General features: G+C 54.5%; 58 protein-coding genes and 1 riboswitch (2 of these 59 cut by a window edge). Of the genes, 37 read left to right on the top strand and 21 right to left on the bottom strand.

From position 1 onward, the window contains the following. On the bottom strand, positions 1-317 hold the 5' portion of the coding sequence (locus ACTID9_RS20420) for a rhodanese-like domain-containing protein (protein ID WP_441066717.1). 133 nt of this gene lie to the left of the window's left edge; 317 of the gene's 450 nt are visible here — the first part of the coding sequence; the start codon lies at positions 315-317; its stop codon lies off the left edge, out of view. Between the two features lie 134 nt (positions 318-451). On the opposite strand from ACTID9_RS20420, the gene ACTID9_RS20415 reads away from it, so the two are divergent. After that, positions 452-1,339 carry a LysR family transcriptional regulator gene (locus tag ACTID9_RS20415; protein WP_441066716.1) on the top strand — a complete coding sequence of 296 codons (888 nt, stop codon included), beginning with the start codon at positions 452-454 and terminating at the stop codon, positions 1,337-1,339. Between the two features lie 25 nt (positions 1,340-1,364). Here the strand turns inward: ACTID9_RS20415 and ACTID9_RS20410 are convergent, their stop codons facing one another. Then, positions 1,365-1,589 carry a hypothetical protein gene (locus ACTID9_RS20410; protein ID WP_441066715.1) on the bottom strand — a complete coding sequence of 75 codons (225 nt, stop codon included), beginning with the start codon at positions 1,587-1,589 and terminating at the stop codon, positions 1,365-1,367. 99 nt (positions 1,590-1,688) lie between these two features. Between ACTID9_RS20410 and ACTID9_RS20405 the strand changes: the two genes are divergently transcribed. The 15 genes from ACTID9_RS20405 to ACTID9_RS20335 all read left to right on the top strand — a co-directional run bounded on the left by ACTID9_RS20405 (position 1,689) and on the right by ACTID9_RS20335 (position 16,702). Continuing rightward, the gene (locus ACTID9_RS20405) at positions 1,689-3,041 is read left to right on the top strand and encodes an MFS transporter (protein WP_441066714.1); all 1,353 of its coding nucleotides are present in this window, start codon (positions 1,689-1,691) and stop codon (positions 3,039-3,041) included. Positions 3,042-3,443: 402 nt separating this feature from the next. Next, a complete protein-coding gene (locus ACTID9_RS20400; RefSeq protein ID WP_441066713.1) occupies positions 3,444-4,655 on the top strand; it encodes an ROK family transcriptional regulator in 1,212 nt (403 codons plus the stop codon). A 170-nt stretch (positions 4,656-4,825) separates the two neighbouring features. Beyond that, positions 4,826-6,127, top strand: a complete 1,302-nt coding sequence (locus ACTID9_RS20395) for an ABC transporter substrate-binding protein (protein WP_441066712.1) — start codon at positions 4,826-4,828, stop codon at positions 6,125-6,127. Positions 6,128-6,248: 121 nt separating this feature from the next. Beyond that, complete coding sequence (locus ACTID9_RS20390; protein WP_441072670.1) at positions 6,249-7,118, top strand: carbohydrate ABC transporter permease; 870 nt, start codon at positions 6,249-6,251, stop codon at positions 7,116-7,118. An 84-nt stretch (positions 7,119-7,202) separates the two neighbouring features. Further along, positions 7,203-7,961 (top strand): carbohydrate ABC transporter permease, encoded by a 759-nt coding sequence (locus ACTID9_RS20385; RefSeq protein WP_441072668.1) that lies wholly within the window; start codon positions 7,203-7,205, stop codon positions 7,959-7,961. A 29-nt stretch (positions 7,962-7,990) separates the two neighbouring features. Further along, on the top strand, positions 7,991-8,974 hold the full coding sequence (locus tag ACTID9_RS20380) for a Gfo/Idh/MocA family protein (protein ID WP_441066711.1): 984 nt from the start codon (positions 7,991-7,993) through the stop codon (positions 8,972-8,974). A gap of 15 nt (positions 8,975-8,989) precedes the next feature. Continuing rightward, a complete protein-coding gene (locus tag ACTID9_RS20375) occupies positions 8,990-9,964 on the top strand; it encodes a Gfo/Idh/MocA family protein (RefSeq protein ID WP_441066710.1) in 975 nt (324 codons plus the stop codon). 5 nt (positions 9,965-9,969) lie between these two features. Then, on the top strand, positions 9,970-10,938 hold the full coding sequence (locus tag ACTID9_RS20370; protein ID WP_441066709.1) for a Gfo/Idh/MocA family protein: 969 nt from the start codon (positions 9,970-9,972) through the stop codon (positions 10,936-10,938). A gap of 18 nt (positions 10,939-10,956) precedes the next feature. After that, the gene (locus tag ACTID9_RS20365) at positions 10,957-11,787 is read left to right on the top strand and encodes a sugar phosphate isomerase/epimerase family protein (protein WP_441066708.1); all 831 of its coding nucleotides are present in this window, start codon (positions 10,957-10,959) and stop codon (positions 11,785-11,787) included. Positions 11,788-11,820: 33 nt separating this feature from the next. Beyond that, complete coding sequence (locus ACTID9_RS20360; RefSeq protein WP_441066707.1) at positions 11,821-12,813, top strand: ROK family protein; 993 nt, start codon at positions 11,821-11,823, stop codon at positions 12,811-12,813. A 167-nt stretch (positions 12,814-12,980) separates the two neighbouring features. Beyond that, entirely contained in the window at positions 12,981-13,583 is a 603-nt protein-coding gene (locus ACTID9_RS20355; RefSeq protein WP_441066706.1) for a QueT transporter family protein, read from the top strand. Continuing rightward, a complete protein-coding gene (locus ACTID9_RS20350) occupies positions 13,580-14,425 on the top strand; it encodes an energy-coupling factor ABC transporter ATP-binding protein (RefSeq protein WP_441066705.1) in 846 nt (281 codons plus the stop codon). The genes ACTID9_RS20355 and ACTID9_RS20350 overlap by 4 nt, the downstream gene beginning before the upstream one ends. Beyond that, positions 14,422-15,267 (top strand): energy-coupling factor ABC transporter ATP-binding protein, encoded by an 846-nt coding sequence (locus tag ACTID9_RS20345; protein ID WP_441066704.1) that lies wholly within the window; start codon positions 14,422-14,424, stop codon positions 15,265-15,267. The genes ACTID9_RS20350 and ACTID9_RS20345 overlap by 4 nt, the downstream gene beginning before the upstream one ends. Before the next feature lie 3 nt (positions 15,268-15,270). After that, on the top strand, positions 15,271-16,095 hold the full coding sequence (locus ACTID9_RS20340) for an energy-coupling factor transporter transmembrane component T (RefSeq protein WP_441066703.1): 825 nt from the start codon (positions 15,271-15,273) through the stop codon (positions 16,093-16,095). Between the two features lie 94 nt (positions 16,096-16,189). Next, positions 16,190-16,702: a DinB family protein gene (locus ACTID9_RS20335; RefSeq protein ID WP_441066702.1), complete on the top strand. Its 513-nt coding sequence runs from the start codon at positions 16,190-16,192 to the stop codon at positions 16,700-16,702. 130 nt (positions 16,703-16,832) lie between these two features. Here ACTID9_RS20335 and acnA read toward each other — a convergent pair whose 3' ends face one another. After that, positions 16,833-19,547 carry an aconitate hydratase AcnA gene (gene acnA, locus ACTID9_RS20330; protein ID WP_441066701.1) on the bottom strand — a complete coding sequence of 905 codons (2,715 nt, stop codon included), beginning with the start codon at positions 19,545-19,547 and terminating at the stop codon, positions 16,833-16,835. 209 nt (positions 19,548-19,756) lie between these two features. Between acnA and ACTID9_RS20325 the strand changes: the two genes are divergently transcribed. Beyond that, positions 19,757-20,536, top strand: coding sequence for a carbon-nitrogen family hydrolase (locus ACTID9_RS20325; RefSeq protein ID WP_441066700.1), 780 nt, complete (start codon positions 19,757-19,759; stop codon positions 20,534-20,536). A gap of 122 nt (positions 20,537-20,658) precedes the next feature. Here the strand turns inward: ACTID9_RS20325 and ACTID9_RS20320 are convergent, their stop codons facing one another. Further along, positions 20,659-22,143: an IS1182 family transposase gene (locus ACTID9_RS20320; RefSeq protein WP_441066634.1), complete on the bottom strand. Its 1,485-nt coding sequence runs from the start codon at positions 22,141-22,143 to the stop codon at positions 20,659-20,661. A 524-nt stretch (positions 22,144-22,667) separates the two neighbouring features. Between ACTID9_RS20320 and ACTID9_RS20315 the strand changes: the two genes are divergently transcribed. The 4 genes from ACTID9_RS20315 to ACTID9_RS20300 all read left to right on the top strand — a co-directional run bounded on the left by ACTID9_RS20315 (position 22,668) and on the right by ACTID9_RS20300 (position 28,827). Beyond that, the gene (locus tag ACTID9_RS20315; protein ID WP_441066699.1) at positions 22,668-23,129 is read left to right on the top strand and encodes a MarR family winged helix-turn-helix transcriptional regulator; all 462 of its coding nucleotides are present in this window, start codon (positions 22,668-22,670) and stop codon (positions 23,127-23,129) included. Then, positions 23,126-26,272: an efflux RND transporter permease subunit gene (locus ACTID9_RS20310; protein ID WP_441066698.1), complete on the top strand. Its 3,147-nt coding sequence runs from the start codon at positions 23,126-23,128 to the stop codon at positions 26,270-26,272. The genes ACTID9_RS20315 and ACTID9_RS20310 overlap by 4 nt, the downstream gene beginning before the upstream one ends. Before the next feature lie 16 nt (positions 26,273-26,288). Next, on the top strand, positions 26,289-27,530 hold the full coding sequence (locus ACTID9_RS20305) for an efflux RND transporter periplasmic adaptor subunit (RefSeq protein WP_441066697.1): 1,242 nt from the start codon (positions 26,289-26,291) through the stop codon (positions 27,528-27,530). A 124-nt stretch (positions 27,531-27,654) separates the two neighbouring features. Continuing rightward, entirely contained in the window at positions 27,655-28,827 is a 1,173-nt protein-coding gene (locus ACTID9_RS20300; RefSeq protein ID WP_441066696.1) for a pyridoxal phosphate-dependent aminotransferase, read from the top strand. 63 nt (positions 28,828-28,890) lie between these two features. Here ACTID9_RS20300 and ACTID9_RS20295 read toward each other — a convergent pair whose 3' ends face one another. Next, on the bottom strand, positions 28,891-29,316 hold the full coding sequence (locus tag ACTID9_RS20295) for a helix-turn-helix domain-containing protein (protein ID WP_441066695.1): 426 nt from the start codon (positions 29,314-29,316) through the stop codon (positions 28,891-28,893). A 201-nt stretch (positions 29,317-29,517) separates the two neighbouring features. Between ACTID9_RS20295 and ACTID9_RS20290 the strand changes: the two genes are divergently transcribed. Continuing rightward, positions 29,518-29,988, top strand: coding sequence for a hypothetical protein (locus ACTID9_RS20290; protein ID WP_441066694.1), 471 nt, complete (start codon positions 29,518-29,520; stop codon positions 29,986-29,988). Positions 29,989-30,051: 63 nt separating this feature from the next. Here the strand turns inward: ACTID9_RS20290 and ACTID9_RS20285 are convergent, their stop codons facing one another. The 3 genes from ACTID9_RS20285 to ACTID9_RS20275 form a co-directional block, all read right to left on the bottom strand. Then, entirely contained in the window at positions 30,052-31,305 is a 1,254-nt protein-coding gene (locus ACTID9_RS20285) for a M20 family metallo-hydrolase (RefSeq protein WP_441066693.1), read from the bottom strand. Between the two features lie 148 nt (positions 31,306-31,453). Continuing rightward, positions 31,454-32,299 (bottom strand): family 1 encapsulin nanocompartment shell protein, encoded by an 846-nt coding sequence (locus tag ACTID9_RS20280; RefSeq protein ID WP_441066692.1) that lies wholly within the window; start codon positions 32,297-32,299, stop codon positions 31,454-31,456. Between the two features lie 26 nt (positions 32,300-32,325). Beyond that, positions 32,326-32,913 (bottom strand): IMEF encapsulin system ferritin-like cargo protein, encoded by a 588-nt coding sequence (locus tag ACTID9_RS20275; protein WP_441066691.1) that lies wholly within the window; start codon positions 32,911-32,913, stop codon positions 32,326-32,328. Between the two features lie 246 nt (positions 32,914-33,159). Between ACTID9_RS20275 and ACTID9_RS20270 the strand changes: the two genes are divergently transcribed. Together ACTID9_RS20270 and ACTID9_RS20265 are read left to right on the top strand one after the other, a co-directional pair. Next, entirely contained in the window at positions 33,160-33,441 is a 282-nt protein-coding gene (locus ACTID9_RS20270) for a DUF2325 domain-containing protein (RefSeq protein ID WP_441066690.1), read from the top strand. Positions 33,442-33,501: 60 nt separating this feature from the next. After that, on the top strand, positions 33,502-33,642 hold the full coding sequence (locus tag ACTID9_RS20265; RefSeq protein ID WP_441066689.1) for a hypothetical protein: 141 nt from the start codon (positions 33,502-33,504) through the stop codon (positions 33,640-33,642). 157 nt (positions 33,643-33,799) lie between these two features. Here ACTID9_RS20265 and ACTID9_RS20260 read toward each other — a convergent pair whose 3' ends face one another. From ACTID9_RS20260 to ACTID9_RS20250, 3 genes are all read right to left on the bottom strand, one after another. After that, a complete protein-coding gene (locus tag ACTID9_RS20260; protein WP_354090920.1) occupies positions 33,800-34,048 on the bottom strand; it encodes a trypsin-like serine protease in 249 nt (82 codons plus the stop codon). 9 nt (positions 34,049-34,057) lie between these two features. Next, positions 34,058-35,704, bottom strand: a complete 1,647-nt coding sequence (locus ACTID9_RS20255) for a recombinase family protein (RefSeq protein ID WP_441066688.1) — start codon at positions 35,702-35,704, stop codon at positions 34,058-34,060. A gap of 120 nt (positions 35,705-35,824) precedes the next feature. Next, entirely contained in the window at positions 35,825-36,205 is a 381-nt protein-coding gene (locus ACTID9_RS20250) for a DUF2294 domain-containing protein (RefSeq protein WP_441066687.1), read from the bottom strand. Between the two features lie 228 nt (positions 36,206-36,433). Beyond that, a riboswitch (cyclic di-AMP (ydaO/yuaA leader) is annotated at positions 36,434-36,577 on the top strand. A gap of 588 nt (positions 36,578-37,165) precedes the next feature. Between ACTID9_RS20250 and ACTID9_RS20245 the strand changes: the two genes are divergently transcribed. Genes ACTID9_RS20245 through ACTID9_RS20220 form a run of 6 tightly spaced genes read left to right on the top strand, consistent with a single transcriptional unit; the run spans position 37,166 to position 44,193 of the window. Beyond that, positions 37,166-37,243, top strand: coding sequence for a potassium-transporting ATPase subunit F (locus ACTID9_RS20245; RefSeq protein ID WP_122919229.1), 78 nt, complete (start codon positions 37,166-37,168; stop codon positions 37,241-37,243). Positions 37,244-37,289: 46 nt separating this feature from the next. Continuing rightward, entirely contained in the window at positions 37,290-38,963 is a 1,674-nt protein-coding gene (gene kdpA / locus ACTID9_RS20240) for a potassium-transporting ATPase subunit KdpA (RefSeq protein WP_441072666.1), read from the top strand. Between the two features lie 20 nt (positions 38,964-38,983). Beyond that, complete coding sequence (gene kdpB / locus ACTID9_RS20235) at positions 38,984-41,023, top strand: potassium-transporting ATPase subunit KdpB (protein ID WP_441066686.1); 2,040 nt, start codon at positions 38,984-38,986, stop codon at positions 41,021-41,023. Between the two features lie 45 nt (positions 41,024-41,068). Continuing rightward, positions 41,069-41,626, top strand: coding sequence for a potassium-transporting ATPase subunit KdpC (kdpC, locus tag ACTID9_RS20230; RefSeq protein ID WP_441066685.1), 558 nt, complete (start codon positions 41,069-41,071; stop codon positions 41,624-41,626). Between the two features lies 1 nt (position 41,627). After that, the gene (locus ACTID9_RS20225) at positions 41,628-44,000 is read left to right on the top strand and encodes a universal stress protein (protein WP_441066684.1); all 2,373 of its coding nucleotides are present in this window, start codon (positions 41,628-41,630) and stop codon (positions 43,998-44,000) included. Positions 44,001-44,028: 28 nt separating this feature from the next. Next, positions 44,029-44,193 carry a hypothetical protein gene (locus ACTID9_RS20220; protein ID WP_441066683.1) on the top strand — a complete coding sequence of 55 codons (165 nt, stop codon included), beginning with the start codon at positions 44,029-44,031 and terminating at the stop codon, positions 44,191-44,193. Between the two features lie 109 nt (positions 44,194-44,302). Here ACTID9_RS20220 and ACTID9_RS20215 read toward each other — a convergent pair whose 3' ends face one another. Then, a complete protein-coding gene (locus ACTID9_RS20215) occupies positions 44,303-45,757 on the bottom strand; it encodes a recombinase family protein (RefSeq protein ID WP_441066682.1) in 1,455 nt (484 codons plus the stop codon). Between the two features lie 133 nt (positions 45,758-45,890). Between ACTID9_RS20215 and ACTID9_RS20210 the strand changes: the two genes are divergently transcribed. Then, positions 45,891-46,049 carry a hypothetical protein gene (locus ACTID9_RS20210; protein WP_441066681.1) on the top strand — a complete coding sequence of 53 codons (159 nt, stop codon included), beginning with the start codon at positions 45,891-45,893 and terminating at the stop codon, positions 46,047-46,049. Here ACTID9_RS20210 and ACTID9_RS20205 read toward each other — a convergent pair. After that, entirely contained in the window at positions 46,046-46,570 is a 525-nt protein-coding gene (locus ACTID9_RS20205; protein ID WP_441066680.1) for a hypothetical protein, read from the bottom strand. The two genes, ACTID9_RS20210 and ACTID9_RS20205, sit on opposite strands and share 4 nt — an antisense overlap. Before the next feature lie 131 nt (positions 46,571-46,701). On the opposite strand from ACTID9_RS20205, the gene ACTID9_RS20200 reads away from it, so the two are divergent. Continuing rightward, complete coding sequence (locus tag ACTID9_RS20200) at positions 46,702-47,184, top strand: GNAT family N-acetyltransferase (RefSeq protein ID WP_441066679.1); 483 nt, start codon at positions 46,702-46,704, stop codon at positions 47,182-47,184. A gap of 287 nt (positions 47,185-47,471) precedes the next feature. Here the strand turns inward: ACTID9_RS20200 and ACTID9_RS20195 are convergent, their stop codons facing one another. Further along, positions 47,472-48,005 carry a trypsin-like peptidase domain-containing protein gene (locus ACTID9_RS20195; protein WP_441066678.1) on the bottom strand — a complete coding sequence of 178 codons (534 nt, stop codon included), beginning with the start codon at positions 48,003-48,005 and terminating at the stop codon, positions 47,472-47,474. A 185-nt stretch (positions 48,006-48,190) separates the two neighbouring features. Here ACTID9_RS20195 and ACTID9_RS20190 point away from each other — a divergent pair, with 185 nt between their 5' ends. Then, a complete protein-coding gene (locus ACTID9_RS20190) occupies positions 48,191-48,730 on the top strand; it encodes a PadR family transcriptional regulator (protein ID WP_441066677.1) in 540 nt (179 codons plus the stop codon). Positions 48,731-48,787: 57 nt separating this feature from the next. On the opposite strand, the gene ACTID9_RS20185 is transcribed toward ACTID9_RS20190, so the two are convergent. From ACTID9_RS20185 to ACTID9_RS20175, 3 genes are all read right to left on the bottom strand, one after another. Then, on the bottom strand, positions 48,788-49,900 hold the full coding sequence (locus ACTID9_RS20185) for an aminopeptidase (protein ID WP_441066676.1): 1,113 nt from the start codon (positions 49,898-49,900) through the stop codon (positions 48,788-48,790). 141 nt (positions 49,901-50,041) lie between these two features. Then, positions 50,042-50,128: a YjcZ family sporulation protein gene (locus ACTID9_RS20180; protein WP_441072665.1), complete on the bottom strand. Its 87-nt coding sequence runs from the start codon at positions 50,126-50,128 to the stop codon at positions 50,042-50,044. A gap of 45 nt (positions 50,129-50,173) precedes the next feature. Further along, on the bottom strand, positions 50,174-50,269 hold the full coding sequence (locus ACTID9_RS20175) for a YjcZ family sporulation protein (protein WP_122919138.1): 96 nt from the start codon (positions 50,267-50,269) through the stop codon (positions 50,174-50,176). 182 nt (positions 50,270-50,451) lie between these two features. Between ACTID9_RS20175 and ACTID9_RS20170 the strand changes: the two genes are divergently transcribed. From ACTID9_RS20170 to ytxJ, 3 genes are all read left to right on the top strand, one after another. Beyond that, complete coding sequence (locus ACTID9_RS20170; protein WP_441066675.1) at positions 50,452-50,688, top strand: hypothetical protein; 237 nt, start codon at positions 50,452-50,454, stop codon at positions 50,686-50,688. A gap of 266 nt (positions 50,689-50,954) precedes the next feature. Further along, the gene (locus tag ACTID9_RS20165; protein WP_441066674.1) at positions 50,955-51,359 is read left to right on the top strand and encodes a hypothetical protein; all 405 of its coding nucleotides are present in this window, start codon (positions 50,955-50,957) and stop codon (positions 51,357-51,359) included. A gap of 166 nt (positions 51,360-51,525) precedes the next feature. Beyond that, positions 51,526-51,846 (top strand): bacillithiol system redox-active protein YtxJ, encoded by a 321-nt coding sequence (gene ytxJ / locus ACTID9_RS20160; RefSeq protein ID WP_441066673.1) that lies wholly within the window; start codon positions 51,526-51,528, stop codon positions 51,844-51,846. A gap of 163 nt (positions 51,847-52,009) precedes the next feature. Here ytxJ and ACTID9_RS20155 read toward each other — a convergent pair whose 3' ends face one another. From ACTID9_RS20155 to ACTID9_RS20145, 3 genes are read right to left on the bottom strand one after another with little or no spacing between them, the layout of a single operon-like run. Continuing rightward, positions 52,010-52,927 (bottom strand): glycine betaine ABC transporter substrate-binding protein, encoded by a 918-nt coding sequence (locus ACTID9_RS20155; protein WP_441066672.1) that lies wholly within the window; start codon positions 52,925-52,927, stop codon positions 52,010-52,012. A 52-nt stretch (positions 52,928-52,979) separates the two neighbouring features. Then, entirely contained in the window at positions 52,980-53,819 is an 840-nt protein-coding gene (locus ACTID9_RS20150; RefSeq protein ID WP_441066671.1) for an ABC transporter permease, read from the bottom strand. Then, positions 53,812-55,038 carry a quaternary amine ABC transporter ATP-binding protein gene (locus tag ACTID9_RS20145; RefSeq protein ID WP_441066670.1) on the bottom strand — a complete coding sequence of 409 codons (1,227 nt, stop codon included), beginning with the start codon at positions 55,036-55,038 and terminating at the stop codon, positions 53,812-53,814. Before ACTID9_RS20145 ends, ACTID9_RS20150 begins: the two co-directional genes overlap by 8 nt. A gap of 245 nt (positions 55,039-55,283) precedes the next feature. On the opposite strand from ACTID9_RS20145, the gene ACTID9_RS20140 reads away from it, so the two are divergent. Then, complete coding sequence (locus tag ACTID9_RS20140; RefSeq protein WP_441066669.1) at positions 55,284-55,853, top strand: GbsR/MarR family transcriptional regulator; 570 nt, start codon at positions 55,284-55,286, stop codon at positions 55,851-55,853. A gap of 47 nt (positions 55,854-55,900) precedes the next feature. Here the strand turns inward: ACTID9_RS20140 and ACTID9_RS20135 are convergent, their stop codons facing one another. Next, positions 55,901-56,233: the final stretch of a cell division FtsA domain-containing protein gene (locus tag ACTID9_RS20135; RefSeq protein ID WP_441066668.1), read on the bottom strand. It continues 1,860 nt past the right edge of the window; 333 of the gene's 2,193 nt are visible here — the last part of the coding sequence; its start codon lies off the right edge, out of view; it ends in the stop codon at positions 55,901-55,903.

Raw genomic sequence — 56,233 nt, 5'->3', positions numbered from 1 at the left:
GCTGCTTTGGTCGAGGAATTGCACGCAGGGCCCCAGCAGTACGTGACGATCAGCTTGTCAGACGGAAGCGAGGCGGTGGTGTCGCTGTTGATCTGACGGGCAGGCAGATTGATCGCACCGGGGATGTGGCAGTCTGCATACGCTTCCTGGCTGCGCACGTCGACGAGGACGAAGGAGTCGTTGCCCCGGCGCAGGTCGAGCGCCACGTCGGCGACATCGGTTTCGACGGAAAGCTTTGCAAGAAAATGCTGGTGCGCCTGTTCCGGGCTGGCTGCAGGTGTTTCGAGCACCAAGGAAAAGTTTGATTTTTTGGTCATGGGAAGTCCTCCTGTCGGATCATTACTTGGAAGCAATCAATGTTCTGAAGGTAATGTAACACGGTCTTTTCTATTGGTGTTATCTATAGTATTTTATAAGAACTATCAAAAAAAATTATAATTAGGTGATTGCGGTGGAATTGGTGTATTTGCAGACGTTTTGCGAGGTGGTCAAGTGGGGCAGCTATTCCAAAGCCGCCGAGAAGCTGGGGTACTCGCAGCCGAGCGTGACGATGCAGATCAAACGGCTAGAAGAATCCTATGGCGTCGTCTTGCTTGTGCGAATGGGCCGGGGCATGAAGCTGACGGCATCGGGTGAGGCGCTTTTGCCTTATGCCCGGGAGATGCTGCGGCTGCATGCTGAATCGAAGGAGGTCGTTTCGCAGCAAGGGACCGGCACGATGACGATCGGAACGATTGAAACGCTTGCGGCTTATTTTTTGCCTGCGATGCTTCAGCAGTTTCAAGCAAAGCACCCCGGGATCACGCTCTCGCTTTTGCCTGGCAACGAGCCGTCGATCATTCGGGCGGTAAAAGAAGGAGAGCAGGATTTCGGCTTCATTTTGGATGCGCCCTTTACAGACCCGGAGCTGGTCACGCGTCCGATTCGGGAAGAAGCCTTTGTCATCATCGCCAAACCGGGTCACCGCTTTCAATCGTTTTCGCAGGTGGTAGCGGCGGATTTGGCCGGGGAATCGCTGATTTTGACCGAGTCTGGCTGCACCTACCGCGCTTTTTTGCTGGAGCTGCTCAAAGCCAGGGACATCCCGCATCGCGTCCATTTTGAATTCGGCAGCATCGAGGCGATCAAGCAGTGTGTGCTGCACGGGTGGGGCGTCGCCTTGCTCCCGCGCTTTGCGGTGGAGGGTGACCTGATCCGGCGCGATTTGGTGGCGGTGCCGTTCGTTGACGAGGCTCTTTCATTTCAGACGCAATTGATTTATTCCAACCGGCGCTGGATGCCGAAAGCGTTCCTTTCATTCATCGAAATGATGGTGGCGGAAAGCGGAACGGTATTATGATCGCGCGCTGCCTGTTTTTCATTGGCTAAAGCAACCGGTCGGCGTCGCTCGCGAGCCGGGCGAAATAATCGATCACGAACTGGCGAAACTTTTGGCTAGCGAGCGAATAATAGCGGCCTGCCTTCCAAGCCAGCACAATCGTCCGGCGGCATACCGGATCGGTGATGCGCAAAGGCGTGATGGTGGAACGATCCACATGCTGGACCCCGATCGTCGTGCTAAAGGAGATGCTCAGTGAAATGATAAGCATAAGCATATCGAATGATAGGAAAATATCTATTTTCTAAAATCAGCAATCACAAGTAGAATGGAGTTGCTGTAACGAAGAAAATCGGCAAAGAGGTGCGGCATGAACGATAGAATCACGATGCCGATATGGGCGGGCGGCAACTTTTTGGTGGTGATGAACACGACGATGTTTAACGTGTCGCTGCCAACGGTGATCGACCAATTGCACATAACGGCAGGGCTTGGTTCCTGGATTGTCTCCGGGTATTCCATTATGTTTGCGCTGGCGACGATCATTTTCAGCAGATTGTCTGATTTTATTCCGATCCGCAAGTTAATTTCGATCGGGCTGCTTTTGCTCGGCATATCGTCTGTGCTCGGGTATGCAGCGGACAGCTTTGGTGTCGTGCTGCTCGCACGGCTTTTGCAAGCGAGCGGGGCGGGCGCGATGCCGGGACTTGGCATGGTGCTGGCGAGCCGCTATGTGCCGTATGAGCGGCGGGGCCGCGCGATTTCGATGATCGCATCCGGCAGTGCGCTCGCGTTCGGACTCGGGCCGGTCATCGGCGGCGCGATCACGCAATATCTCGGCTGGCATGAGCTGTTTTTGGTCACATGCTTGGTCATCGGACTGATCCCGGTCTTGTGGCGCCTGCTGCCGAAAGAAGCGCAGAAACCGGTCGGCTTTGATTTTGTCGGGGCAGGGCTGACGGTGATCGCTTCAGCAGCGTTGCTGCTTGCAATCACACAATTATCCCTTCTGTATTTGCTCGTCGGCGCCGCTGCACTGTTCGCATTGATCCGCCAACTGCGCAAAGCGGAACGCCCGTTCATCCATCCGGCTTTATTCGGCAACGCCGGCTACCGCAAGCTGGTCATGATCGCTTTCCTGGTGTTTATCCTCAACATGTCGATGCTGTTCTTGATGCCGTTGATTTTGGCTACTGTGTTTGCCAAAGGCGCGGCGACGATCGGCATGGTCATCTTCCCGGGTGCGATCTTCTCGGCGGTATTGATGAAATGGGTAGGGCGCTGGATCGACCGTTACGGCAATTTCCGCTTTTTGCTCGGCGGCCAGCTGGTGCTCGGGGCCGCGATGCTTTTGCTGGCGACCATGCTGCATGCATCAATGTATATCGTGCTCGCGGCGTATGTCCTGTTTGCGCCGTCATTGTCTGCGGTCACGTCTGCGCTGTCCAACGAAATCTCGCGCATCTTGCCAAAGGAGCTGATCGGCTCCGGCATGGGCCTCTCCCAGCTGTCCCAATATCTTGGAGGCTCCTTTGCAGTTGCGGTATGTGGCCTGTTGATGGTCTGGCAAAAAGAAATGCCCCCGGCAAACGCGTTTCAGCACATCTACCTGCTGCTGATCGCCGTATTGGCGATCGCTTTGGGTTTGCTGTATCAATATCGAAAATCGCAATACCCGCTAAAACGAACGCCGCAGCAGGACTTACAGCAGGTCAGCAATTGACTTGCTGTATTTTTTTGTGACTATGAATGGTGTAGCGACGATCCAACCTATGCAGCGAAGGATTTTTGCAAAAAAGCGGCACGCAGCCTTGGCAATGCCTGCCCAGGCGCAGCTGAAAAAGGGAACGGCTTTCGCGCCTCACAACATCCTTGAGATACACCCGCCGCGCAGCGTGTGGCATTGGGGCGCGGTTCCCTTTTTCAGCGGAGCCGGACTCCCCGGCCAACAGTGGGCATTGTCAGAGCGGAGTGCCGTTTTTTTGCAAAAATCCCGCCCCTCCACCTCACCCCAAAAAACAACATTCAGAATATTGACGAATGCCCCAAAATTACGTATGATACTTACTAAAGTTGCTGGAGAAACTCATTCTACCTGCAACACGATCGAATGTGAGAGGAAAACATGCTGATGCGCAGGACTGGTGATTCCAAACTCATCCAAGAGCTCAACCGCTTTATCATCCTTGACATGATCCGCAAGCATGGCCCGATCTCGCGCAGTGAAATCGCCAAGCGCAACGGCATCAGCCCGACTACGGTCACATCGGCGGTAGGGGAGCTGATCCGCGACGGATTGGTGTGCGAGGACGGCATCGGAGAGTCAAGCGGCGGGCGGAAGCCGATTATGCTCCGGTTTTATCCGGACGGACAATTCCTGATCGGAATTTCGCTGACGAACACCGCGGTTACCATCGCAGAGCTGAATCTGGAGGCGAACGTGCGCCACAAAGAGCGCTTCGCCTATGACAAACCGCTTTCAGGCGATGATGTAATCGCTTACCTTTTCGCTTCTCTGGAGCAATTTTTGTCCCGCTATGACGATCGGTCCAAATGCCTCGGCATTTCCATCATCGTCCCCGGGATCGTCGATGCCGCCAACGGCGCGATCCGCTACAATTCCAAGCTCAATCTGAAAAACGTCCCGCTCAAGGAGCTGGTGGAAGCCAGGTTCGGCCTCAAAACATGGCTGGAAAACGACGCCAATGCGATTGCGCTGGCGGAGAACAGCTTTGGACGCGGCACGCACAGCGACAACATGCTGTACGTGACGGTCGGCGAAGGGGTCGGGATGGGCATCATCGTCAACGGCGCCATTTTCCGTGGACATAACGGGGGCGCAGGCGAGTTCGGCCATACGGTCGTGCAGCAGACAGGCACCCGCTGCGATTGCGGCAATATCGGCTGTCTGGAGAACAATGTAGGCTGGCCGGAGATTTACTCGCGCATCTTGTCTGCCCACGCCAAAGGCAAGCAGACCGTCATCACCGAACTGGCGGGAGGAGATGTCACACGCATTTCGCCGGCACTGTTCCGCGCCGCACTGCAACAAAACGACCAAGTCTGCCTCGACATCATGGAGGAGATCGCAGCGACGCTTTCCATCGGCATCGTCAATCTGGTCAACCTGTTCAACCCGAGCCTCATCATTTTGGGGGGAGAGATTGTTCGCGACAACCCGCTGTTCGTCAAACGGGTGCGCGAGCAGGTGATGGACAAAGCGCTCTTTATTTTGACAGACGGTCTGGAGATTCACGCTACGGCGCTAGGGGAAGAGTTCCCGATGGTCGCGGCTGCGGCCGTATTGCTGCAGGATGTGTTTCATTTTTCCCTGTAGCTTTTTCATCCCTACTTAATAAAGTCATTGGAGAAAGAAAGTTACAACCCGATCCCGTTATTACCCTTGATGAAGCGTGCAGAATGAGGGGGGAGCAAAAAGAAAGCGCTTCAATCAGTTCATCCGATTATAGAGAGTGCCAATGAAAAGAAAGATGGAGGGGTTTTTCGATGAAAAAGAAGTTGCTTTCAATCAGCATGGTGGCAGCACTGATGGCGTTGGCGGGATGTTCCGGCCAATCCGCGGGCAACACCGCACCGACTGCAGACAGCAATGCGCAGACAGGCAATCAGGCGGCAAGCGGGGAAAAGGTCGATCTGACATACGCGGTCTGGGATAAAAACCAGCTTCCGGCGATGGAGGAAATCGCGAAAAAATTCAATGAATCGCATGGCAACATCAATGTGAAAGTGGAGTTGACGCCGTACAAGCAATACTTCACCAAGATGGACGCGGCAGCACAAGGCGACAGCTTGCCTGACGTGTTCTGGATGAACGGACCGAACATCGTCAAATACGCCTCCAATGACATGCTGCTGCCGCTTGACGACCAGATCAAGGCAGACGGTGTCGACTTGAACAACTACCCGAAAGCATTGGTTGACATTTATACGGTGGATGGAAAAACGTACGGCTTGCCGAAAGACTTTGACACGATCGGCCTGTGGTACAACAAAAAAATGTTCGACGATGCCAAAATTCCGTACCCGGACGCTTCCTGGGATTGGGCGAAGCTGAAGGAAGCCGCTGCCAAGCTGACGGACAAAAACAAAGGCGTATGGGGCTTTGCATCCCGCCCTTGGGGTCAGGAAAACTTCTATAACGTCATCGCGCAAAACGGCGGTTATGTGATCTCCGACGACAAAAAAACGTCCGGCTACGACAAACCGGAAACGATCGAGGCGCTCAAGTTCCTGGTTGACTTCATCAAGGACGGCACATCCCCGACCGCGCAGCAAATGGATGAAACGTCCGCGCCGCAACTGTTTGAATCCGGCAAGCTGGCGATGCTGTATGACGGCGCATGGATGGTAAGCGAGTTCGCGCAAAACGAATACACCAAAGACAAAGTGAACGTGGCAGTGCTGCCAAAAGGCAAAGAAAATACGAGCGTCATCCACGGTTTGGCAAACGTAGTGGCGGCGAAAACGAAGCATCCAAAAGAAGCATGGGAGTTCGTCAAATACTTGGGCGGCAAGGAAGCTGCCGAGATTCAGGCGAGCAAAGGCGCAGCGATTCCAGCGCTCAACGGCACGCAGGAAGCGTTCATCAAATCGTATCCAAACTTTGATTTGAAAATTTTCGTTGACCAGGCGGCGACAGCGAAGCCGTACCCAATCTCCAAAAACACATCCAAATGGGTGCAGGCGGAGACTGAGTACATGACCAAAGCGTGGAGCGGCGAAATGACCGTCGAAGCGGCGGCGAAAGAGCTTGCGCAAAAAATGAACGAAATGCTTTCGCAAGAGTAGAAAGAAGCGGTAGGTACGGCAGGCAGCGGCCTTGTCAAAGCGACAGGGCCGTGCCGCCCACCAGCTGATAGAGAGGGGACAGAATGTGAACACTTCCGTAAAGTCGAAAACGTCAACTCGGATGAAGCGTACGGATATGCTATGGGCTTATGCCATGATTGCTCCCACGTTACTCGGACTTGTCGTTTTCTATATCTGGCCGCTCTTGCAAACCATTTATCTCAGCTTTACCAAGTGGGGCGCATTTGGCAAATACAAATGGATCGGCTTGCAAAACTATGAAAAATTGTTCTCAGATGTGCAGCTGTTGACTGCCTTGAAAAATACGCTGATTTACACCGTTCTGTCTGTACCGTTCAGCATCGCGTTTTCCATTCTGGCAGCCGTGCTGTTGAATCAGAAGATCAAAGGCGTTTCGTTTTACCGCACGCTTTACTTCCTGCCGGTCGTCACGATGGCTGCAGCGGTGGCGATGGTATGGCGCTGGCTGTTCAACGCCGATTTCGGCCTGATCAACTATTGTTTAGGATTGTTTTCCATTCAAGGTCCCCGCTGGATTACCGACCCGTCCATTGCGCTTTATGCCGTGGTGATCGTCGCGATCTGGAGTTCGATCGGTTATAACATGGTCATTTTTCTGGCCGGCTTGCAAGGAATCCCGCGCATGTATTACGAGGCAGCCGAACTGGATGGGGCGAGCCGCCTCCGCCAGTTTTTCACCATCACCTTGCCGTTGTTGACGCCGTCGATCTTTTTCGTCAGCATCACGTCGTTGATCGGCGCATTCCAGGTGTTCGACCTGATCTACATGATGGTCGGGAACTCCGCGCTGGAAAAGACGCAGACGATCGCCTATCTGTTCTACAAATATGCATTCGTGACCGGGGAAGGCGGCTATGCGGCTGCGATCGCGGTGCTGCTTTTGGCGATCATCCTGCTGGTGACCGTCGTGCAGGTCAAAATGCAGAAGCGCTGGGTTCATTATGATTAAGGAGGGACGCTTGTGAACGAGGGGCGCTTTGGCCGCGGTCCGAAGCTGCTGGTCCATATTCTTTTGATTCTCGGGGCCTTGCTGATGGTCGGTCCTTTTCTCTGGATGATCCTGACCTCGCTCAAAACATTGGGTGAATCCCAGCAGGTGCCGCCGGTGATTTTTCCAACGGTCGCGCAGTGGAAAAACTACGCGGAAGTGTTGACGACCATTCCGATGCTGCAATTTTATTGGAACACGATCATCACGACGATCGTGAAAGTGGTGGGGCAGGTGTTCCTCTGCTCGCTCGCCGCATACGCATTCGCGCGCATCGAGTTTCCGGGACGGAACATTCTGTTCATGCTGTTTTTGTCGGTGCTGATGGTGCCGGGGCAGGTGTTTTTGATTCCGCAATTTTTGATCATGAAAGATTTAGGCTGGTTGAACACGCTGACGGCATTGATCGTGCCAGGCTTGTTCAGCGCATTCGGTACGTTTTTGCTGCGTCAGTTCTTCATGTCTTTGCCAAAGGAATTGGAGGAAGCGGCCAAGCTGGACGGCTGCAACCATTTCCAAATTTACTGGCGCATCATGCTGCCGCTGGCCAAACCAGGCTTGATCGCACTTGCGATTTTCGTCACGCTCTGGTCGTGGAACGATCTGATGTGGCCGCTCATTGTCAACACGTCGCCTGACAAGCTGACGCTGTCTGCCGGTCTGGCCTCGCTGCAAGGGCAGCATCAGACGAACTACCCGATTTTGATGGCGGGCTCGGTCCTGGCGATCTGGCCGATGATTCTGGTCTTCGTGTTCATGCAGAAGCACTTTGTGGAAGGGATTTCGCTTAGCGGCTCTAAATAATGAAGGAAAATGAAAAGGAGTGGAAACATATGCATCATGTTCTGTTACTGGGCGCAGGAACGATGGGCAGCGTCCATGCGCGTTCCTATGCGGCGATGGAGAATGTTACGCTTGCGGGCATCGTAGAGGTTCGCAAAGAAAAAGCGGAGGAGCTGGGCCTTGGGGTACCGGTGTTCGCCACATACGAGGAAGCGATGGCAAGCCTTCCGCGCGTCGATATTGTCGACGTCTGCTTGCCTACATATTTGCACAAGACTTATGTGAAAAAGGCGGCGAATGACGGCAAGCACGTCATCTGCGAAAAACCGCTCGCCCGCCATCTGGCCGATGCGCGCGAAATGATCGACTTTTGCAAAGAGAAGAACGTGAAGCTGTTTGTCGGCCATGTGCTGCGCTTTTTCCCCGAATATGAAAAAAGCCGCGCCTTCGTACAGAAAGGGGAGATCGGCGATGTTGCGGTTGCCCGCACGTTCCGCGGCGGCATTTTCCCGACCGCGTGGAATGACTGGTACGCCGATCACCAAAACAGCGGCGGCCTCGTGCTCGATATGATCATCCACGACTTCGACTTTTTGCGCTGGAGCTTCGGCGATGTGGAGCGGGTGTACGCCAAAAGCCTGCTCGGCCGCGGTTTCGCCCGGATGGATTACGCGCTGGTTACGCTGCGCTTCAAAAGCGGCATGATCGCACATGTGGAAGGGTCTTGGGCGCATGAAGGCTTTGCGATGAAAATGGAGCTGGCAGGCAAATCCGGCATCATCAACTACGACAGCGCGCAGGAAAAACCGCTGATCGCAGTCAGCCGCGCCAAGCAGCAAGGGGTTGGCGGCGTAGCCGTGCCGGAAAGCCCGCTGAACGAAAATCCGTACTTCCGCGAGCTGAAACACTTCATCCATTGCATCGAAACGGGCGGCGATTCGCTCGTGACGGCAGAGGATGCCTACAAGGCGATGGAGATCGCGCTGGCCGCGATCAAGTCGATCGAAACTGGTGAAGTTGTGACGTTATCCTAAGGGAGGGAACAAGTGATGAAACTGGGGATCATCAGCTTTGCACATATGCACGCATACAGTTACGCACAAGCGATTGAAAACATCGAAGGAGCCGAACTCATCGGGATCGCCGATGAAGACGAAGCGCGCGGCAAGGCAGCTGCGCAGAAGCTTCACACAACGTACTATGCCGACTACCAGGAGCTGCTCAAGCAATCCATCGATGCGGTGATCGTCACATCGGAAAACGCGAAGCACAAAGAGCATGTCGTGGCGGCGGCGAAAGCGGGCAAGCACGTCCTGTGCGAAAAACCGCTGGCAACGAATGTGGCGGATGCCGAAGAGATGATCGCGGTTTGCCGCGAGCATGGCGTCAAGCTGCAAACGGCTTTCCCTGTGCGCTTCCATCCGGCTGTCCGCCGTGCGAAGCAAATGGTGGAGGCAGGCAAGCTCGGCCGCATCATGGCGATCCGCGGCACCAACCGCGGCAAAAATCCGGGCGGCTGGTTCATCGATCGGGCCAAATCGGGCGGCGGCGCGGTGATCGACCATACCGTACACGTCGTCGACCTGATGCGCTGGTTCATGGGCGCTGAGGTGAAGGAAGTGTATGCGGAAGTCGACAATCTGCTTTGCGATACGCCGATCGACGACTGCGGCATTTTGACCATGGAGTTCGATAACGGTGTGTATGCGACGCTCGACTGCAGCTGGTCCCGCAACAAATCGTTCCCGACATGGGGCGATGTGACGATGGAGATCATCGGCACAGACGGGACGCTGTCGCTCAACACATTCGGTCAAAAGCTCGACGTCTACAGCGATGACAAAGGCTTGACGTGGGCCTATTGGGGCGATGACATGGACGGCGCGCTGGTGAGCGATTTCCTCGCTTCCATCAAGGAAGGCAAGGCACCATCGATCACGGGCGAGGACGGCATGCGGGCGGTTGAGGTCGCATTGGCTGCGTACCAATCCTCCGAAAACAAGCAGCCGGTCAAACTCGGGTAAGCGCCATGACAGCGAATCGAGTAAGAGTCGGAATGGTCGGCACAGGTGGCATCGGTCGTGTTCACCTGGCCAATCTCACTAAAATCGATCAAGCGCAATTGGTCGCGGTTTGCGATGTAAATGAGGCGAGCGTAGCCGAGATTTGCGAAACATACGGCATAACCGGATATACGGATTACGAAGCGATGCTTGCGGCCGAACGGCTGGATGCGCTGTTCATCTGCGTGCCGCCGTTTGCGCAAGGAACGCTGGTGGAGCAAGCGGCAGCGCGCGGCATTCACCTGCTGGTGGAAAAGCCGATCGGGCTTGCCATGGAAGAGGTCGAGCGCAAGCTGAAGGCGATTCAAGATGCGCAGATTCTTGCTTCCACCGGGTATTGCCTGCGTTATTTGGACATCGTCGCCCAGGCCAAAGCGTATGTGGCGGACAAAACGATCGCAATGGTGCGCGGGCACTACCTGACGTCATTCGTGCAAACCCCATGGTGGCGCGAACAGGCGAAATCGGGCGGCCAGCTGGTGGAGCAGGCAACCCACACGCTGGACATGATGCGCTACTTGGCGGGAGATGTATCCAAAGTCTACGCCCATGCGGCATTGCGCGTGATGGGGGACGTGCCGGGGCTCGATATTCCGGACGTGACATCGGTAAGCCTTGCGTTTTCCTCGGGGGCGATCGGAACGCTCGACACGACGTTCACCCAGCCGGATCACCGCACAGGTGTCGAGGTGCTGGGCAAAGGTTTCCGGCTGCAGATCAGCGGCCGGGACCTGACGATCGTGGACGCGGAAGGCACGCGCACATACAGCAGCACGCTTGATTTTTACCTGGCACAAGATGAAGCGTTCATTCGCGCGGTGGCAACAGGAGATGAAACCCTGATCCTCGCGCCGTACGCGCAGGCGCTACAAACGTTGAAAGTCACGCTGGCTGCGAACGAGTCCGCGAAATCGGGATCGCCAGTCAAGTTGTAAGCAAGGAAGGTGCAGGGCATGAACTGGAAAAAAGGAATCAACGCATGGTGCTTTCCGGCCGACATCGAGCTTGCCGAGATGTTCCGCCAAGCCGGCGCGCATGGTTATACAGGTGTTGAACTGAATTTGGCTGATCAAGGAGAAGGCGCGTTTCATCTGGGATCATCAGAAGAAGAGCTGAAGGCGATCGCCCGGCTGGCTGGTCAAAACGGTCTGGAGCTGCCGAGCGTTTCGACTGCGCTTTTGTGGAAATATCCGCTGACACATGAGGATGAGGTGGTTCGTCAGCAAGGGATGCTCGTGGTGGAAAAAATGATTGAAGCGGCGGCGATATTCGGTGCCAAAACCGTACTGGTTGTGCCGGGACTCGTTACACCGGCCGTCAGCTACGATGTCGCATATGACCGTGCGCTTGAAGCGGTTCGCAAGCTGGCCAAAAAAGCCGAGGCGTACGGCGTCAAGATCGGGATCGAAAACGTGTGGAACAAGTTTTTGCTGAGCCCGCTGGAAATGAAGCGGTTTATCGATGAGATCGACAGCCCGTGGGCAGGCGCTTATTTTGATATCGGCAATGTGGTCCAATTCGGCTTTCCGGAGCAATGGATTCGCATTTTGGGCAAACGCATCATCGCGCTGCATGTGAAAGATTTCAAAACGTCCGCCGGCAATGGAACGGGATTCGTGCCGCTTTTGGCAGGCGATACGCCGTTTGAACGCGTGGTGGAGGCGATTGCCGAGATCGGCTACGAGGGCTACATCATGCCGGAAATCACGCCGTACGGCCGCCATCCGGAACAGCTGATCAGCCAGACATCCCAAGCGATGGACGCAATATTTGGCAACAAGTAATCATGAACTCGTTTGTAAGGATGTGCAAAAGCGATGATCCAGGAGAAAAACTACGCAATTGGGCTGGATCTCGGCGGAACCAAAATACTGGCTGCCTTGATCGATGAACAAGGGCGGATCGTCCACAAAACGACGTGTCCAACGCTTGCAGCCGAAGGGCAGGAAGCGGTTATCGGCCGCATCCTGTCCTCGGTGGAAATCGTGCTGACAGAGGGCGGCATATCCACGACGTCGGTTCGCGGCGTCGGGATCGCTACGGCCGGCGTGATTGATACGAAAGCCAACAAAGTGCTGTACGCGAACAATTTGGGCTGGGAGCATGTCGCGATCGGACAGATCGTATCCGAGCGCTTTGGCCTGCCTGTCCAACTGATCAATGACGCGAATGCCGCTGCGGTTGCGGAATGGGTGTTCGGCGCAGGCAAAGGCACCGACAACGTCATTTATGTGACGGTCAGCACAGGGGTCGGCGCGGGATTCATCAGCGACGCCCGGCTGATCACAGGCAAAGGGGACAGCGCGGGCGAGTTCGGTCATATTTCCATCGATCCGGACGGACCACCGTGTGCCTGCGGGAATCGAGGCTGCCTGGAAAACTATGTGTCAGGCCCCGCATTGGCAAAAATCGCGCGCACGCGGCTTGCAGCCGGCGAGAAAAGCGCATTTCTCAGCCAATACCCGCCTGAGCAAATCACGGCAAAGGAGATCGGCGAAGGCGTCATGCAAGGCGATCCGCTTTGCAAGGATATTCACCTCCGGGCTTCCCGCGATTTGGGAGCGGGCATCACCAGCCTGATCCATCTGTTCAACCCGGAGCTGATCGTCGTGGGTGGCGGCGTCATGACCACCGGCGACTACCTGTTCGCAGAAACGGAAAAGATTGTGCGTGAGCGGGCGATCTCCCGCATGGCAGAGCAGGTGCGTCTTGTGCGCAGCAGCTTGGGCGGCGAGGCGGGTGTGCTCGGCGCGGCCGGGTTATTCCTGCAGCGCAATCGCCAATCGGCAAGCGCATTACCCCAGCTGTAAACCTATCAAACAGGCGAGATACTCGGTCATCGACAGAGAGAATCTCGCCTGTTTTTTATGCTCGACCGAGATTTCATCGGCGCATAAACATTTGCTAGATTTACCAGAAAAGCGGTAATATATAGGATGGTAAATTCTATCATTTCGTCTTTTTGGGAGGCCATAAAATGGAACGATCACTTTTTCGCCGCAGATGGACGACCGTCGATTTTGTCCTGATCGTCGTTACAGCGGCGCTATATGCAGTTGCCTTGATCATGCTGGCGCAGGTGAAGCTGATTCCGCAAGTGCCGATCCGTCCAGCCAATGCGCTGCAGCCGGTCTTTGGCATGCTGTTCGGGATTCCTGGCTGCCTCGGCTTGGCTTTTGGCAATCTGGTCAGCGATTTGATGACGGGAAGTGCTGCGCCGCACATTTTGACCACGGGCTTCGTCTCCAACTTTTTGGGCGGATTCATCGGCTATGTGCTCGTGAAAGATCCGTCGCTAAAACGCGGTCGCAGTTATGTGGAATATTACTTGTTTGTCGTGCTGCTCGCTTCGCTTGTCGTCGCATGCTCCATCCTGATCAACGTCGCGCTTGGCTTAACGCCGAAAGAAGTGGCAGCAGGCTTCATTCCTGCGGTTTTCCTGAACCAAGCGATTTCCACCGCCATTTTGGGGCCGATTCTTCTGAAGCTGCTGTACCCATTCGTCAAACGGGCGGGCTTGTACCGGGGACGCCAGATTGGCAGCGGCTATGATTTGCCGGCCAGAAAGGTATTTCCGTGAGTTCCGTCGACGTGCTCTCGCTTCAAGACGTCTGCTGGCGCTATGAGGATGGGGCAAGCTGGACGCTTGCGGGAATCGATCTGTCCTTGGCGGAAGGGGAGGTCGTCGGCTTGGTCGGCCCCTCGGGCGCTGGCAAAACGACGCTGCTGCTGGCGATGGCCGGATTGATCCCCGCAAATTATGCGGGCGGGTTCAGCGGCAAGCGCAGCGTGCAAGGAGAGCTGGGAATTGTGTTTCAAGATCCGGAAACGCAATTCATCGGCTTGACGGTAGAAGAGGAGATCGCGTTTTCGTTGGAAAATCGGGGGCATGACGACCGGGCGATCGAGCGTCGAATCGAGGACGTGCTTTCGCTGGTCGGCTTGTCCGGCTTTGCCCGCCGCTCGCCGTTTGAGCTGTCTGGGGGAGAAAAGCAGCGTGTCGCGATCGCATCCGCCCTCGCACATGCGCCACAGGTGCTGCTTTTGGACGAGCCGACGTCCGAACTCGATCCAAAAGGGGCGCGCGAAGTGTTCTCCCTCATTCGCCGATTGAAAGAAGAAGAGCGGATGACGATTCTGGTCGCGTCCCATGCGACGGAGGAATTGGCCCAATTTTGCGACCGGATGCTGCTGATCGCCGATGGATCGATCGTGATGGACATGCCGGCAGACGCGTTTTTTTCCCAGGTCGCTTCTCTGGATGCGCACGGGATTCATGTCCCGGATATGATTCGCCTGTATCATGCGCTCTGCGCGGAAGGCGTGCTGGACGAAACGACGGCGCCATGCCCGCGCACGGTAGAGGATATGCTGACCCTGTGGCAGACGCTCGTGCGCAAAGGCGAGGTGGCGATTCCGTGAGACAGGAACAACATCGGCCTTTGATTCAGTTTGAACAGGTGGAATACGGCTATGAGCGGGGAAAACCGGTGCTGCGCGGCATCGACCTGTCGATCGGGCAGGGGGAGTTCATCGCGCTGATCGGCGGCAACGGTTCAGGCAAAACGACGCTGGCCAAGCATTGCAACGGCTTGTACAAGCCGACTGCCGGCACCGTACGGGTTGAGGGGAAGGACACGCGGGCGATGTCTGTCGCTGAAATGGCAGGCGTCGTGTCGTACTGCTACCAAAATCCCGATCATCAAATTTTTCAGTCGACAGTCGAGGCGGAAGTGGCGTTTGGCCCCCGGAACATGGGGCTTTCCGAAAGCGAGATTCAAGGGCGGGTCGAAGAAGCGCTGGCCGCGGTCGGGCTCATTCACTTGCGCAAGGAGGAACCCTATTTCATGGGAAAAGGGACGCGTCAAAAGATTGCGGTCGCATCCGTTTTAGCCATGAAGCCACGGGTGATCGTGCTTGATGAGCCGACGACAGGACTCGATCACCACGGGGTCCGCGAGATGATGGCACTGATCGCAGCGCTGCACAGGGCAGGGCATACCATCGTGGCGATTACACATGACATGCGGCTTGTTGCCGAATATGCCGAACGGGTCGTGGTCATGCGCCAGGGGGAGATCATTTGCGATGATGCCCCTACGCGCGTCTTTGCCCAGCCTGAACGGTTGGCAGAGGCGCAGGTCGAGCCGCCGGCCTTATCCCGGTTTGCACTCGGAGCAGGATTGACGGAGCCGCTGCCGCTCACATTCGCTGCCCTATCTAGGCAGATGGCAAAAAAACTGCTGGAAAGGGGCGGGAGGTAAGACATGCGGCATGATACACAGTCACACCGTTCGGTTTTGTTTGCTGACAGGCATCCGAGTTTTGCGCTGCTGTTTTTCATCCTGGTGGGGACGCTGCCTTTCCTGTTCCAGGACCCGCGTTTTTTGCTGCCGCTCTTTTTGCTCAATCTGCTGCTTGTGCGCAAGGGCAACTGGACAGGGATGCTGCGAAAAGCCTTCCTGGTTGTCGGTGGGATCGGCGGGCTGTTTACGATGCTCTCCTGGCTGCCGTTTACGCAAGCCGGCCATGCGTACTGGCGGAGCGAAATTCCGCTCATCCATTATCCGGTGCAGATTACCGACACCGGGGTGTTATGGGCTTGCGGCATGGGGCTGCGCATCGCCAATGTCGCCTTGTTGTCGATGTTTTACTTGATGCGTACATCACCGAGACAGCTGGCAATGGGGCTGCGCGGGATCGGCGTCCCGTATTCCGTCGGCTTTTTGCTCTCGCTCATCTTCCGCTTCATCCCGCTGATCAAGCATGACCTGGGCACGATTCGGGAGGCGCAGATGGTCAGAGGGATGGCCTTTGAACGAGGAAATCTGGCCCGAAAGATGAAACAATACGTCGTCTTGCTGGTCCCGCTGATCTTCACGTCGCTGAAGCGGGTGCAGCTGATCGCCAATGCGCTCGATGCCAAAGGCTTCCGGATGCGCAATCCGCAGCATCGCTTCTACCGGATGCCGCGCTGGCAGCCGGTGGAATGGCTTGCGCTTGGGGCATGCTTTTGCGCCGTTCTCGCGCTCGCTTATATGGCGCGCATCCATCCTGAGCATATCGGCGTGCTGTTGCCAGGCAGGATTTAGAGTCGCGCGCTCAACCGTTTGAAATTTTTTGAATGATTTGGTAAAATTCGAGTGAATTCGAGAGAAACGGCTTTAACAAAAGGGGGAGCGTTTTGTGAATCAGCGTCCAGCAGCGGAAGAGCACTCGGCTTATTACGGGCAATACATCGGTTTGGTTCCCGATGGAGAAATTTCGGAGATTTTGGTCCGTCAGCTTGAGGAGATGACCCGCTTTCTTTCGGAGTTAACGCAGGAACAGGCGAGCCATCGCTATGCGGAAGGGAAATGGAGCATCAAAGAAGTGATCGGCCATATCGCGGACACGGAGCGGGTGATGAGCTATCGCCTGCTTCGCGTTGCGCGGGGGGATCAAACCGCTCTTCCCGGTTTTGACCAGGACTTGTTAATGGAAGGCATCTCGTTTGACGCGTATTCGGTAGCGGATCTGCTGGAAGATTATACGGCAGTACGACGCGCCACGCTGACATTGCTGCGCGGTTTGCCGGCCGAGGCGTGGGACAGAAAAGGCACGGTGAGCGATAACAACACCACGGCGAGAGCATTGGCCTACGTGATTGCAGGCCATCAGCTGCATCACATGAACATCATCAAGGAACGGTATTTGTAATTGCAAAAAGCAAAAAGCAAAGAGAAAAGGCCCTCGGAATGACCGAGAGCCTTTTTCTTATCCAGTATAAGTGCAACCGCGGCTCCGCCAAAATGCATGGCGGAGCCAGGTTTTCTAATCAGCAGGAATCTTATTTGCCGGTGCGCAGTTGGCGCAGTACGGTTTGCAAAATACCGCCGTTTTTGTAGTAGTCGATGTCAACGGTGCTGTCCAGACGAACGATTACATCGAATTCGAATGTGCTGCCGTCTGTACGGGTTGCTTTTACTTTCGTGCGTTGACCAGGTGTTACGTTGTCGTCGATCCCTACGATATCGAATGTTTCGGTACCGTCGATGCCGAGGGACTGCCAGCTGGCGCCATCTGCGAATTGCAGCGGCAGCACGCCCATACCGACCAGGTTGGAGCGGTGGATACGCTCGAAGCTTTCAGCGATAACCGCTTTTACGCCAAGCAGGAAGGTACCTTTTGCCGCCCAGTCACGGGAGCTTCCTGTACCGTATTCTTTACCAGCCAGTACAACCAGGTTCACGTTGTCTGCTTGGTATTTCATCGACGCATCGTAAATGCTCATCACTTCACCGGTTGGCAAGTATTTCGTTACGCCGCCCTCTGTGCCTGGAGCAACTTGGTTACGGATGCGGATGTTTGCGAACGTACCGCGCATCATGACATCATGGCTACCGCGGCGAGCGCCGTAGGAGTTGAAGTCTTTGCGTTCTACGCCGTTTTCTTGCAAATATTTACCTGCAGGGCTGGTAGGGGAGATGTTACCAGCAGGCGAGATATGGTCGGTTGTGACGGAATCGCCCAACAGCGCCAATGTTTTCGCGCCTTTGATTTCAACGATATGGCCAGGTTCAGCAGCCAGGTCTTTGAAGAATGGAGGCTCTTGGATGTACGTGGATTTTTCATCCCACTCGTACAGGTCGCCTTCTGGCGCGTCGATTTCGTTCCAGCGTTGGTTTGCAGTGAATACATGCTCGTATTCGGAGCGGAACAATGCCGGGTTCATCGCTTTGCCCATTGCTTCAGACAGCTCTTGGGAAGTTGGCCAGATGTCTTTCAGGTAAACAGGTTGTCCGTCTTTGCCTGTACCGATCGGTTCTTTGGTCAGGTCGATGTTGACGGTACCAGCCAAAGCGTAGGCGATAACCAATGGCGGAGAAGCCAGGTAGTTCGCTTTTACTTGTGCATGGATACGGCCTTCAAAGTTACGGTTACCGGACAGAACAGCAGCTACAGTCAGGTCGCCGTCAGCGATCGCTTTGCTGGTTTCATCTGGCAATGGACCGGAGTTACCGATGCAGGTGGTGCAACCATAACCGACAACGTTGAAGCCGATAGCGTTCAAGGAATCGATCAGACCAGCATCTTTCAGGTATTGCGTTACGACGCGGGAACCAGGAGCGAGCGAGCTTTTCACGTGAGCAGGTTTTACCAAACCTTTTTCAACCGCTTTTTTCGCTACGATCCCTGCGCCCAGCATTACGCTTGGGTTGGACGTATTTGTACAGGACGTGATCGCTGCGATTACAACAGAACCTGTTTTCAGTTCGGATTTCTCGCCGTTTGCGTACGTCACGGGAACGGTTGTGTTGATTTTTTCTTCGGACAGTCCGAAGCCAGCTTTTTCGATAGGCGCACGCAGGCTTGCGTTGAATGCTTCTTTCATGGAAGTCAGTTCGACGCGGTCTTGCGGACGTTTTGGACCAGCAAGGCTTGGTACCACTGTGGACAGATCCAGTTCCAATGTTTCGGAGAAAACAGGGTCTGGAGTGTCATCGGTGCGGAACAGTCCTTGTGCTTTGGTGTACGCTTCAACCAATTGCACGGTTGCTTCATCGCGGCCGGTTTGACGCATGTAGTTGAGCGTCTCTGCATCGACCGGGAAGAAGCCCATGGTTGCGCCGTATTCAGGTGCCATGTTGGCAACAGTCGCACGGTCAGCAAGCGAGATGTTGGAGAGGCCGGAGCCATAGAACTCAACGAATTTGCCAACCACGCCTTTTTTGCGCAGCATTTGCGTTACGGTCAGTGCCAGGTCGGTCGCAGTAGCGCCCTCGGACAATGTGCCGGTCAGTTTGAACCCGACAACTTCAGGTGTTACGAAATAGAGCGGTTGGCCGAGCATACCTGCTTCTGCCTCGATACCGCCGACGCCCCAACCTACTACACCAAGACCGTTGATCATGGTAGTATGGGAGTCAGTACCAACGAGCGAGTCAGGGAAAGCAACCAATTCGCCGTCAACTTCACGGGAAGCGACAACAGTTGCCAGGTACTCCAGGTTTACCTGGTGAACGATACCAGTCGCAGGTGGAACTGCACGGAAGTTATCGAATGCAGTTTGTGCCCAACGGAGGAAGCGGTAGCGCTCTTCGTTGCGTTCGAACTCCAGCTTCATGTTGGTTTCCAGAGCAGCGTCGCTGCCGAAAGCGTCAACCATGACGGAGTGGTCGATAACCAGGTCAACCGGTACGAGCGGGTTGATCCGTCTTGGATCGCCGCCGAAGCGTTTCATCGCGATACGCATTGCTGCCAGGTCAACGACAGCCGGTACACCGGTAAAGTCTTGCAGCACGATGCGTGCAGGCATGAGCGGAACTTCCTGGTTCGCGTCGCGGCCTTTTGTCCAGTTCGCCAGCGATTGTACATGCTCTTTTGTGATGGCGCGATCGTCAAATTGACGAACAGCTGCTTCAAGCAGTACCTTAATAGAGAAAGGCAACTTGGAAACTTCGCCGATGCCTTGCTCTTCAATTCCTTGCAAGCGATAGTAGGCGTACTCTTTGCCGCCAGCTTGCAAAGACGATTTCACGTTATAAGCGTCTTTCTTTGCCAAAGGAATGACCTCCTATGAATGGAATGAAGGCTGAGAAAGCTCTAGTTCCATCTGGTGAAACTGAGTTTCGTTTCTCGATCGTTTTCATTATACTCGATTTGCCAGTAGTATTCTACCCCATTTTCACAAAATGTTTAAATCTAGTGAAGGCAATTTCTGACCAAATGGAGAAAAAGATGATTTCCTGATGATAAGGGAGGAGAGAAGGCATGAATGTAGCATCCATTCAAGTCGAAATCAAAGACACCGAAACGCGCGATGAGCGCATCAAACGGGTAGAGGGCATGCTTGACGCGCAGGCGGGAGCGGATTTGATTCTGCTGCCGGAAATTTGGGCGACCGGTTATTTTTCGTTCGACCGGTACCATGCGGAGGCGGAGCCGATCGATGGCGAATTCGTCCAGCGCTTTGCGCGCAAAGCGAAGGAGCTGCAAACCCATCTGTTTGCCGGCAGCTTTGTGGAGCGCGACGGCGACAACTATTACAATACGAGCGTGTTGTTCAGCCCGGCAGGCGAATTGATCGGCAGCTACCGCAAAATCCACCTGTTCCGCTACGGCTCGGCCGAAGGGCAGCTTTTGACCGCAGGCAGCGAACCGGTCGTCGTCGAGACCTCTTTTGGCAAAGTGGGACTGGCCACCTGCTACGACTTGCGCTTCCCCGAACTCTTCCGCCGCCAGGTCGATTTGGGCGCTGAGCTGCTCCTGGTCACATCCGCTTGGCCGCACGCACGGCTCGCGCACTGGAACCTGTTCAACCAGACGCGCGCGCTGGAAAACCAATGCTATCTGATCTCCTGCAACTGCGTCGGGAAAACCCGCGACGTCTTCATGGGCGGACACAGCCAAATCGTCGATCCGTGGGGCGTCACCATCGCATCGGGCGGCGAGCACGAAACCGTCGTCAAATCGGAGATCGACCTGTCCCAAATCGCTCACATCCGCGAAGTGTTTCCCCAATTGAAGCATCGCATGCTGCCGACTTCTTAAAGGAAGAAATACGAGAAAGCCGCCCAATCGTGAGAGCCCTGCTAAATACCCTTCTTTTTCGTAGAAGGACTACTCGGGGTCACAAGAAGTACCGTTTCCATGAAAAAATGCAGCCATCCTCCTCAGGAGACTGGCTGCATTTTATTTATGAGCTTCACCATCCGCTTCGCATTCACGGCAAAAGCTGTCAGTATTGCTTGTATTCGCATGCGGAACAAACCACGGTATTTGGCCCTGGTCAACCCATGAAATCGTTTGAGTTCCGCATTTTTGTGCTCGATGATCGGGCGGCGTTTGATTCGTTCTTTAAACGTTTCGCTCATCTCAAACTCGATTTGTTCTTGATAATGCTCTGCCACGATCCGAATCGAATACGTTTTGCTCTTGGCTCCCGGCTTGAAACATCCTTCTCGAAGTGGGCACACCTTACATTTTTCAATGTCAAAGTAGAAGACAAGAGAACGACTTTTTCCCGTCTGTTTGCTTCCTTGGATCGCTTTACGAATGCTGTGTTCCCCTGCCGGACAAATCACAAAATCCGCATCTTTGTTATAGTCGAATCCTTCCTGTTTTTGACCACCGTTATGTACGACAGGGTTAAGAGGAACGACCGGTTGAATTTCCTCTTTTTTCATGACCGCCAAATTATCTTTACTCGAATAGGCAGTATCCCCAATCACTTCACTGATTTCCATTCCTGTATCCAATGACTGATTCAAGAGTTTTGTAAACTGTTTACCGTCATCTGCGCTCCCACCCGTTACTTCCACCGCAGTGATAATCTCTTCCTCCGTCATGGCGATATGTTCTTTGTAACCAAAAAACGACTTCGTGTTGCTTTTCCATCCAAAACGGGCATCCGGGTCAATCGCAGACATGATCCCTTTGTTTGCTAGAAGTCGCTCGTCCTCCACGATTTGTTTGGCAATGTGGAGTTTTTCTGAGATAGCTCCTTCATGGTCAGGAAGGAAATGCTCCACGGCTTCACCAAGATCAGCAAGATAATGCAGCATGACTTTTTCCGCATCCGCTTGATCTTTCTCCAGTTTCGGTTGACGCGGAAGCTTTTTTTCAAGCTTGGGATGTTTCTTGACCACAACACGGACTAAGCGTTTGGCTGCATCGCGAAGAACTTCAAGCGGACGTTGTGTTTGACCCCCGGCCAGCGAATGCGTGGCATCCATGATAACCGTTTTTGATTTGATGATCCCTTTGTCGATACACTGCTTTACAATATTCTTCAGGACGTCATCTACTTGGCTGGCACCAAGCCGATGATTTCGAAAACGTGATAATTGCGAAGGGGCAGGGAGTGCGTCTTCCGGATTCAAACCAGCAAACCATTTATAGGCCAAGTTCACTTGTGCTTCTTGAATCATCCGTTCATCCGACAGGTTATACAGATACTGCATAAACAAGAGGCGAAACAGTAGCTCCGGCTCGTTCGCCGGTCTACCGTAATATTCGCAATATGAGGTGCGTACCAAGTCATGAATAAAAGAAAAATCGACTACATCATGAATTTGACGCAATAGATGATTTTCTGGGATTAGTTTATATAACTCCGCGTGGAAGGAGAGCGATTGTTGTTTCGCAGAATGAAGCATGAAATCCAACTCTTTCGTTTTCTTTAATTATATAACAAGACCCAGTACCGCGAACGTACTGGGTCTTGTTTTTACAGAAACTGTATGACTTTTGCAGGGCTCTCAATCGTTGGCGGCTTTTCGTCATGTTATTCATCGAGGCATTCCTGCTTACGAAATGTTTTTTTTATTAAAGAGGTTTTCTTATCCTACCACAGCAGCGAAGGGCTTTTTGAAGAAAGCGGAGCGCAGCCTTTACCATGCCGACCCAGGCGGAGGCAAAAAACGAAAACGTCTTTCGCGCCTCATATCTTCCCTGAGAGGCACCCGCCGCGCAGCGTGTGGCTTTGGGGCGCGGTTTTCGTTTTTTGCCGGAGCCGGCCATCCCCACCCGCAGCGGGCATGGTAACAGCGGAGCGCAGCTTTCTTCAAAAAGCCCCTCACCTTCACCACCCCTTAACAATTCTTTACCCAATTATTTCTTGCTGCGAAATACCTTCTATGTCATAATATTTTGCAGCACGAAATAGTTTGTGGAGGCACTTATGAAACCTGTCATGCAATTGTCTTCTCTCATTTCACGGGTTTGCGAGCTGTATTTCCTGATCGGTTCTGAAGAGCTTGAACGATGCGGCGTCACCAAGCCGCAGATGCTGGTCATCCAGCAGCTCAAACAAGGCCCCAGAACCATCGGTGAAATCAGCAGGCTGGTCGATCTCTCCTACAGCACGACATCCGGCATCATCGACCGCATGGAGCGGCACCAAATGGTCGTGCGCAAAAAGGATGAGAGGGATCGGCGGGTTGTGTGGGTTTCATTGGCGCAACATTTAAAAGATTTGGAGGATAAACTGCCTTTTTTGCAGGAGCAGTACAATGAAGAGCTGTTCTCGCGTGTGAAACCGGAGGATATGGAGGGAATCATGCAGTCCTTGCAAATCGTTTACACATGCTTTGCGCACAAATGGGATGCGTTAAAGCGGGAGAAAGGGAGTGAACACGAATGAGTTTTTCCAGTTTTTCGATCAGACGGCCGATCACCATCATGATGCTGGCGATTGCGGTCCTGATCTTTGGATTTATTTCACTGCCCAAGCTGGCGGTGGACCTGTATCCGGAGCTGAATTTTCCGGTGGCGATCGTGGTCACTTCCGTTGACGGCGGTACGCCGAGCGAGGTGGAGAAGCTTGTCACCAAACCGATCGAGGAGTCGGTCGGAACCGTCGCCAACATCAAGCGGGTCACGTCCAACTCGGCAGAGGGCGCCTCACAGGTCATTGTGGAATTCAACTGGGGCGTCGACATGGACCAGGCGACGCTGAACTTGCGCGACAAGGTCGACCAGGTGCGGGGAGCGCTGCCGGATTCCGCCAAGTCGCCGCGCATCTTGCGGCTGGACCCGAACTCGATGCCGATCATCACGCTGGCGGTAACGGGCGAATCCGACATCGTCAAGCTGAAAGCCCTCGTAGAAAACGTCATGAAGCCGCGTTTGGAGCGGATCGACGGCGTCGCCTCCGTCGGTATTTCCGGCGGCAAGACGCGCGAGGTGGAAGTCGAGCTTGACCCGAATCGGATCGCCGCCTATGGACTGACGCTGGACCAAATCCAGCAGGCGGTCATGAGCACCAATATTTCCGGTGCAGCAGGCGTCATTCGCCAAGGCGACGCCAAGATCAACATCAGGCTGCAAAGCGAATTCAAGGACGTTGCCCAAATTGGCGAAACGCCGATTCGCGTCGGGCAAGGCAGCATTCAATTGAAAAATATCGCGACAGTCAGCGACACGTTTAAAGAAGTCACGCAAAAAGCTTATCTCGACGGCATGCCGAGCGTCGGGGTCAACATCTTGAAAGCTTCCGGCGGCAACACGATTTCCGTCGCCGATCAGGTGAAAGCCAAGCTTGCCGAGCTGCAGGCGGAGCTTCCGGCAAACATCAAGGTGACGACGACGCTCGATACGTCAACTTTCATTAAAGACTCGATCTATACGGTAGGCGAGCACGCCCTGATCGGGGGACTTTTCTCCATCCTGGTGCTGCTCTGCTTCCTGAACAGCTACCGCTCCATGATCATCATCGCGATCGTGATTCCGATTTCGGTCATCGCGACGTTCTGTCTGATGTATTTTACCGGACAGACGATCAACCTGTTCTCCTTGAGCGGGCTTACGCTCGGCTTGGGGTCACTCGTGGACTTTGCGGTCGTTATTTTGGAGAACATTTTCCGCCATCGGGAAGAGGGCAAAAGCATGTGGGAAGCCGCCGACATCGGCGCGCGCGAGGTCAGCACGGCGGTTATGGCGTCGGCATTGGCCCAAATCTCCGTATTTTTGCCGATCGTATTCGTCGAAGGCCTGGCCTCGCAATTGTTCGGTCCACTTGCGCTCACGGTCGTCTTTTCCCACTTGGCAGCCTTGGTCGCTTCGATGGCGCTCGTGCCGATGCTGAGCGCCCGCTGGCTGAAACGACTGCCGAACACGGCGATTTACGAAAGCGGCACATATCGCGGCATCAACCCGATCGTCTGGTTTAACGTCGGCTTCCATAAAGTGACGAAAGGCTACGGACGCTTGCTGCGCTGGTCGGTCGGCCACCGCAAAACCGTGTTTTTCATCACGATCGCCATGTTTATTGCGACGATTCCGCTCGCAGGCATGGTCGGGGCAGAATTCATCCCGAAGCTTGACCAAGGAAAAATCAGCGTCGACATCAAGCTGCCCAATGGCTCCATGCTGAAAGAAACGGAAGCCATCGTCACCCAGGTCGAATCGTTTGCCAAAAAGATTCCGGAGCTTGAGCAGCTGTACACGTCGATTGGTTCCGCCGCAGGCAATTCCGTCGTCGCGCAGGCAGCAACCAACGAGGCGCAGCTGACGATCTCGGTTGGGGATAAGGAAAAACGGAAGCGCACCACACTGGAAATCGTCGAGGATTTGCGCAAGCAGGTCGCACATATCGCCGGCGCAGAAATTACGGTCAAAGAGCTGGACAACTCCGGCGGCCCGCCGACCGCTCCGCTTGAAGTCAGCTTGCGCGGGGACGACATGGCGGTGCTGGAGGACATCAGCAGCATCATCGCCGAAGAAGTCAAACAAGTGCAAGGAACGAGAAACGTCACGACATCGCTTACGTCCAAACAGAATGAGCTGCAACTGGTCGTCGATCTGCAAAAAGCAGGGACATACGGGTTGTCCAGCCAGCAAATTTTGTCCAGCGTACGGACGGCATTCCAGGGGCAGACCATCACCAAATACCGTACGGGCGATGATGAGGTCGATGTCAACATGCGTCTGCCGGAAGCGTACAAGGAAGACATTTCTTATTTGGAACAACTGCGGATTCCAACGCCCGGCGGCGCGCAGATCGCGCTTTCCTCGGTGGCCAAGATCGTCGAAGAAAACGTGCCGCAGCTGATCAAGCGCGTCAACCAAACGCGTGAAGTGACGATCACGTCCGACATCGTGGATCGCGATCTCAATTCCATTTCAGCCGATTTGCAAAAACGGTTGGCCGGGCTGCGGCTGCCGGACGGCTATACCATCGAGTACGGCGGACAAAGCAAAGACATGGCGGAAGCGTTCGGCAGCTTGGGCTTGGCGATCGTTCTGTCGATCGTCCTGGTCTACATGGTCATGGCGAGCCAGTTCGAATCGCTGTTCGCGCCGTTCATCATCATGTTCTCCATCCCGCCGACCTTCATCGGCGTGGTGATCGGGCTGTTGGTCACCGGGATTTCACTGTCCGTCTCGGCATTCATCGGCTACATTCTGTTGATCGGGATCGTCGTGAACAATGCGATCGTGCTGATCGACTACATCAACACGCTGCGCAAAAAAGGGGTGGAGCGCAACGAGGCGATCTTCACGGCAGGGCCGGTGCGTCTGCGCCCGATTTTGATGACGACGCTCGCGACGATTTTGGCGATTTTGCCGCTGGCGTTTGGCGGTGGCGCAGGAAACGAATCGCAGGCGCCGATGGCCGTCGTCGTCACGTTCGGTCTGTCGTTCTCGACATTGATCACACTCATTTTGATTCCGGTGGTGTACACCTGGTTTGATGATTTGGGCAACAAGTTCCGCAATCGCAGAAACAAGCGCAAGGCCAAGAAGAAAAAACCAGGAATTACTTCCGATCTGGCGGTCGAATAGGAGGCTCACAATCGCAATGAAAAAGAATGGGAAACTCACCCTTGGGCTGCTCACGCTCTTTCTCGTGCTGGGAGGCTGCTCGGCAGGCAAGGAAGCGGCGGTCGAGCCGAAGCAGGAAGCAGCGCCGACACCGGTGCAGGTCGAACCGGTCAAGGCTGGCTACATCGAAATCAGCGCCGGGATCTCCGGCAAGCTGGCGCCTAGCGAAGAAGTGAAAGTGGCGCCAAAGGTGAGCGGCAAAATCAAAGACTTGAATGTCAAACTGGGCCAGCAGGTGAAACAGGGAGATGTGCTGTTCACGCTGGAGCAGACGGATTTGAACAATGCGGTCCAATCGGCACAGGCAGCGCTCAACCTCGCGCAAGCAAGCCTGAACCAAAGCAAAACGAGTTCCAGCCAAGGTGTGGAGCAGGCGAAAAACAGCCTGCAGCAGGCGGAAAAATCGCTGCAGGACGCACAGCGCAATCTGCAGCGCATGCAGCAGCTGTTTAAGGACGGGGCGATTTCGACACAGCAGCTGGAGCAGGCGCAGCTCGCGGCAACGAACGCGCAAATCGCGTACGCGAATGCACAGGATGTCTATCAGTCGGCGCAAAAGCTGACAGGCGTGAATGTCTCCGAAGCGTCGGTCAACCAAAGCCGCGTTGCGCTGGCAAATGCCCAGGAGCAGCTCGCGAATACCGTCATCAAGGCGCCGATTTCCGGCTATGTCGCCATGGTCATGGGCGCGGCTGGCGAGATCGCCTCGCCGCAAGCAACGGTCGTCACCATCGTGGATACAGACCCGTTAAAAGTGAAAGCGAATCTGGCTGAGCAGGAAGTCACGAAAGTGAAAGTAGGCAGCAAGGTGAATGTAGAGATCACCGCGCTCGCCAAAACAGTCGAGGCGACGGTGACAGCCGTCAGCCCGGTCATGGATCAGACGCTCAAGGCGTACCCGATCGAAATCACCATTCCCAACCCATCCGGCGAGCTGAAAGCGGATATGGTGGTGTCGGTCAAATGGAAAGCCGATGCCGCAACGGATAAAAAATCGCTGATCGTCGCCAGAAAAGCGGTGTTTGACGAAGGCGGCAAACACTACTTGTATCTCGTCGACAACGGTATCGCGAAAAAAGTGGAAGTCACCACAGGCAAGGAATCGAGCGACCTGATCGAGATCACGAGCGGGGTTGCCGAAGGCAATACGGTTGTTGTGCGGGGCCAAACGCTCGTAAAAGACGGGGCCAAGGTCCAAATCCAGCAGACAGGGAATTGACACGCAAGCCCTGCGCTGGTACGCTCACTTCAACAGAAGTTTTTCCCCCTTCTTCTGTCCGCAGGAGAAGGGGGTTTGTTTTGGTTCGATCGATTTTGGAAGTGGAGAAAGGATGAGAGATGAGATGCGTATTCAACCGGCCTCGATGATGGGGCGGCTTCCGACCCAGTTTTTTGCGACACTGGTGGGAAAGGTCAACAAAGTCATTGCTGAAGGACATGATCTGATCAATTTGGGACAAGGCAACCCGGACTTGCCGACGCCATCACATATTATAGAAGAAATGCAAGTGCAGGCAGCCAATCCGCTGCATCACAAATATCCGCCGTTTCAGGGCAGACGCGAGCTGAAACAGGCGCTTGCCCATTGGTACAAGACGGAGTTTGACGTAGATCTGGACCCGGAAGAAGAGGTTGCCATCCTGTTCGGCAGCAAGACGGGTCTGGTGGAGATTTGCCAAATCATGATGAACCCGGGCGATGTTGCGCTTGTGCCAGACCCTGGCTATCCGGACTACTGGTCGGGCGTGGAGATTGTCGGCGGCCGCATGGCGATGATGCCGCTGCGCGCGCAAAACAATTTCCTGCCGGATTACGCGGAGCTTGCCCCGGCTGATCTGGAACGGGCCAAGCTGATGTTCCTCAATTATCCGAACAATCCGACTGCGGTCAATGCGCCGATGGAGTTTTATGAAGAGACGATCCAGTTTGCCCGCAAGCATGAGATCGTGGTCTGCCACGATTTCGCCTATGGCGCGATCAGCTATGATAACCAAAAACCGATCAGCTTCATGCAGGTGCCGGGCGCCAAAGAGGTCGGTGTCGAATTCTACACATTGTCCAAAACGTACAACATGGCTGGCTGGCGCGTCGGCGCGATGGTCGGCAACCGCGAGCTGGTCAAACTGATGAACGAGCTGCAAGACCATTATTTCGTCAGTTTGTTCGGCGCCGTACAGATGGCAGCGGTGCGCGCGCTGACCGATTCGCAGCAATGCGTCCGCGACTTGGTCAACGTATATGAAAAACGCCGCAACACGCTCTTTGACGGACTGGCACGCATTGGTTGGGACGCGAAGCCGTCGCAAGGCTCGTTTTTTGCCTGGCTGCCGGTACCGGCAGGCTTCACGTCGGCTTCCTTTGCGGACCACCTGTTGGAAAAAGCCCATATCGCCGTTGCGCCGGGCATCGGCTTCGGACCGACAGGAGAAGGCTATGTCCGCGTGGCATTGCTCTCCACTGAAGCGCGGCTGCAGGAAGCGGTCGAGCGGATCGAGAAGCTGAAGCTGTTCACCTGAGACAAATGAGAAACCCCCTTTCGCGAAAGAGAGCGAGAAGGGGGTTTTTGTTTGGTACGCGAATCAAGGGGAAGATACCCGAAGCTGCGCTTTCCCCGCTTTTTTTGCCCATTCGTCCAAGGCGGCCCGTGGGAACAGATACGACTGATTCAGCTTGACATACGGGAGATCCGAATGGTCAATCAGGGCGTACAGCTCTTTTTCCGTCAGATTCAAATAGAGCTGGGCTTCTTCCTTGGACAGCATAATAGCCTGCTGCTGTGCCGTTGGCAGGGAGCCATCGTTCGCTTCGCCAAAAGCCGTGAACCGGGACAGCCCGCCGAGGAAATTGGACATGTTGGCCAATTGGCTGTTGATTTGCGCAGCGCTTGCTGTGAGCGCCTCGCCATAATCAGCGACCCGATTAATCGCGGAATAGAGCAAATAAGACCCGATCAAAATGGCAATACCCAAAAAAATCATCGCTTTATCCAGGTAAGACTTTTGCATAAAAGGTGGCTCCTTTTGGGAATTTTCCATAGTATACCATATGGTCATTGGTGGATAAAACGGATGGAAAAAGCAGAAGCTAATCGAATAAAAATCATTCTCAATCGTATTGACAGAGAATGATTTTCATTATAGGATAACTGTATTGATAATGATAATGACTTTCAACGACAAGTCCAAAAGCTGGATCAGGAGGTTGCCATGCGATACGAGATTAATGGATATACCGATATGTATACGGTCATCAGCAACGAACGGAAAATTGGCGGAGCGGTGGAAGCGGCAAAAATTCGCCTGCGTTCCGGGGAAGAGTTTTCTCATGCGGTGATAACCCGTTTGGAGATGTGTGACGCCCAGTTTTGCTCGATCGGCATCGTTACGGAAGAAGGGCAGCGGCTCATCGTACATATTCAAGATATCGGCATGGTCATTGATCCGGTTCATGTGAACGTATCGGACTTGCGCAACCCCAAAATGCGCGAAATGAAAATGGCGGAGCGGCTCAAACGTTTGAAGCGTCTGGTGGAGCTTAACGAAGGCAGCTGTACGCTGCCGTTCCGTGAAGAAGCCCAAATGCTCGCCGAGGACATCGGCATCGAGTACGCGCTCTCGCATGTAGAGCTTCCGTTCCTGCCACATCCAGATAAAAACCGCGTTGTGCGGATCGCCTAATGAAAAAAGTACATCCAACCGGAGATGGTGGATGTACTTTTTTTAGTTGGCTTCTTCTCTACTCTACTGCTTTGCCAGCAGACGGGTAATGGTGCGATATAACAGTTCCGTTCCGAGCGCCATGTCTTCCCAGCTGGAGTATTCTTTCGGATTGTGGCTGATTCCATCTTTGCTGCGGACGAAAATCATCGCATAGTCGCAGGCGTAGGAGAGAGCGAGGGCGTCATGGAACGGGCCGCTCATCAGCTCAGGCGGTGTAAGGCCGATCGCCTCCGCTTCCTCACGCATGATCGCCTTGATCGGCTCGGCGCAATAGCGCGGCTCGCTGTCGGTATCCACGCTGATGCTGTAGGTGAGGCCGTTTTCCGCGCAAATCGTCTCGATCGCTTCGCGGAGTTGGGCTTCACGCGCGTTGCGGCGCTCGATGTCGATGTCCCGCAAGTCGACGGTGAATGTCACGCGCTCCGCGATGATGTTGCGTGAGTTCGGGAATACCTGGAGATTTCCGACCGTTCCGACCGTAGGCGCCTCGGGATCTTGCCTGGCGATGTCGTTGAGCGCAGTAATGATTTTGGCTGCGCCGAGCAGAGCGTCCTTGCGCAGTGGCATCGGGACAGACCCCGCATGACCTGCAAAGCCGTTCAGTTCAACCGTCCACCATAACGGACCGGAAATGCCGCTGACGATCCCGACCGGATGACCCAGCGCTTCCAAAACCGGTCCCTGCTCAATATGCAACTCCAGGAACGCGCCGATGCTGCCGGCCGGGTACTCGGAATCAGCAAAGCCGTCGAGATCGCAGCCGAAATCGATCAAAGCCTGCCGGCGTGTGATGCCGTTCTGATCGGCGCGTTCCAGCTCTCCTTCCTCAAGCTTGCCGAGAATCCCGCGCGAGCCAAACAGCCCTTTGTTAAAACGACAGCCTTCCTCATCGCAAAACGCAACCAGCTCCACGGGTACAGGAGGGATGGCCCCGGACTCCCGGTACGTCTGAATCGCCTCCAGGCCGCCAAGCACGCCGAGCACGCCGTCGAAGCGGCCGCCGTACGGCTGGGAATCGATATGGGAACCAACCATCAACACCGGGGCCGCTGGATCGCTTCCTTCCAGGCGGCCGATCAGGTTGCCGAAATTGTCGATGCGGGCGGTCATACCTGCTTCTTCCATCCATGATTTGACCAGTTCTACGGCTTCCTTGTCCTCGGGGGACAGCGCGAGGCGGCACACGCCTGTTTCGGCAATGCGGCCGATGCGGGAAAGGGCTTCGATGCGGTTTTTCAATCGTTCCGGGTTAATGCGCAGGGAGTGGTCGGACATAGAAAGAGCCTCCTTCAAAGTGATTTATCGTCATTCTATTCTGAAAATAGATGCGATTATGAGAGAAGAAAAGCAAGCGCCGCTTACGAAATCGAACCTGTATGGGTTGTAGCGTAAGCGGTGCTTGCTCTTAAGTTACGGTGAGATGTTATTCCGTTTCTTCCAATGTGCAGATCGCGCTCGGGCGCTTGATCCGCAATGCGACACACTCATAAACGCGCAGCAGGCTGTTCATTTGCTCGTCGCCCAGGAAGGCGGAGTCAAAGTCCTCGGCAATCGCCAGATCGAGGTTGTGTCTGCCGGTCGCGACGATCACGCCGGAGCGCCCCTTGATCACAGGGGACTGGTAGACGCCGTCTGTCACGAGATTGCGGATATGGTCGATCTCCAGCACGGTCGTGCCTTTGTGCACGCGATGCAGGAGGGTGTACAGCTCCGGAGAAACAACCATTGCATACGGGCCGCTATGCCCCATTTTCAGCAGCTTGTTGCGGGCCTCGACGACATCGGCGAAGGCATTGCCGGATTCCATCCAGTCGCTTTTCAGATGGGTCAGACGGCCTTTGACATTCATCAGTCCAGGGAGATCAAACTCGCTGGAACCGTTGAAAATCAGGTCATCTTCCATCAGGGCGCAGCTCGCGGCAGCGTTGGCGGATGCGCTCAGGTCGAGCGGCATGCCCAATGTGCGCGCTTGCGAAATGTCGCGGCGATACAGCATGAAATCTTTGTACAAAATCGGGATCGTAAGGCTGACGCGGCGGCTAGGCTGGGTCAGCTCCAGCGATTCGCCGCGCAGATTCAAACCGCCGAAGCGGGATTCGTCGTAAATGTCGTTCGTGATGGTTTGGACCCCTTCACCGAGCGGGCCGTAAATATCGAGAAAACGGCGACCGACCAGTTGGCGGCGCGCCATGTCAATAACGGTATCGTCCAATTGCTTCCATTCATCCCGGGAAAGAGGGGAATCGGGGTAACGGCTGAGTTTGTCCATCGTATGTACCTCCACAAAAAGTGATTTTATTTACCGCGCAAGCTGCCCACGGTCAGTCCTTTTTTGGCCGGGATTGCCGCCGCAGGAGCAGCAACGGCTGGCGTAGCTGTTTTTGCCGAGGCTTTGAGATGGTCTACCTGATGAATGTCGTGGCCGTGATCGTGGTCTTCAATGGACGAGAGCTTGACGTCTGAGAAGCGGCTGGCAAGCTCGGTCATGATGTCCTTCATGCGCAGGTAATCGTTTTGCGTCGACTCCCGCATGGTATTGAGCAGCGAACGGCGCTCTTCATCGCTGAATTCATACAGCGAAAGCTCCAGATGTTCGCGAAAGTTATGTAATCCAAAGCGCTCCAGGTTCAGATCGGAGAGCATGTGGGAAAGCTCGCGGTCGCTCAGGTTTTCGACAGGAGCGGAGCTGATTTCTTTCAAATAAGGAATCAGTTCTTCCAGCCGGCCCAGCCGCTGCTCTTCTTCCTCCAGTATGTGGTGGTAGTAAAGACGCGTATGCTCATCCTGCGCATTGTCGATCACAGGCTGAATGATGCTCATGAACGTGCCGATCGCAGCCTTTGTACGCTCAAATATGGCATGTGCCTCAACGATTGTCTGCAATGTTCGCCACCTCCTTTATGTACTTGTCCTTATTATATCCTTGAAAATTCCAATGGAGCAAGACAACAAAAACTTGGTCAGACAAAATTGGAAAAAATAGCGCGAGCTTTGTCACAAAAAAGTAGGCGATGAGTATTGTCAAAAACAATTGGGAATGATAATATTTATCAATAATAATGAGATTCATTCTCAACAATAAAATTCAACGCACTCACATACATAAAAATCTAAGGGAGGAACACAATCATGTCTCAAGTTTTAGTCATCGGCGGCGACCGCCTCGGCAATATCGTCAATCTTTTGCAGGATCGCGGTTTTCGCGAGGTCCATCACGTGACAGGTCGCAAAAGCTCGCAAACGGGGGTGAAAATCCCGGCGGGCACGGACCTCATCCTGGTTCTCACCGACTTTGTCAATCACAATCTGGCGAAAACGGTGAAATGCCAGGCGAAAGAGCGCGAGCTGCCGATTTTGTTCTGTAAGCGTTCGTGCGCTGCGATTGAGAAAGTCCTCGTTACCCCGGCGTAACATGACTAAGAATGCCTGCGCAAGGTTATAGTACAGATGAAACCACTGCGGGAGGTATGTATGGAGAACGCAAACAGACTCAATCAACTGCCGATTGCCAGCCTCACGGAAGAGCAGTTGAATCAATTGAAGAGAGCGGAAGAAGCCATCAATCAGACAGGCGACGATGTCTATTTGATTGCCTTTCAAAAAGAGCAATAAAGTCCGATCCTCGATCGGGCTTTTTTTTGTAGCTGTTCTCAATCGGCGAAAGAGCATCACCCGTCACATGCTTTTGCATGGTTCGGGCGATGCAGCGAAACAGCCGAAAAAGAAGGAGGGGATTCCCGCCTGTCTTTTGGGAATCGCGTCTGGCGCATCAATCGGGGACGATTTCCTCCAGATAAGGCTTTAAGGAATTGACACCGATCGAAAACCCCAGGCTTTGACTGGACTGAATGATAAACGCGTTCAATCCCACAACCTCGCCGTGCAAGTTGATCAAAGGGCCGCCGCTGTTGCCAGGGTTGATGGCAGCATCGGTTTGCAAAATTTCCTCATATACTCGTTTCGCGACCTGAACCCGCCTGTTTTTGGCACTAATGATACCCGTCGTGACGGACTGCATACGTGGCAACTAAAGCGGGAAGCGGGCGATGGTGAGATCCGATGGCCGAAATGAAATCGTAAGCTCCAAAACGGCGGGCTTGCCTCGTTTTCCTTTGCGGATGACCGAAAGCGACGCCGAATCGATGAGAAAGCGGAGCAGTCTGTTTTGGGCAGGAGCATATGCCAGCGAACGGTAGAGAGAGAGCAGTGTGGCATGTTCTTTCCCGGGTGCCCATGGCGGTGAAGCGGTCGTTTCATCGTGCCGTTCCGTCTGGTGAATCTCATCAGGGCTGGCCGCGTTCTGTGCCGCAAGCTTTTCTTCCAGAAGCTGTCGTTCCTGCTCCACGCTTTGCCGGCGATGGGTGAATTCCTGTTCGCTGTAGATGCCCAGCTCAAAATTGCGGTAGATCGCCGCAAGCTGCTCCTGCAGCCGTTTGCGTTGCTGCTGCAAATAACGCAGCCTCCGTTCCTCCAACGGCTGCTGCGGCGAATCATCGAGCCGGGCACGGTAAGTGCGCAAGAAGTGCTGCCAATGTTCTCCTCCTTCCGGCAGCGGGATGCTGCGCAGCGCCTCCAGCAAGAGCCGCTCTACGTCGCGGTAGCTGGTGCAGGCGCAGCCTTTTGTCGGACAGATGAGCATTTCCTTTAAACGGACCGTTTTCTCGCCATTTTTTTTGCTGGTGGTCCCTTTGGACACGTGCCGTACCATGCGGCGATTGCACCGCTTGCAGCGTACGATTCCCGCAAGCTCGGATGTTTGGCGGTTGCCCGGGGTAGAAGGCTTGGCGCGTTCGGCGATTTTTTGCTGAACGGCGAAAAACTGCGCATCGGAAATGAGGGGAGGGTGCGCCCGAGGAACGACGATCCATTCTTCCGCTGGCTTGGCAAGCCGCCTGGCCGCGTACGATGTGCATGTGCTGTAGCGAATTTCGCCGAGATAGACGCGGTTTTGCAGGATGGCCTTGACGGTTTGGGCGTTCCAGTGTGCGCGTCGGGTGGGGGAGGGAATGCCGAGCTCGGTCAAATAGGTGGCAATGGCGCGATAGCTCATTTCTTTGGCGGATCGGCCGTTCGCATACAGCTCAAAGATGAGCCGGACGATGTCGGCTTCCGGCTCCTGGATCATCAGCCGCTGGGTGGACGGGTTGGCGGTATAGCCCAATGCGGGAGTCGAACCCATGAACTTCCCGGACCGGGCATACGCGTATTTCGCCCCCTGCATCCGCTCGCGGATCGTCTCGAACTCCTCGCGGGAAAGGAACAATTCAAAGCGGATTTGCCTGAGGTCATTGGCGTTTTTCGGATCATACAGGCGATAGGGCGTAAGGATGAAGATGCGTTTTTGGCGCAGCAATTCATAGACAAGGCCGTAGTCACGGAAGTCGCCGCGGGTCAGACGGGAAATCTCCTTGACGGCGATGCAGTTGTAGCGGTCATCGGCGATCTCCCGCAGCAGCTGTGAAAACACAGGCCGGGTATCGATCCGCTCGCCGCTGCCGATCTCGATAAGCTGGTCATAGGGCAGACCGTACTCGCGCAGAACACGATCCATCAAGTCCTTTTGCAGGGCGATCGTATCCTCGCCCGTTCGCCGTTCGCGCTCTGCATCCTCGCGGGAGCGGCGCAAATAGTTGACCACACGCTTGATGTGCACGCCATCGGGCAATCTGGCCATGGGGAAGTCTCTCCTTTCGCCTGCATCGAAAGCTGTCTGTAGACAGTGTATGCCGACGCAGGAGAGGGACGGCGTGCAAAAAAAATCGGCGCCAGGAGCGTGCCGGCGCTGTTCGGTCCGTTATTTTTGTTTGTCGTCCAAAAACCGTTCCACATCGCGGTCCATCACAAATACCTCGATGCGCTCGCCCATTTTCGTGCTGATGTCGCTGTGGCTGGAGAGAACTTTGCAGCCGGTGATCCGCTGGACGATCTCTTCTGATTCTTCACTGTACATTTCACGCAGCACCTGGCGCATTTCCTTGACGACGCGGCGGCCTTTCTCGTGGGAGACGAGATGTTTTTCCTCGACGGTCAGCACTCCTTTAAAACGGGAGATGATCATGTCACACACGATGTACGTCTTGGCTTCCTGCGGTCCTCGTCCCAGCAGATCGCGTTGGAATTTGATGAATGCTTCACTTAAATCGGCTTCCATTTTTTTCTTTGCGGAAATGGCCACTCGTTTTCCCTCCACCAATTGCTCGGTTTGCTAATGTGCCTTATCTTACTTGGGACAACTTTTGCTTGTCAATATGGTGAAAACGGAAGAAATAATGAGATTGGATGAGGTATCGGGAGATAAAGTCTTTCTAATATGTGGAAATGGCATTGTTTCTCGTTTTTTTGCATTTTTGTCGGGATTCACAAGCAAAATCGTTCAGCGTATAATCAGACACGTAAGCATCAATTGCATATTCGGCCTAATCCCGGGGCATCCGGGAACGGAGGAACCAATCTTTTGGGGTTTATTCTGCAGCAGATGCAGAAGGGATGAGAAACTCTTTCGCCATCCTACCCGTCAGCTAACTTCGTCGGCTAAAGCGGAGGAGGTCATAAGACCGCCTTGTATCGAGGGGGCTTTTTTGCTGTCTGTTTATGCAAAACAACCCTGCCCGACATGCAAATGATGCAGGTCTTTTTGTTTTGGCTTCATGCAGTAGTGCGAACTGAATATCACTGTTTTTGGCAAAAAGGAACAGGGAGACAGAGCGCAAAGAGGGCAGTGATGCTTGCTGGGCGTTAGGTAGACCAATGGGTACTTTTTCTCGGGCAGTGACACGGATGTACGCTTGCATCGGTGAGCGCGGGGCGATTTTTTTCGCTGCCGTCCACCTGCTGCTTCAGCGCGCCGTTCACTGGGGGAAGGGTAAGCATTGGTCTATTTTTTTGTTCGAGTGCGGTTCGTTCGGGTCGAACCGGAGGAGCCGAAAGGGAACGAGGAATGCAGCTAAGCGAATGGGGGGAGGGACAATCGATGGATCTGTCGATTGGCCCGAGCGTGCGATTGAAACGAACAGGGAGGAAGAGAGCAGATGGATGATGTGGTTGCCGTTCTGTTGATTGTGTTATCGTTCGGCGTATTTTTGGGAACGGTGCGGTTTTGTGAAAAAGTGACGGAAGAGCAGGGAGGCGGCGGGCAATGATTTTGCTGCTGTTGATCACCGCGGGTGTGACGGGATATTTGATCCATGCGCTGGTGTATCCGGAAAAGTATTAGCCTGTGGCTGTGCGATTGACAAAAGGGAGGAACGACTGTGGATTTTATCGATCTGATCCAAATTGCCGTGGTACTGGCGCTCGTGCTGCTTTGCGCCGTACCGATGGGAGCCTATCTGGCACGCGCGTTTTCACTGGAACCGACCCGCTTGGACCGGGTATTCGGGGGGACAGAGCGCTTCATTTATAAAATATCGGGCATCACGACAGAGGACATGAACTGGAAAACCTATGCGAAAGCGCTGCTGTTCTCCAATTTCGTGATGGTCATCATTGCGTATCTCCTGCTGCGCCTGCAGGGCGTGCTGCCGCTCAATCCGAGCAATATCGCGGGAATGGAGCCGCTTCTGTCATTCAATACGGCGACGAGTTTTTTGACGAATACGAATTTGCAGCACTATAGCGGCGAATCGGGCCTTTCGTATTTCTCGCAAATGATGGTCATTATTTATTTGATGTTTACGACACCGGCTACGGGCATTGCGCTTGCGCTTGCATTTATGCGGGGGGTGACGGGAAAACGGAGCGTCGGCAACTTTTATGTCGACCTGGTGCGTGCCCATACCCGCGTGCTGCTGCCGCTTGCAGTGGTGGTCACGCTGCTATTGGTCGCACAAGGTGTACCGCAGACATTGGGCGGAACGGTCAATGCGACGACGCTCGAGGGGGCGGTGCAGCAAATCGCCCGCGGTCCGGTGGCGGCACTTGAATCGATCAAGCATCTGGGCACGAACGGCGGCGGTTTTTTCGGGGTCAATTCCTCGCACCCGTTTGAAAATCCGACGCCGCTGACCAACGTGATCGAGATCCTGTCGATGTTCCTGATTCCCGCCGCGCTGCCGTTTACATTCGGGCACATGGCGGCAAGCCGCAAGCAAGGGAAAATCATCTTTGCGGCGATGGGGCTGGTGTTCCTTTTGTTCCTGGCGATCGTCACCGTCAATGAGACGAACGGAAATCCGGTGCTTGCAGGTGCCGGACTGTCGCAGGCAGCAGGCAGTATGGAAGGAAAAGAAGTTCGCTTTGGCATTGCGCAAAGCGCGCTGTTCACGGCAGTCACCACGGCGGCCACGACGGGGACGGTCAACAACATGCACGATACGCTGACCCCGCTCGGCGGATTGGTGCCGCTTGCGGAAATGATGCTCAACTGCGTGTTCGGCGGTGACGGCGTCGGAATGGTCAATATATTGATGTACGCGATTATGGCTGTCTTTTTGGCAGGGCTGATGGTCGGGCGCACACCGGAGTTTCTCGGCCGTAAAATCGAGGGGAAAGAGATGAAGTTGATCGCCATCACGATTTTGGTTCATCCGCTGATCATTCTGGCACCTTCGGCCATCGCCCTGGCTACGGATATGGGGGCGTCCGCGATCTCCAATCCCGGCTTCCACGGTATCTCGCAAGTCGTGTATGAGTTCACGTCGTCAGCGGCGAACAACGGGTCCGGCTTTGAGGGATTGGGTGACAACACGCCGTTTTGGAACGTGTCTACCGGCCTTGTGATGCTGTTTGGACGCTATATTTCGATGATCGCGCTGCTTGCGGCGGCAGGCTCGCTTTTGGCCAAGAAGCCGGTGCCAGATACGATCGGCACATTCAAAACGGACAACGGCACGTTCATGGTCATCTTGCTTTCGACCGTGCTGATCGTGGGGGCGCTCACCTTCTTCCCGGTGCTGGCATTGGGGCCGATCGCCGAGTGGCTCACCATACGATAAAGGACAAAGGGGAAATCAAAATGAGTTCTGCGCGCAAACATGCGCTTACCAATACCGTTTACAAGCAAGCGTTCGCGGACGCATTCCGCAAATTCGACCCGCGGGTCATGAGCAAAAATCCGGTGATGTTCATCGTCGAGGTAGGGTTTGTGATTACACTGCTGCTCACAATCGTACCCGGCATGTTTGGCGCGGAAGCCGACCCGCTCGATAACGGCATCGTCTGCTTCATCCTGTTCGTGACGATCTGGTTCGCCAATTTTGCCGAGGCGCTTGCAGAAGGCAGAGGCAAGGCGCAGGCGGACAGCCTGAAAAAAACAAAGCAGGAGACGACGGCCCGCCTGTTGCAAAAAGACGGCTCCATCCGCGAAGTGCCGTCCACGGAGCTGCGCAAAGGCGACATTGTCGTCATCGAAGCCAACCAGCTGATCCCAAGCGATGGGGAGGTGATCGAGGGGATCGCGTCTGTCGATGAATCGGCCATTACCGGTGAATCGGCACCGGTGATCAAGGAATCGGGCGGCGATTTCAGCTCGGTTACCGGCGGAACGCGCGTCGTCAGCGACCGGATTGTGGTGCGCATCTCGACGGACCCGGGCGAATCGTTCCTCGACCGGATGATTCAGCTGGTGGAAGGAGCCAAACGTCAGAAAACGCCGAACGAAATCGCCTTGAACACGCTGCTCGTCAGCCTGACGCTGATTTTCTTGATCGTGTGCGTAACACTGCAGCCGATCGCGGCCTACGTCCATGTGGCGATTCCGATCGCGACGCTGATTGCCCTGTTGGTTTGCTTGATCCCAACGACGATCGGCGGACTCTTGTCGGCGATCGGAATCGCCGGAATGGACCGGGTGACGCGATTCAACGTCATCGCCATGTCAGGGAAGGCGGTTGAAGCGGCGGGCGACATCAATACGATCATTTTGGATAAAACAGGAACGATTACGTACGGGAACCGGATGGCATCGCAGTTTATTCCGGTAGGCGGAACCACCCCGGCGGAGTGCACGCGGGCTGCGGCCTTAAGCTCGATCCATGACGAGACGCCAGAGGGGCGTTCGATCATTGAACTGGCGAAAAAAATGGGCGTGGCGCATGCGGAGCTGATGGGCACAGGCAGCGAGGGCATCGAGTTCCAGGCGCAGACAAGGATGAGCGGCACGATTTTTGCCGACGGGAGCGAAATCCGCAAAGGTGCGGTGGATGCGATCAAGCAGTTTGCGATTGCGCACGGCGGTACGATTCCCGCTGACCTCGATGCCAAAACGGAGCAGATCGCAAAAGAAGGCGGGACGCCGCTGGCCATTCTGGCGGGGACGCAGATTCTTGGCTTGATCTATTTGAAAGATACGGTGAAAGCGGGGATGAAGGAGCGTTTCGACGAGTTGCGCCGGATGGGGATTCGCACGGTCATGTGCACGGGAGATAACCCGCTGACCGCTGCGACCATCGCGAAAGAAGCAGGTGTGGACGATTTCGTCGCAGAGGCGAAGCCAGAGGATAAAATCGCCTTGATCCGCCGCGAGCAGTCGCAAGGCAAGCTGGTGGCAATGACAGGGGATGGAACGAACGACGCGCCGGCATTGGCCCAGGCGGACGTGGGTCTGGCGATGAACAGCGGCACGATTGCTGCCAAGGAAGCGGCCAACATGGTCGACCTCGATTCCGATCCGACCAAAATCATCGAGGTTGTCGCGATCGGCAAGCAGCTGCTCATGACGCGCGGCGCTTTGACCACCTTCAGCATCGCCAACGATGTGGCCAAATACTTTGCGATCATCCCTGCCATGTTCATGCTCGCGATTCCGCAAATGCAGACGCTGAATATTATGGGTTTGTCCTCGCCGCAAAGCGCCATCCTGTCGGCACTGATTTTCAACGCGGTTATCATTCCGCTTCTGATTCCGTTGGCGATGAAAGGCGTCAAGTATGTGCCGATGAGCGCCAGCAAGCTGTTGTCGCGCAATCTGCTGCTGTTTGGCGCAGGCGGTATCATCGTACCGTTTGTCGGCATCAAGGCGATCGATCTCCTCATGCATGCAGCAGGGCTGGCGTAAGCGCCGCCCCGCTCCCACTTTTGACAGAAAGCACAGGTGACCATCATGTTGAAAAATTTGCGAATCAGCCTCGTTTTGCTCGTGTTGTGCGGGCTCATTTATCCGCTGACGATGACGGGCCTTGCGCAAGCCATCATGCCGAATCAGGCAGAGGGCAGCCTGATTACCGATCCGGCAGGCAAGGTGATCGGCTCGGAGTTGATCGGACAAAGCTTTTCTGCTCCGCAATACTTTACTGGGCGCGTTTCTTCTATTACTAACAATGCAGCGGGTTCGGGCTCCAATAACTATGCGCCGTCCAATCCTGCCTTGAAAGAACGGGTGGAAAAAGATGTTGCGGCTTTTCTCGCAGCCAATCCGGGCGTGAAAAAAGAAGACATTCCGGCGGACTTGCTGACCAACTCAGCCTCGGGGCTCGATCCGGATCTTTCCGTGCAAGCGGCAAAGATTCAGGTGGCGCGAATTGCGCAAGCGCGTGGCCTCGATCCCAGGAGGCTGGAACAGTTGATCGCGGAACAGACGGTGGGGCCGTCGCTTGGCTTGTTTGGCGAGCCGCGAGTGAACGTGTTGAAATTGAATCTGGCATTGGATCAGCTGCGCTAGGATGGCAGAGCCATTTCGCCGGAAATCGCCGGAAGAGATTCTGGAATCCATCGCGACCATGGCGCGCGGGCGGCTGACGATTATTCTCGGAGCGGTTCGCGGTGTCGGCAAAACGTATCGGCTGCTGACTGACGGTTTGCAAATGCAGAAGCGCGGCCTCGATGTGGTGATCGGTGTGCTCGGTGAAGCCGACCTTGAGCAAATGGGCGAGCTTGCCGCCGCGCTGCCGCGCATGCCGACAATCGAGTGGCAGGGTGAGGACGGACCTCGCCATGATCTGGATGTGGCAGCGATCCTTTCCCGCGATCCGGAAGTGGTGCTGGTCGATGGCTTGGCGCACCGCAATGCCCCGGGTGCCCCGCGTCCCGACCGGTTAAGCGATATTAAGGAGCTGCTCGCACACAAAATCAGCGTGATTACGACGGTGAATATTTACGAGCTGGCAGGCGTGAAAGAGATTGCCGACAAAGTGCTGAAAGGGACGACGGTCCAGGTCACCGAGTTCGTCCCGGAGGATACATTGGCATTGGCCGATGAAGTCAAGCTCCTGGATGTGACCCCGGACGCGATTCTCGCGCGCCTCGCCGAAGGGAGCCTCGATGCGAAAGCGATGGCCAAAAAGGGGGCAAAGCAGCTGTACCGTCGGCATAACTTGGCGGTCTTGCGCGAGCTGTCGCTGCGGATCATGGCGGGGGAAGTGAACGAGACGCTCGATGAATACCGCGACCAGCTGGGACTGATCGGTCCGTCTGGCGCGGCAGAGCGCATTTTGGTCACAGCGCAGTACCATGCCAACGGGTCGATTTTGATCCGGCGCGGCCAGCAGGTTGCCAATCGGTTAGGCGCGGAGCTGCTTATCGTCTGCTTTCGCAAGGAGGGGGTCGAATTGACAGCGGAGGAGGCTGCATTCCGGCGGGCGATTGCCCGGCTGGCGGAGAAGGTTGGCGGTGCTTTCGAGGAGCTGGTGCTGGAACGGCACCAAAGCGTATCGCAAGCAATCGTTTCCTATGCGATGCGGCATAAGGTCACACGCATTGTGATGGGGCAGTCGAACCGGAGCCGTTGGCACGAGATTGCGTACGGCTCGATTTGCAACCAAATTTTGCGGAAAACGCGCAGCATCGATGTGTTTCTCGTCGCCGACCGGATGAAGCGCGACGGCGAGCGGGTGCTGCCCGCCCGGCGCAAGCAGCCGATGCGCCCGCCTGACCCGTACCGTCGGCTTACCACCGATGAAATGAAGCGGCGCGTCATGAAGATGCAGCGCGGCCGTCTCAAAGTGTATATCGGCGCTGCTCCTGGCGTTGGCAAAACGTACGCGATGCTGCGCGAAGGGAATGTGCTAAAGCGCAAAGGAATCGATGTCGTCATCGGGCTTTTGGAAACGCACGGACGCAAGGAAACGCTGGAACAAGTGGGCGAACTTGCGCTCATCCCGCGAAAAAAGCTTGCGTACCGCAACGTATGGCTGGAAGAAATGGACACGGATGCAATTATCGCCCGCAATCCCGAGGTTGTGCTGGTTGACGAGCTGGCACACACGAACGTGCCGGATAGTCCATTCGAGAAGCGGTATCAAGATGTGGAACGGCTGCTTGCGGCCGGCATTTCGGTCATTACGACGGTGAACGTGCAGCATCTCGAGAGCTTGAACGACAGTGTGGAGCAGATTACGGGCGTCCGGGTGCGGGAGACCGTCCCGGACCATATGCTGCAGCATGCCGATGAGGTTGAGCTGATCGACATTGCGCCGGAAGCGCTCCGGCAGCGCATGCGCGAAGGCAATGTTTATGCGCCGGAGAAGGTGGAGCAGGCGCTGGGCCAATTTTTTAAAAAGGTCAACTTGATCGCGCTGCGCGAGCTTGCCTTGCGCGAGGTGGCGGATGATGTGGATGAACGGCTGGAGGCTTGGGAGCGAAGGGGGGCGCTGCGCGGCGCTTGGCAAAAACAGGAGGCCATTTTTGTTTGCGTCAATCTGCGCCCCGATTCCGAGCGGCTGATTCGCCACGGGTTTCGGATTGCGTACCGGTTAAAAGCCGAATGGTATGTGGCGTACGTACAGGAGAAGCCCAGTTTGTCGGAAGCGGAGAAGCGGCTGCTGGAGCGGATCAAACAGATCACGGAACGGCTTGGCGGCCAATTCGAACAGTACGTGGCACCGTCGCGCCGCCGCGCGGTTGTGGTGCTGGCCCATGCGGTGAATGAAAAGCGGGCGACACAGGTCATCATCGGACATTCCGCCCGGACACGGCTTGCGGAAATTTGCAAAGGCTCGGTCGTGGAACGGCTGCTGCGCCTGGTACGGCACGTCGATGTGCTGGTTGTGGCCGATCGGCCGGCCGACATGGGACAGTCCGACAAGCGCATAAGGTAAGCGTAAGGCGAGGAAAGGAGGGGAGCGGATGGAGGAGCAGCGACCGCTTGCGGTCATTGAGACGACCAACGGGACAATCAAGCTGACGATAGCGGCCGACCGGCAGGTGAACGAGCTGGAATGGCAGTCATTTTCCGAATGGCTGGCAGGAGCGCTCGCACAGGCTGCCCGCGGCGAATCGGTGGCAACGTAGCAACCCGGCTGTGACGGAGTTTTCCAAACCTAACGGAGAACCGCCGCGCAGCAAAGGGCAAAAAAGACGGGAGGCGCTGGCGCGTTCGAGGCAAGATGATCGCCGGCGGCTAACGATAGACGGTGCTTGTGATGCGAACCTGGCGTTTATCGCAATCTGCATCAAGCCGCTCGAGCAAAAGCGAAAGCAGCTGCTTTTTCTCGAGCGGTGCAGCAGAGGCCCAGGCTAACGGGAGGTTTTGCATGAGAAGAGGTGCGCGATCGGGAGCGTCAGCTTCTCCGGTCGGGCAAGCAGCGTGCTCCGCCAGCTGTGCGCGCAGCCTCTCTTCCTGCTCGCGTTCGGTCTGCAAGCCAAACGCCAGCTCTTCCTGCGTGATGACTTGATCGAGATAGGCCAGATGCCAGCGGTGCTTGCGGGCTTGCAGTTTTGCCAGTTCGCGCTGAAGCGCCGCTGTTTTTTGCCGGCGGGGGTGCCTGTATTGTTCCAGCACCTTCAGGGCGGCGCGTTCATCGGGTTCGATATGGGCGAGCACGTCCGTGGCAAAGTGTTCGGCCAAGCGATCTTCCCGAATGAGCGGGGCGTCGCAGTCGCGCGTCCGTTTTCCTGTGCAGTGATAGAAGCGATAGCGGTAAGAGCGTCCGTTTTTGTTGACGTGACCGGTTTTGCCGAACATCGGGCGGCCGCACCGGGCACAGTGCAGCAAGCCGGAAAACAGATAGTCGGAGGCGAGCTGCCGCGGATGACGGTCCGTCCGCACCGAAAGCATCGTCTGCGCCGCGAGAAACGTTTCCTTTGTAATAATCGGCTCATAAACCCCCTCAAGCAGCACCCATTTCTCCGGTGGATTGGCACCGGTCCCTTTTTCCGCGTAATTCCAGCGCAGCGCGCCATAGTAGACGTGATTGCGCAGCATCCGGTGCAGCGTGGATTCAGCCCAGCGCGAACCGTGCTTGGGAGGTACTCGCCGCTGATTCAGCCGTCTGGCGATGGCGGCTGCCCCGAGTCCGTCCACATGCCATTGGAAAATGTCTTTCACCACTTCCGCTTCCTCCGGGATGACACGCAGTCCATCTGCATCAAGGGCAAAGCCATAGGGCGGAGGCCCGCCGGGGCGCTTTTGCTCCAAGGCCATCTGCTCCATGCCCAATTTCACCCGTTCAGCCAAATTTTCCCGCTCCCACTGGGCGAGTGCCGCCACAAGCGTAATGAACAGGCGGCCGATCGCTGTCGTCGTATCATACGCCTCGGTCGCGCTGCAGAAGCTGACGCGGTACCGCTCGAACTCTTGCAGCAGCTGGTACAGGTCCAGCACGGAGCGTGTCAGCCGGTCCAATCGGTAGACCAGTACGACATCCAGGCTGCCGGATTGCACATCGTGGAGCAGACGGTTCAGTTCGGGGCGGTCGGTATGCTTTCCGCTGACGCCCTCGTCAAAATAGCAGCCTGCGATTTGCCAATCTTGTGAGTGGGCATAGGCGGACAGCTTTTCCTTTTGGGCGGCGATGGAAAACCCCTCCTGTGCCTGTTCTTCCGTCGATACCCGTCCGTAAAGCGCTGCTCTCATCGGTTCCCTTCACCTCCAGCTTCTCTTCCTTAGTCTATGTTTGACGCAGGCGAAAACGGCCTGGACAGCGCAAACAGCGGAAATGTTCAACAAGCCGTGCGACATACGATGGGGAATAGGGAGGGATGGGAGCATGCAAAAGCCGAGCTTGGCCGCTTTGGAGGCGGTATATGGCTTTATTCTGCGGGAGCTGCTGCCGAAAATGGCCGAGTGCCAGCCGGACGCAGCAAAAAAACCGCCGCTCTCTGCATCCGGCAAAGAACGGCGGTCTATCGTGGAAACCAAGGCTTAACGCGATTTTTTCGCAGGGAATGCCCGATCGAGAAAATGCCCGAACGTGACGCATGCCGTGGAAACAAAAAGTGCGGCCATCGACGACAGGAGCACACCTTTGACGATGGTGGCGGACAGCAGCAGCATGATGAAAATGGTGGCGATCAATTCCGCAACGACCGCCCACTCGGGTGATAAGCCGATTTGCTGAAGAAACGCTTTGAGGAACGGTTCCGCCAGCAACTCATAGAAAATCAGCAAAATGACGCTCAAGAGCGAAAAGAGGAACAAGGGCAGCAGATGGGAGTGATCCACCAGATTGGGGAAAAGCCAGCCGGACAGCCAAAGAATCGCAGTGAGAATCAGCACCAGCGGGATGCAGCTGAACAGGATGACGCTTACAGTGATGAGCATGACAAACAAGGCTGCGAACGGCCCGCCCGTCCGCTTCGCTTGCTTGGGAATCGCGCGATTGAACAAGATCATTCCAAATGTTATGCAAAATCCAAAAAGGATGGAAAGTTCGACGTTTGCCGACATGCAAATTACCCCTACTATCTGTTCGTCATTTAGTGAATCTATTATAGCATAGATTAGTCGAAGCTTTGCGATAATAAACCGCTTGCAAAATATTCAAACAGCAGTAAACTCTTACCATGGAGGCGAGTGACATGGAAGAGTTTGCGATACGCGCGATCGGCGAAAGCGATCTGGACTGGGTGCGCGAATTTTTGCTGGAGCATTGGGGCAGCACGCAGATGGTCTACAGCAAAGGGGTCCATCAATGCGACCGGTTGCCCGGCTTTGCCGCTTTTGTGAATGGAGAGCCGGTGGGCTTGCTTACGTATGAAAGCAAAGAAGGGGCCTGCGAGATCGTCTCGCTGGACAGCGTGCGCGAAGGAATCGGTATCGGAACGGGACTGCTGCAGGCTGTCGAGCAGGTGGCCCGCGAAAACGGTCTTACGCGACTGTGGCTGATCACGACGAACGATAATTTGCACGCGCTGCGCTTTTACCAGAAGCGCGGGTATGCGCTGGTTCGCATCTACCGGGACGCAGTGGAAGCGGCGCGCAAGCAAAAGCCGCAAATCCCGCTCTATGGCAATGACGGCATTCCCATCCGGGATGAAATCGAATTGGAAAAGAATGTGTAAGGGGGAGTTTCCCTTCCTTTCCAGCATTGTCCTATAAATTTTGCAGCTGGCGATGTCGATGATAAGAATAGGAGAGGCCCAACCGGCCTCGCCATCTAGTAATGATTTTCTTGGGGCATGCATTCCTTGATCAAGGCAACCAATTCTTGCAGAGTGGTTGTCTTATTTCTTGTGTGAATATGGCAGATGTAGCGATTGCAGGTAGTGTTACCTGTAACCGACTACTGATTTGCAATAGGGCTTTCGATATAATTTCATTATCACGTACAAACCCTTCCGACTTACTACTAGTAGTGGTCGGCTTTTTTTTGCCTATGAAAGGAGTGTCGCGGTGTTTTTATCCCTTTGGCACATGACGGTGAACCGATGCTGATGACCCATTCTCCGACCTTTGTCTGGGTCGAATCACCCAGCGGGAGCGGGTACAAGCGGCAATCGGCATTGATCTTGATGATCGCATAGTCGCGAACAGGATCGCTATGGACACGTTTCGCCTCAAAAATCCGTCCGTTGCAAAGCTTGACAAGGATGGTTTTTGATTTGCCGACAACGTGCTCGGACGTGAGTATATATCCGCTTGGGTGAAAGATGAACCCGGAACCGAAGCTGCGCTCCGTTGCCAGATTGTTGGCGGATTGCTGGCGAAACAGCTCTTTGATCATCTGGTCCACGCGAGAGGTAGAGACGTGGTCTTCTGTCACGATGGAAACAACCCCGTCTTTGACTTGTTCCACTAACGGAACGAGGAAATTTTGTGGGTTTAAACTGCTGGAGATCGGGTATTTACTTTTTATATAGCCAGACCATTTTTTCCTCTTCACGCATATGTCCCCCCACAACAGATAGGTATGCATCATTTTATGGTGGGAGGAAACATGTGGGAAGCCCAAATATTGATTCACACTTTCCGTCATATTGATATATGATTGATTTAGCTTTTATAATGGTCAAGGTAAGTATACGCAGTTATGTACAGAACAACTTTTCACACACTCGGAGGCTCATAATGGATGTTAAAACGATTATTTTGGGTTTTTTAAATGATGGGGAGATGAGCGGATACGATATTAAGCAGTTCTTTTCCAACAGCATCGGTTTCTTTTATGACGCCAGCTTCGGCGCGATTTACCCTGCCCTGCGCAAACTGGAAGAAGAAGGACTGGTAACGAAACGGGAAATCATTCAATCGGGCAAACCGAATAAGATTTTATACAGTATCACAGACAGCGGAAAAGAATTGTTCCAAAAAGAAATGATGACGCCGATTCAGCCACCGATCGTTCGTTCTGACATGCTTGTGAAGCTGTTTTTTGCTGGTAAGCGCACACCACAAGAGCAGGAGAAGCTGTTCGATGCTTGTTTGCAGCACCAAAAAGATTTACTGGCGCACACGGCCAAATCCCGCGCGAAGCTGGCCGATGGGATGGATGAATTCCAGCAATTTTCATGGGACTATTCCTTACATTATATTCAGAGCACTGTGCAATTTTTGGAAGACAACAAAGACCGCTTGCTGAAAAAAACAAACGCTGAAGTGAAGGCGTAGCATAGAAAAAGACGATGGTGCCAGCCAGCCCATCGTCTTTTGTGTTTTATGGATGCGCTACCGCAGCTTGTCCGGATTCAGGCACTCCAGCTCGGGTACGACGAAGCGGCCGTCTTTGCGGATCAAGGTTCCGTCGAAATAGATTTCCCCGCCGCCCCATTCCGGGCGCTGTATGCAGACGAGATCCCAGTGGATCGACGATTTGTTGCCGTTTGGCGCCTCGTCATAGCTTTGGCCAGGCGTAAAGTGGAAGCTGCCGTCAATTTTTTCGTCAAATAAAATGTCTTTCATTGGATTTTGGATGTACGGATTCACCCCGATGGCGAATTCCCCTACATAGCGGGCACCTTCATCCGTATCGAACACCTTGTTGATTCTTTCCGTATCGCTGGCTGTGGCCTCGACGATCTTCCCATCCTTGAACGTGAGCTTCACATTCTCGTACGTATAGCCTTGATATGGGGAAGGCGTGTTATAGGAAATGACGCCGTTGACCGAATCCTTCACCGGGGCCGTGAACACCTCGCCGTCCGGGATGTTGTTTGCCCCTGCGCATTTGATCGCCGGAATCCCCTTGATGGAAAAACGCAAGTCGGTGCCAGGACCCGTGATGCGCACCTGATCGGTTTTTTCCATAAGCGCCACCAAATTTTCCATTGCGTCCGACATTTTGCTGTAGTCCAGATTGCACACATTGAAATAAAAATCTTCAAAGGCATCCGTGCTCATCGAGGCGAGCTGGGCCATGGACGCATTCGGATAGCGCAAAATCACCCATTTTGTGTCGGGGACGCGCACATCCAGCACAGGTCGCACCAAAAGGCGGCTGTGCAAGCTCATCTTGTCGCTCGGTACATCCGACAGCTCGTTGATGTTGTCGCCCGAGCGAATGCCGATGTAGCAATCCATCCGCTTCATGAAGGCGACGTCCGCCTCGCGCATGATCGCCAGCTGATTTTTATTGATGTTGAACAGAAGCTCACGCTGGATCAACGGATCGATCAGCTGGACGTAAGGGTTGCCGCCGGCCTTGTACACCTCGGAAATCACCGATTTGACCAGTTCAGGGACATGGCCGACCGCATAAATCAGCACGTTTTCACCCGGTTGCACACGTGTCGAGTAGTTGACGAGGTTGCTTGCCAACTGCTGGAGACGGGAATCTTTCATCGCTCTTTCCCTCGCTTTCCTTGGACATCCTTCTTATTGTACACATTTTGCACGCACTTGAGCCTTGCCGGACACGGCATTTGGCCGCAAACAGAAAAAAGACTGGCGCATGCGCCAGCCCTTTTCCCGTGCGTTCATCGATTAGCAGTCAGCTGCTCCGACGATTACCAGCAAGATGAACAGCACCAGTACCAATGCAAATGAGTCTTCTCCAAAAATTCCACCCATGCTTACATCCTCCTTATATCAATAAAGTAGTTAGGGTTACCGTTTTTAGCACTCCGCTGCGCCGATGATGACCAACAGAATGAACAACACCAGGATCAATGCAAAGCAATCTCCAAAACCACCGTTAAAAATGCTGCTCATAAATGACTTCCTCCTTGATGTTTTTTCTCTTTTCACTTACATCCATAACATATGGCGGTAATCCGAAAGGGGTCACGAGGCAGACGCCCATATTTGCAAATTGTTGTGGTATATGATTCGAAAAACTTGGAAAAGCTAAAGGATACGAAAAGACGAAGCAAGCCGAAAGGATGACACTTTTTATGCGCCGAGCGTTCACAATACCACAGGATGAACCGCATGTTTCCATTACGATCAACGTGGGGGAAGACTTCAAATCGATCGTCTGGAAAGCCCAGTACGACATGGATTTCAAAACCGAATGTCTCTTCTGCTACTCTGACAAGATCAGAGGGTATCGCGTGGAGGACGAATGGGGACGGAACGGCAAAGTAGCCGTGTGCCCGCATTGCGAAAAGGTAAATGCCGTTTATCTGTAGAGTGCATACGCAAACAAGCAAAATCCCCTCGCTTTCCAATCGGAAGGCGGGGGGATTTGTCTCGTTTTTGTCGGCGCCGTCATTCGTCGTCACGGGCAAAAACGCAAGCGCAGACTCATGCAAAGGGCGAAATGCCACGCAAGCTTGGGCACACGCATGAAATGGCATGACATCCACCAAGTACCACAAGCATTCTGACAGGATTTCGATTAGGATAAAAGAATGTATAGAGGTACAACCAGCGAGGAATTGAGGTGAAAACATTCATGCTGAAGAAATGCAGCCGCTGTGGAAGTGAAATGACAATCATGTTGCGCAATGTCGTGTATCGGAAACGCGTGAAGATCTACAACGTGCCGGTACATGTGTGCGGCGATTATGAATGTTCACATTCGCAGGTGGTTGAGATGATTAAAGAAGATTTGAAACAGTTAATGAAAGAGCTTGGCCCAACCCCGAGACAGCAAGAGATTGAGTTCGAACAGATTTCGGAATTATCCCATCTTCTCGTATATGTTGCTGATCAAACGGAAACAAGTCAAGAGACCGCTGTCCGTACGGTGGTAGAAAATCGCGTAAATGAACTGCTCGATCTGTTCCTCCTCGCACAATCGCTTGGCGACGAAAGATGGTGCACGGAGATTCGGAACAGGCTGGTACAGATCGTGTAGTCTTGTTGTGTGGAAAGAAAGAGGCGACCTCCCTGTGAAAAGGCGTCTTTTTCTTACCCCAGTGGATGCTTTTCAGATCACCGAAAGCACTTCGCGGCTGGCATCGCGTCGACCTTTTGCGTTATAGTGGGGGAGAAGAGCGATACATGCGAAAGGAGCCTGGATGATGAAACAACTACATAGCATCGAGGAATTGGACCAGTTTATCGGTGAAGGCGGAAAGCGGCTGCTGTTCAAGCACAGCACGGTTTGCCCGATCAGCACGGCGGCTCATGACGAGTACCAGGCGTACTTGCAGGACGCCGACATTCCGGCAGCGATGATTCTCGTTCGCGAGGATCGGCCGGTTTCCAACGAGGTGGAGAGCCGCTTCGGCATCAAACACGAATCCCCGCAAATTTTCCTGCTCGACAATGGTGAAGTGAAGTGGCATACATCCCACTGGAAAATCACCAAACAGGCGATTGGGGAAGCTGTAAACGCGTAAACGTACGCCAAACAGGCACAAAAAAAGACGAGAGCACCCGTTCGGGAGGTTCTCGTCTTTTTTGTGTGCGTTAACCGTGCCCCCTTGATCAGGGAGTGCGTGCTGCCTAGTTTGCAGGCTGGATCATCAACTCGCAGGTGATGCCGTTTCTCTGTGGCATGCCTTATTTTTTCAAGTCTTCAATCGAGTCGATGTTCATGTAGGTCGGAACGACGAGACCGAGCTTTGTCCCTTTCAGGTTCGGACCGAGGTCTTCATACTGTCCCTTCAGCTTTTCTGCATAATCCGCATGTGTCGTCGGCAGCCAAGCTGCGACCATGGCATCGGCATCGCCATTCGCCACACCTACCCACATCGGGCCAGCCTCGACCTGGTTCATTTCCACCGTGTACTTCAATTTTTGCTCAAGCACGGTTTTGACGACGTTGGTGCTGGCGATTTCCGAATCCCAGGCGACATAAGCCAATGAAATTTTCTTGCCAGGCTCAGGGGCGATTCCTTCCACCCACTTGTTCACTTTGTCCCCATTTTGCGCGACCCAGTCCGCAGCAGCGTCCTCAGGCGACTTTCCATCCGTAACCGCAAGCATCACCTTTTCCATATCCGCCGGCTGCCATTCGAACTTGTCGAGGAAGGCATAGGCGGACGGCAGCTGTTCTTTCAGCCCTTTTCTGACGATGGTGTGGATCTCTTCATCTTTGCCGTATACGCCTTTCGGGTCTTTCAAATATTTCAGGTCGTATTTGGAGAACATCCAGTGGGGTGTCCAGCCGGTGATGACGATCGGCTTTTTGTTTTTATAACTTTCCGCAAGCGCGGCGGTCATCGCGGCACTGGAGCCTTCCACCAGCTCATAGTCATCCAGGCCATATTCCTTGATCGCTTTTTCGGTTGCGTTCATCAGGCCGGCACCAGGATCGATCCCGATGATTTTATGGTCAACTTGTTCCCCGACGCTGCCGGACGCCTCGGTGGGTGCAGAGGGGGAAGACGGCTGCGCAGCTGGCGAGCAAGCCGCTGCAAGCACGCCGAAACCGGCAAACATGCTAAGCGCGAGCAACAACGGTTTGGTCTTTTTCATGGCGAATCGCTCCTTCATTCTCTCGATTTTTGATAAGGCGGTGTGGCCGGTCTTACTTTTTAAAGACAGTCTGAAATCCATGTGTGAATCGATCCAGCAAAATGGCGACGATCACGATGGCGATACCCGCTTCAAAGCCGGTACCGATCTTGATTTGCGTAACGGCACGATAGACGTCTGCGCCCAAACCTTTTGCACCGATCATGGAAGAAATGACAACCATGGATAATGCCAGCATGATGCTTTGATTGACGCCCGCCATGATGGTCGGCTTGGCGAGCGGAAACTGGACTTTGATCAGCTTTTGCCCGGCGGTGGAGCCGAAGGCATCGGCGGCTTCGATCAATTCTTTCGGCACTTGGCGAATCCCCAGATTCGTCAGACGGATCGTCGGGGGCATCGCGAAAATGACGGAGGCGATCACGCCGGGGACTTTCCCCAGTCCAAAGAAAAAGATCGCCGGAATCAAATACACAAACGCGGGCATCGTCTGCATGAAGTCCAAGAGCGGCGTGACGACATTCTGGACGCTGTTGCTCCGGGCACACCAAATCCCGGTCGGAATCCCGATGACGACGGAAATCAAGGCAGCCGTCAAGACGAGTGCGAGCGTATCCATCGTGTGTGCCCAGTAGCCCAAATTATCGATGAGCAAGAGGCCCGCCAGCGTGAAGAGAGACATGCGCCATTTGCCGACGCGGTAGGCGACGAGCGTCAGCAATGCGATCAGCAGCCAGGCGGGGGCAATCGTCAGGAGTGCGGTAAAAAAGCCGGCCAGGCTGTCGATGACAAACGAGATGCAATCAAACAATCCGCCCAAATGATCATCCAAAAATTGCACGAATGCTTCTACCCAATGGTCAAGCGGCAGTTTTGTCGTGAGATTATTCAAAGGCGTTCACCTCGGTTTCAGTAGTCTGCGGTGTCGCGGGAAGCGGCAAATTGCCAGCCAATCCGCCCAGCACGGAGCCTTTGACGACGACACCCAGCAAGCGTCCCTCATCGCCGATGACGGCAACAGGTATGGAGGAGGTAGCCAGCAGGTCGAACAGCTCGTTTACGAGCGTATCAGGGGAGACGGCAGGCGTGTCGCGCAGCATAACCGCTTCCAAGGTCAGCTCCTGATCGCGCGCTTGTGTCGCACCATCGGCAGTAACTACGCCGAGCAGCTTTTTGCGCTTATCGACGACATACAGCGTGGACACCCCGCGCTCCCGCATCAACTGCAGGGCGACGCGCGGCCCCCGGTCAGGGGTGATCGTCTCAGGCCGCTTCATGACATGGCTGGCAGACAAAATTTTGGACCGGTCCACGTCCTCGACAAAGCGTGCCACATAATCGTTGGCAGGATTGGTCATGATGTCCTCCGGAGAGCCGATTTGCACGATCTCCCCATCTTTCATCAATGCGATGCGATCGCCCAGCTTCAACGCTTCATCCAGATCGTGCGTAATGAACAAGATCGTTTTTTTCATGGTGGATTGCAGTTCCAGCAGCTCATCCTGCATGTCTTTGCGAATCAGCGGGTCAAGCGCGCTGAACGCTTCGTCCATCAGCAAGATGTCGGGCGAGTTGGCGAGTGCGCGGGCCAAGCCTACGCGCTGCTGCATCCCGCCGGAAAGCTCGGTCGGATAATGGTTTTCCCAGCCGGCAAGCCCGACTAGGGCAAGCGCTTCTTTTCCTTTTGCCTCGCGCTCGCTTTTGGCCACCCCTTGAACTTCCAGGCCGTATTCCACATTTTGCAAAACGGTGCGGTGGGGGAACAGGGCGAATGATTGGAACACCATGCCCATTTTTTTGCGTCGCACCTGCTGCAGCTCATCCGTGCTCATCGAAGCGATGTCTTGCTGATCGATGAGAATTTTTCCATCGGTTGGCTCGATCAGGCGGTTGAGCAGACGAATCAAGGTCGACTTCCCGCTGCCGGACAGACCCATGATGACGAAAATTTCTCCCTCCTGCACGGAAAAGGAGACGCGATTCACGCCCACAGTCAGGCCGGTTTCCTGTAAAATTTCCGCCTTGCTGCTGCCCTTTGTCAAATAAGAAATCGCACGCATCGGTTTCGGTCCGAAGATTTTGGATAAACCTTCTACGACAAGTTTAGCCATGCGTTCACCTCCAGTTCGTTGGTCAAAACGATTGACCCCCATTGTAACGAAGATCGATTTTTCCCACAAAGCTGGAAATCGGGGAAAAACGTTTGTAATTTACGTTCAGAAAAAACTTTACGTACTTTTCTTGCCGAATACTCCGTAATCCTTGTATATGCTGTACGATCGGTCATATTTACTTTTTTCGCCTTGAACGGTATAGTGAGAGTAATGAATTTGAACTAGGGGAATGCGTTTCGACCATGGAACCAAAATATGAGGAAGCAATCAGAAAAGCAGAACAACGGGTCGTGGAGGCGTTGGCCAAAAACATGGACCTGTACGGAATTACCACATCAACCGGCTTTTTGTATGGAACACTGCTGTTTCAGGACAAAGCGATGACCCTAGATGAAATGGGCTCTGCCTTGGGGATGAGCAAAACCAGCATGAGTACCGGCGTTCGCACATTGATGGATCTGAATATGGTCTCCAAGATTTGGATGAAGGGGACGCGGAAAGACCATTATGAAGTGACATCTGATTGGTATCAAAATTTCATTGATTTCTTTTCCTTGAAATGGCGGAATGCCGCGGAAGGGAATGCGCATGCATTGAAAAAGTCGGAGAATGAACTGGTCGCGCTTTTGGCCAAGCCGGATTTTCCGGAAGAGAAGCGGGAGGCGACGGAGCGGAGCTTGACATTGATTCGCAACGGCCTCGATTACTACGATTGGCTGCTGCGACTGATCGATACGATGGAATCGCACGAGATTTTCCAATTCGTTCCGCGCAAGGAGCAGGAGCGCGACGAATCGCACAGGTTTTCATAGAAAAAAACGGCTTCCCGTCTGTACGGTGAAGCCGTTTTTTTTGTTCCTCATGATTCCCAGTACAGCTCAAGCTTGTCCCCGCTTTTGATTTCCGTTTGGAAGGTGGCGGGCTCACCGTTGACCAGCATGATCAGCTTGGCGATGCCATCGCTTGCAGGCTGTGTGAGAGATACGTCAACATAGCGGAAAACGTCATTGAAAACGGGAGCGGCCCCGACTGTCGTTTTCACGGTGATCACGGCATCCGGCTTGACCGTTTGGTCGGCCGTGGCCGGTTCGCCATCCATCGTAATGGAAACCGACGCGGTTTTGATCGTCACAGGCTGTCCGTTGAAAACGACTTTAAGCTCTTCCTGGACCCAGTCTTCCAAAGGGATCAC

It is taken from the genome of Brevibacillus fluminis (assembly GCF_052072235.1).
Taxonomy (GTDB): domain Bacteria; phylum Bacillota; class Bacilli; order Brevibacillales; family Brevibacillaceae; genus Brevibacillus_D; species Brevibacillus_D fluminis_A.
This window is presented reverse-complemented; position numbering and strand designations above follow the sequence as displayed.

Bases quoted from the DNA above. Each gene is read 5' to 3' on its own strand.
- ACTID9_RS20410 (WP_441066715.1), bottom strand. From the start codon at position 1,589: ATGCTTATCATTTCACTGAGCATCTCCTTTAGCACGACGATCGGGGTC.
- ACTID9_RS20405 (WP_441066714.1), top strand. From the start codon at position 1,689: ATGAACGATAGAATCACGATGCCGATATGGGCGGGCGGCAACTTTTTG.
- ACTID9_RS20400 (WP_441066713.1), top strand. From the start codon at position 3,444: ATGCTGATGCGCAGGACTGGTGATTCCAAACTCATCCAAGAGCTCAAC.
- ACTID9_RS20395 (WP_441066712.1), top strand. From the start codon at position 4,826: ATGAAAAAGAAGTTGCTTTCAATCAGCATGGTGGCAGCACTGATGGCG.
- ACTID9_RS20390 (WP_441072670.1), top strand. From the start codon at position 6,249: ATGAAGCGTACGGATATGCTATGGGCTTATGCCATGATTGCTCCCACG.
- ACTID9_RS20385 (WP_441072668.1), top strand. From the start codon at position 7,203: ATGGTCGGTCCTTTTCTCTGGATGATCCTGACCTCGCTCAAAACATTG.
- ACTID9_RS20380 (WP_441066711.1), top strand. From the start codon at position 7,991: ATGCATCATGTTCTGTTACTGGGCGCAGGAACGATGGGCAGCGTCCAT.
- ACTID9_RS20375 (WP_441066710.1), top strand. From the start codon at position 8,990: ATGAAACTGGGGATCATCAGCTTTGCACATATGCACGCATACAGTTAC.
- ACTID9_RS20370 (WP_441066709.1), top strand. From the start codon at position 9,970: ATGACAGCGAATCGAGTAAGAGTCGGAATGGTCGGCACAGGTGGCATC.
- ACTID9_RS20365 (WP_441066708.1), top strand. From the start codon at position 10,957: ATGAACTGGAAAAAAGGAATCAACGCATGGTGCTTTCCGGCCGACATC.
- ACTID9_RS20360 (WP_441066707.1), top strand. From the start codon at position 11,821: ATGATCCAGGAGAAAAACTACGCAATTGGGCTGGATCTCGGCGGAACC.
- ACTID9_RS20355 (WP_441066706.1), top strand. From the start codon at position 12,981: ATGGAACGATCACTTTTTCGCCGCAGATGGACGACCGTCGATTTTGTC.
- ACTID9_RS20340 (WP_441066703.1), top strand. From the start codon at position 15,271: ATGCGGCATGATACACAGTCACACCGTTCGGTTTTGTTTGCTGACAGG.
- ACTID9_RS20325 (WP_441066700.1), top strand. From the start codon at position 19,757: ATGAATGTAGCATCCATTCAAGTCGAAATCAAAGACACCGAAACGCGC.
- ACTID9_RS20320 (WP_441066634.1), bottom strand. From the start codon at position 22,143: ATGCTTCATTCTGCGAAACAACAATCGCTCTCCTTCCACGCGGAGTTA.
- ACTID9_RS20315 (WP_441066699.1), top strand. From the start codon at position 22,668: ATGAAACCTGTCATGCAATTGTCTTCTCTCATTTCACGGGTTTGCGAG.
- ACTID9_RS20310 (WP_441066698.1), top strand. From the start codon at position 23,126: ATGAGTTTTTCCAGTTTTTCGATCAGACGGCCGATCACCATCATGATG.
- ACTID9_RS20305 (WP_441066697.1), top strand. From the start codon at position 26,289: ATGAAAAAGAATGGGAAACTCACCCTTGGGCTGCTCACGCTCTTTCTC.
- ACTID9_RS20300 (WP_441066696.1), top strand. From the start codon at position 27,655: ATGCGTATTCAACCGGCCTCGATGATGGGGCGGCTTCCGACCCAGTTT.
- ACTID9_RS20295 (WP_441066695.1), bottom strand. From the start codon at position 29,316: ATGCAAAAGTCTTACCTGGATAAAGCGATGATTTTTTTGGGTATTGCC.
- ACTID9_RS20290 (WP_441066694.1), top strand. From the start codon at position 29,518: ATGCGATACGAGATTAATGGATATACCGATATGTATACGGTCATCAGC.
- ACTID9_RS20285 (WP_441066693.1), bottom strand. From the start codon at position 31,305: ATGTCCGACCACTCCCTGCGCATTAACCCGGAACGATTGAAAAACCGC.
- ACTID9_RS20280 (WP_441066692.1), bottom strand. From the start codon at position 32,299: ATGGACAAACTCAGCCGTTACCCCGATTCCCCTCTTTCCCGGGATGAA.
- ACTID9_RS20270 (WP_441066690.1), top strand. From the start codon at position 33,160: ATGTCTCAAGTTTTAGTCATCGGCGGCGACCGCCTCGGCAATATCGTC.
- ACTID9_RS20265 (WP_441066689.1), top strand. From the start codon at position 33,502: ATGGAGAACGCAAACAGACTCAATCAACTGCCGATTGCCAGCCTCACG.
- ACTID9_RS20260 (WP_354090920.1), bottom strand. From the start codon at position 34,048: ATGCAGTCCGTCACGACGGGTATCATTAGTGCCAAAAACAGGCGGGTT.
- ACTID9_RS20255 (WP_441066688.1), bottom strand. From the start codon at position 35,704: ATGGCCAGATTGCCCGATGGCGTGCACATCAAGCGTGTGGTCAACTAT.
- ACTID9_RS20245 (WP_122919229.1), top strand. From the start codon at position 37,166: ATGATTTTGCTGCTGTTGATCACCGCGGGTGTGACGGGATATTTGATC.
- kdpB (WP_441066686.1), top strand. From the start codon at position 38,984: ATGAGTTCTGCGCGCAAACATGCGCTTACCAATACCGTTTACAAGCAA.
- kdpC (WP_441066685.1), top strand. From the start codon at position 41,069: ATGTTGAAAAATTTGCGAATCAGCCTCGTTTTGCTCGTGTTGTGCGGG.
- ACTID9_RS20225 (WP_441066684.1), top strand. From the start codon at position 41,628: ATGGCAGAGCCATTTCGCCGGAAATCGCCGGAAGAGATTCTGGAATCC.
- ACTID9_RS20220 (WP_441066683.1), top strand. From the start codon at position 44,029: ATGGAGGAGCAGCGACCGCTTGCGGTCATTGAGACGACCAACGGGACA.
- ACTID9_RS20215 (WP_441066682.1), bottom strand. From the start codon at position 45,757: ATGAGAGCAGCGCTTTACGGACGGGTATCGACGGAAGAACAGGCACAG.
- ACTID9_RS20210 (WP_441066681.1), top strand. From the start codon at position 45,891: ATGCAAAAGCCGAGCTTGGCCGCTTTGGAGGCGGTATATGGCTTTATT.
- ACTID9_RS20205 (WP_441066680.1), bottom strand. From the start codon at position 46,570: ATGTCGGCAAACGTCGAACTTTCCATCCTTTTTGGATTTTGCATAACA.
- ACTID9_RS20200 (WP_441066679.1), top strand. From the start codon at position 46,702: ATGGAAGAGTTTGCGATACGCGCGATCGGCGAAAGCGATCTGGACTGG.
- ACTID9_RS20190 (WP_441066677.1), top strand. From the start codon at position 48,191: ATGGATGTTAAAACGATTATTTTGGGTTTTTTAAATGATGGGGAGATG.
- ACTID9_RS20185 (WP_441066676.1), bottom strand. From the start codon at position 49,900: ATGAAAGATTCCCGTCTCCAGCAGTTGGCAAGCAACCTCGTCAACTAC.
- ACTID9_RS20180 (WP_441072665.1), bottom strand. From the start codon at position 50,128: ATGGGTGGAATTTTTGGAGAAGACTCATTTGCATTGGTACTGGTGCTG.
- ACTID9_RS20175 (WP_122919138.1), bottom strand. From the start codon at position 50,269: ATGAGCAGCATTTTTAACGGTGGTTTTGGAGATTGCTTTGCATTGATC.
- ACTID9_RS20170 (WP_441066675.1), top strand. From the start codon at position 50,452: ATGCGCCGAGCGTTCACAATACCACAGGATGAACCGCATGTTTCCATT.
- ACTID9_RS20165 (WP_441066674.1), top strand. From the start codon at position 50,955: ATGCTGAAGAAATGCAGCCGCTGTGGAAGTGAAATGACAATCATGTTG.
- ytxJ (WP_441066673.1), top strand. From the start codon at position 51,526: ATGAAACAACTACATAGCATCGAGGAATTGGACCAGTTTATCGGTGAA.
- ACTID9_RS20155 (WP_441066672.1), bottom strand. From the start codon at position 52,927: ATGAAAAAGACCAAACCGTTGTTGCTCGCGCTTAGCATGTTTGCCGGT.
- ACTID9_RS20145 (WP_441066670.1), bottom strand. From the start codon at position 55,038: ATGGCTAAACTTGTCGTAGAAGGTTTATCCAAAATCTTCGGACCGAAA.
- ACTID9_RS20140 (WP_441066669.1), top strand. From the start codon at position 55,284: ATGGAACCAAAATATGAGGAAGCAATCAGAAAAGCAGAACAACGGGTC.